Genomic DNA, 56,383 nt, shown 5'->3' on the forward strand with positions numbered 1-56,383 from the left:
CCGTTGCCGTTGTTCACCGACACCCACACCCCCGCGTTGCCGAACCCGACGATATCCGCCCGGCCATCCCCGGTCAGATCCGCCAGGAACCGCGGATGCCGCTCCACCCGCCAGCCCCCGGCGTCGTAGGCGAAGTTGTCGACGACTTTCACCGGTCTCTGGAAGGTGCCGTTGCGGTTGCTGCGGGAGGCCCACACGCCGGCCGTGCCGAAGCCCACGATGTCGGCGGCACCGTCGCCGGTCACGTCGGCCAGCACCCGTGGATGCTTCTCCACCCGCCACCCCCCGGCGTCATAACCGAAGTTGGCCACGGCGAAGATGGGGTGGCTGACCGCGCGGAACGCATTGATGCGACCACGGCCCAGCATGCCGACGAAGCCGGGGTTGCTGGAATCGATGTTGTCACAGGTGGCCTGCAGCACGTCACGCACCTGGGCATTGGTGAGAAAGCGGTGCCTCGACCAGATCAGGGCGGCGACCCCGGCCACGTGCGGGGAGGCCATCGACGTTCCGTCCAGGAACCCGAAGGTGTCATTCGGCATGGTGGACCAGATGTTCACCCCGGGGGCCGACACGTCGACGTTGCCGCCGAAGTTGGAGAATGAGGCCCGCCGGTCACTCTGGTCCAGGGCAGCGACCGCGATGACCTCGGGGTAGACACCCGGGAACTGCGGCGTGATGTCGGTGTTGGTGTTCGCATTGCCCGCGGCGAAGACCACGACGACGTTCTGCGCAACGGCGTTCTGGATGGCGGTGCGCACGCCGGCGTGGTCACCGTTCATGCGCCAGCTGCAGTTGATGACGTAGCTCCGGGCCGGGTTCGCCACCGCGTGTGCAGCGACGAAGTTGATCGCATCGGCGCGGTTTTGGTTCATGCCCGTTTGCAGGTCGATCCGCAGCGGCATCAGCCGGCACCCGGGAGCCACGCCCAGCACACCGACGGTGTTGTCGGCCGCCGCGATGGTGCCGCAGACGTGGGTGCCGTGGCCGTCGACGTCGTCCGGAACGGGGTCGCCCGCATCGGCGAAGTCCCAGTCTTCGGCGCCGCGGGGCAGGAAGTTCGCGGCCAGGTCGGGGTGATCCAGATCTGCGCCGGTGTCGATCACGGCGATGATCACGTTGGGGTCGCCGCGGGTGATCTCCCAGGCCTCGGTGGCATCGATATCGGCGTCGGCCCGGCCGGCGACACCGTTGACGACCTGGGCTGTGTTGTGCAGCCCCCACAGTCGAGGAAAATCGGTGTCGTTGGGGATGTAGGCGAGGGCGCTGTTGAAACTCACCTCGCTCGGTTCGGCAAACACGACGTCGGCCCGCTCCGCAAACGCCCGCACGCTTTCGAAGAGTGCCCCTCCCCGGGGGACCGCGACCGTGTAGTAGCCCGGAGTGCGCTGCACGATCACGATCTCACTGCCCAGGTGACGGATGGCGGCCTCGGCCTGTTCCGGCGTGACACCGGCCGCAAACTGCACGGTGAGTTCGTCCGGCAGGAAGTAGCGTGAGGCGCCGTGCTCATCGATCAGCACGGGCATGGCGTTCGCGATCTCGGGTCTCTCCGCGAGGGAACGCTCGGCGGCGGCGCGATCCTGTCCCGGCCGAACGTAGACCGCGGCGAATCCGCGGTTGAGGTTGACGCCCTGGCTGACGGAGAGCACGGGGCCCGCGCGCACGATGTCCCGCACGGTGTCCTCGTTCGCGCTGCCCTCGAAGGTGACCATTTCCTCATCGGTCTTCGGAGTGAACGCGAGCTGTCTGCCGCTCGTCTTGTCGACGTAGCTGAAGTTGCTGTCCCCGCGCACCGCGGGACGTACGATGTCCATTCTCGTCTCCAGTCTCTACTGGTGGAGCAAGAGACGACTGCGTGTGCGCTCCACCGACGACCCGCAGCGGTTCGACGGCGGCACCGGGCGGCACTACCCACGAACCCTGCCAGCCTGCTCCGGAGACCGTTACGGGCGTGTTACCCGAGTCAGCGCTGCCAACGTCAGCCGAGGGCGAGGAAGCCGTCGAAGACGAGCTCGGCGGGCCCGGAGAGGCTCACGTGTTCGCCGTCTTCGGTGGCGAACATGCGCACGCCGAGCACACCGCCGGGAACCTCGATGCGCCATTGGTTCGGGGCGCCGGGGCCGGCCCAGTGCCGCGTCGCGAGGGCTGCCGCCGCAGCGCCCGTTCCGCAGGAGAGGGTCTCGCCGCTGCCACGTTCGTGCACGCGCATTCGGAACCGGCCGACCCCGTTGACCACGAGCGGGTCGTGCGGCACGACAAATTCGACGTTGGTGCCGCCGACCGGTTCCGGGTCGAGTTGCGGGATGTAGGTGAGGTCGGCGTCATCGAGTTCGCTGTCGTCGGCGAGGGCGACGACAACGTGCGGGTTACCCACATTAATGCCGACACTCGGCCGTGACACGGCCAGGTTCTTGGTGCGCACCAGTGGGCCGGTCGCGTCGAGCTTCCAGCGGCCGAGGTCGACCTGGAACCCGCTCGCGTTGCGCTGCACGTCGCGCACGCCGCCACGGGTACCGATGACGAGGGTGTCTCCCGGGTCGAGCGTCGCGAGCTTGTTCTCGATCAGGAACCGGGCATACACACGGATGCCGTTGCCGCACATCTCCGACACGGTTCCGTCAGCGTTCCAGTAGTCCATGAACCACTCGGCCTGCTCGTCTTCGGCGAGGGCTGCGGCGCCGGCGTCGAGCTTGGTGGACCGCACCGCGCGGATGATGCCGTCACCGCCCACCCCGAACTTGCGGTCGCACACCAGCCGAATCTGCTCGGGGGTGAGGTTCACGAGTCCGTCGGGGTCGGCGAACAGCACAAAATCGTTGCCGGTGCCGTGCCCCTTGGTGAAGTTCAGATCAATGCCCATAGGCCCAGTTTAGGCGGCGCCCCTGACGCCCTGTCAGCCGCCGCCTCAGCGAACGTGCAGCGCCTTCGGGGTCAGTACGGCCGCGTCGACCAGGTGCACGGCCTGGGCAAGACGATCGGGGGCCAGGGCGTCGATCCAGCGGGTGTCGACCGCGCGTTTGAACCAGCTCACCTGGCGGCGCGCGTAGCGGCGGGTCAGCTGCTGGGTCGCCTCGATCGCCTCGGCGCGGCTCAGGGTGCCGGTGACCTCGCCGAGGGCCTGCGCGTAGCCGATGGCCCGGCTGGCCGTGACGCCGTCTTCGAGTCCGAGGTGCCGCAAGGCGTCGACTTCGTCGACGAGCCCGGCAGCCCACATCCGATCGACTCGGGCGTCGAGCCGCGGGGTGAGCTGCTCGCGCGGCATCCGCAGCCCGAGGGTGAGTGCGGGCATCCAATACACCGGTTCGTCGGGCAGGGCGGCGAGATGCGGCCCGCCGGTGAGCTGCACGATCTCGAGGGCGCGCACGAGCCGGCGTCCGTTACTGGCACCGATGCGGGTGGCCGCGCCGGGGTCGACGACCTTGAGCCGGGCATACATGACGCCGGGGCCGTGAGCGGTGAGGTCCGCCTCGAGCTCGGCGCGCAGCTCCGGATCGGTTCCGGGAAACTGAAAGTCGAAGACGACCGACGAGATGTAGAGTCCCGATCCGCCGACCAGGATCGGTACCGCGCCGCGGTCGACGATGTCGCTGATCGCGGCGCGCGCGTCGCGCTGGTAATTCGCGACGGTCGCCTCGTCGGTCACGTCGAGCACGTCGAGCAGGTGATGACGGATGCCCCGCCGCTCCCCGGTCGCCAGTTTGGCCGTTCCGATGTCCATGCCCCGATAGAGCTGCATCGCGTCGGCGTTGACGATCTCGACCTCACGGCCGGTTGCCCGGAGGTGCTCGGCGACGTCGAGCGAGAGCTCGGACTTGCCGGTGCCGGTCGGCCCGACGATCACGATCAGCTGCGCCGCGGCCGGTTCGTGCGCCCGTTCGTTCGCCGGTTCGTTCGCTGATTCGCTCGCTGGTTCGCTCACCCGTGTGCTCCCGTCGGGCACGCGGTCAACGTTCTCCATCGGTCACGTCGTAGATCGGGATGGTGGCGCCCTGCGGCGGTCCCACCCGCAGCGAGGGCAGGCCGAGGTTCACCGGGCCCGATGCGGCGGCGCTGCCGCCGTGGCTGTGACCTGACGGCACGCCGCAGGATTCGGCCTCGGCGCGGTCCCAGGCATCGCCGGCCCGGGTTGCCCGGATGGCGAGCGGCGCCTGATCCGCGGAGTCCGCGATCAGGTGGTACGGGTGCGCTTCGGTGATCGTGACGGTCACCATGTCACCCGGCCGGGGCCGTGCCGAGCCGACCGGCACGTCGAAGTGCACGAGACGACTGTCGGGTGCGCGGCCGCTCATGCGCTGGGTGTCGGCGTCTTTACGGCCTTCACCGTTCGCGACGAGCAGTTCGACGGAGCGACCGATCAGGGCCTGGTTCTCTTCGAAGGAGATGCGGTCCTGCAGGGCGGCGAGACGCTCGTAACGCTCCTGCACGACGGCCTTGGGTACTTGGTCGGGCATCGTCGCGGCGGGCGTGCCCGGGCGGATCGAGTACTGGAAGGTGTACGCGGTGGCGAAGCGGGCGGCCTCAACAACGCGCAGGGTCTCCTGAAAGTCTTCCTCGGTCTCGCCGGGGAAACCCACGATGATGTCCGTACTGATCGCCGCGTCGGGCATCTGCGCGCGCACCCGCTCGAGGATTCCGAGGAACTTGGTCGACCGGTAGGAGCGGCGCATGGCCTTCAGCACCCGGTCGGAGCCGGACTGCAGCGGCATGTGCAGCTGCGGCATCACGGCCGGGGTCTCGGCCATGGCGTCGATCACGTCGTCGGTGAAGGCAGCGGGGTGCGGGCTGGTGAAACGGATGCGCTCCAGGCCCGGAATCTGTCCGGCCGCGCGCAGCAGCTTGCCGAAGGCGAGCCGGTCACCGAACTCGACACCGTAGGAGTTGACGTTCTGGCCGAGCAGGGTGACCTCGATGGCGCCGTCGTCGACGAGCGCCTGGATTTCGGCGAGGATTTCGCCCGGCCGGCGGTCTTTCTCCTTGCCGCGCAGGGCGGGCACGATGCAGAAGGTGCAGGTGTTGTTGCAGCCGACCGAGATGGAGACCCAGCCGCTGTAGCTGGAGTCCCGTTTGGTCGGCAGAGTCGAGGGGAACGTCTCGAGGGATTCGAGGATCTCGAGCTGGGCCTCACCGTTGTGGCGGGCGCGTTCCAGCAAGCTCGGCAACGACCCCATGTTGTGGGTGCCGAAGACGACATCGACCCAGGGCGCCTTCTCCAGGATCGTGTTTTTGTCTTTCTGGGCGAGGCACCCGCCGACGGCGATCTGCATGCCCTCGTGCTTGCGCTTCACCGAGGCGAGGTAACCTAGGTTGCCGTAGAGCTTGTTGTCGGCGTTTTCGCGCACCGCACAGGTGTTGATCACCACGATGTCGGCTTCGCCGCCGTTCGCCGAGACGTAGCCGGCCGCTTCGAGCGACCCGCTCAGGCGTTCGGAGTCGTGCACGTTCATCTGGCAGCCGAAGGTGCGCACCTCATAGGTGCGGGCCTGACCCGCCGCATCAACGGATGCGGCGGATCGGGTGATCACGGTCGGTGCCTCGGCCGAAACCAACGATGTGTGCGTGGGGGAAAAGGTAGTGCTGCTCATAGTGACTCGAGCTTACGCGAGCAAGGTGGGAGTCCGGCCGTTACTGAAAGCGCACCGGTGACCGTGAGGACGATGTCGACCCTCCTCCGCGCGATTCCAGGGCCGCCGCGATGGCGGTCCGGCAGATGTCGGAGCTGTAGCCCTTGCGCTGCAGGAATGCCGACAGCCGCCGCTTGATGGTGGTCTCGTCGAAGCGTTCCAGCTGGCCGATGCGTTTGGTGGCGATGTCGATGGCGCGTTCGGTTTCATCGTCGGGAAGTTCTTCGAGGGCCGCGGCGATCACGTCGGGGTCGACCCCCCGTCGGCGCAATTCTGCTCCGACGCCGGTGCGGCCGAGGCCCTTACGTTCACCGTGGCTGTGCAGCACCTGTTCGGCGAGCTTCTGCTCATCGATGTAGTGCAGGTCGGTGAACCGGGCGATGATCTCTTCGATGTCGTCGCGGCCGAGTTCGGTGCCGCGCAGCACCTCGAGCGCCTCTTTCGTCGACAGGGAACGGCCGTGCAGCCGGTGCATGAGCACCTTCTCGGCGCGGTCTTTCTCCCCCGATGACTCGTTCTCATCAGTCTCATCGTCGTCGCGCTCAACCCGGTCGGTGCTGGTCGGACCACTCGGCCCCGCGGCCGCTCCGACGTCGACAACCTCATCGCCCTCGGCGTCTTCGGCGTCTTCGACCGCACGCAGCTTTCTCGTAAACGGGGTGGCCTCCGTGGAGCGTTCCGCGATCGGGGAACGACGCTTCATTCCCGGCGTCGCGCCGGGCAGGTAGGCGACCGGCGCGACCGGCGCCGCGTCACCGTTGGCGCCCTGCTCGTCGGACTCGACGAAGTGCACCATTAGGCGCTCTTGCGGGCGGTCGCCTTGACCGGCACCGCGTCGCCGTCGACGGCAGCGGATGCCGCCGCAACGGCGGCCGCTTCTTCGGCGGCTTTCGCCGCTGCCTCGGCCGCAGCCTTCTCGGCGGCCTTGGCGGCGATGCCCTCCGGTCCGACGCCGAGCTTGATGAGGATCTTGCGCTCGATCTCGTTGGCCATGTCGGGGTTGCGCAGCAGGAAGTTGCGCGAGTTCTCCTTGCCCTGGCCCAGCTGGTCGCCGTCGTAGGTGTACCAGGCTCCGGATTTCTTCACGATGCCCTGGTCGACTCCGAAGTCGATCAGGCTGCCCTCGCGGGAGATACCGATGCCGTACATGATGTCGAACTCGGCCTGCTTGAAAGGCGGCGCCATCTTGTTCTTGACGACCTTGACCCGGGTGCGGTTTCCGATCGCCTCGGTGCCGTCTTTCAGGGTCTCAATGCGACGGATGTCCAGGCGCACCGACGCGTAGAACTTGAGGGCTTTACCACCGGAGGTGGTCTCGGGGCTTCCGAAGAAGACACCGATCTTTTCGCGCAGCTGGTTGATGAAGATCATGGTGGTATTGGTCTGGCTGAGGCCACCGGTGAGCTTGCGGAGGGCTTGGGACATGAGGCGGGCCTGGAGGCCGACGTGGGAGTCACCCATCTCGCCTTCGATCTCGGCGCGCGGCACGAGAGCGGCGACCGAGTCGACGACGATGAGGTCGATGGAACCGCTTCGCACGAGCATGTCGGCGATTTCGAGGGCCTGCTCACCGGTGTCGGGCTGGGAGACCAGCAGCGCGTCAATGTCAACGCCGAGCTTCTTGGCGTATTCGGGATCGAGGGCGTGCTCCGCGTCGATAAAGGCGGCGATTCCACCGTTCTTCTGCGCGTTGGCGATCGCGTGCAGGGTGAGCGTGGTCTTACCGGAGGATTCCGGTCCGTAGATCTCCACAATGCGACCACGGGGCAGCCCGCCTATGCCCAGGGCGACGTCCAGGGCGACCGAACCGGTCGAAATCGTTTCGACGGGGGCGCGTTCGTCGCTGCCGAGTCGCATGACGGACCCCTTGCCAAACTGGCGGTCGATCTGGGCGAGTGCGGTTTCGAGTGCTTTTTCGCGGTTGGCGTTCGATGCCATGGTTTTCTCCTCTGGTCGTGCGTCGTAACGCACGTCTGGGTGGTGCATTGTGTCGCCTATAGGCTGTCGTCGCGCCCGTCGGGAAGACCCCGGGGTGCGCTTTCGACAAGGCAGTTATGCGCTCTGTGCTGACGAAACCGACTGTACGCCGAGCCTCCGACACTGGCCGGAAGCACGGCGAAAAGTGGAAACTCCGCCCGAAAAGAGTGCTGTGGAGGAGCCTAGCAAGAACCGAACAGATTTTCGAGCAAGACACCGCGCTCAGAGACGGCGTGTCGAAAGCTTTAAGGCGACTGAATGGGTCGCGCTGCGCGGGTCGCGCTGCAAGAGTCGCGCTGCAAGGGTCGCGCGGCGGGAGCCTACTGGGGGGCGGGAAGTCCGGCGCCGTACCAGCGGTGGGGCGGGACGTCCGTCTCGGCGCACAGCGCCAGCCAGACATCGCGCGCCGGAACCCCGCCGGCGAGGGCCTCATCGGCCGTGCGCCCGCCGAGCGGGGTCAATACCAGGTCACGCGTGAGCACACGGCCGTATGAGTCGCCGAATTCGTGCGCAAGAGCACGACGGAATTCACTCAGTCTCATGGTTGAAAATGGGCCGAATCGTTGGTGCGGAGTAATGGATGGTTAGCGGACCATGAGGTCGGCATCGAAGTTCGCGACGAATTCGTCGGGAACCGTGTCGGGGAACGGATCGATCCCCTCGATGACGGCCAGTCTGTCGCCAACCTCGCGCATGATCACCGAGATGGGAGTCTCGAGTGCTTCTGCCACGGAGGCCAGAATCTCTGACGAGGCTTCTTTCTGGCCCCGTTCAACCTCACTCAAATAGCCAAGGGCCACGCTCGCTTTACTCGCGACCTGACGAAGGGTTCGGCCCTTTTGCAGGCGGAAGTCCCTCAGCACATCGCCGATTTCCTGACGAACAAGAATCATCGGAACCTCCTTCATTTGCCTGTCATCTACCGGATACTGCTGTGCGGATGCTTGATGCTACAGCATCCGTCTCACACTAGGACACTACCGATTTCGACTGGGCTTTGCTTGTGAATACGCACGATGTAACCCGACCGTAACGGGATCTATTCCGGGTCGTCACGGGCTATCAGGTCACGCACAGCCTCGACCGCGCGGCGCACGGTCTCGGCGCGGACGGCGTCCCGGTCACCCGTGAGGTGCAGCGGAATGGCCCAGGAGCCCGTGCCCTTGGCCAGCCCGATGAACACCGTGCCGGGTTCGAGGCCGTCCTGCGCGAACGGTCCCGCGACTCCGGTGGTGGACACGCCGACTTCGGCGCGACGTCCGCCAACGGCGAGATGGGTGCGCACGCCGATTGCCATCTGCTTGGCGACATCGGGGTGAACCGGGCCGTGCACGTTGAGAATGCTGCTGTCGACCCCCAGCAGGGTGCGCTTCAGCTCGGTGTTGTAGGACACCAGGGCGCCATTGACGACCTTCGACGCTCCGGGGATGCGAATCAGTTCGGCTGCGAGCAGGCCGCCAGTGAGGGACTCAGCTACGGCAATGGTGAGATTGCGCGCGGTGAGTTCGTGGACGAGGGCCTCGGTGGCGTCATCACGTATGTCATCAACGGGAGCGAGAACCGCGGGAACAGCAGGAACGGTGGGATCAAGCACGGCGGAATCAGGCACTGCGTCGTCTCTGACGGGCTTCACGCGCGGCGGCGGCGAGGTAGTCCAGGCCGCTGAGCACGGTCAGTACCAGGGCGACGGCCATCGTGATCGTGTTGATGATGTTGATGGCGCCGGCGGCGGATTCGAAGACCTGGTTGAAGGGCAGCAGGGCGAGCGAGATCGACACGGACTGTGCGATGGTCTTGAGCTTGCCGCCGCGGGAGGCCGGGATAACCCGGTCACGCAGCATCACGAAGCGGAAGACGGTGATACCGATCTCGCGCACGAGGATGACGATGGTCACCCACCAGGGCAGCTCCAACAGGATCGACAGGCAGACGAGCGCTCCGCCGGTGAGCACCTTGTCGGCGATCGGATCGAGGATCTTGCCGAGGTCGGTCACGAGGTTGTGCTTGCGCGCGATGGCACCGTCGATGCCGTCCGTTGCGATGGCGATGATGAAGACGATCGCGGCCGCCCAGCGCAGGCCGCTGTCGGGGTCGGCGGCCAGCAGCATCCAGATGAAAATCGGAGCGAGCAGGATACGTACCACGGTGATCAGGTTGGGCAGGTTCCAGTTGCTCGGTCGAACGACCGGAATGGAGGGTGTAGCCATGAAAGTTAGTCCCTGTCGGTCAGTTGCCAGGCGTCCTCATCGGCGGGGCCGTCCTCTTCAGGATACCCCTCCGACATTTTCTGCACCGGATCGTCGGCGTAGCGGGCGTCGGGTGCATCGTATGGGACGTCGGGTGCGGGAGTGGCCGCCGTCTTGGCGTGCTGTTCCTCGTCGGAGCCGCGCAGGCGTGCCAGGACGGCCGGCAGCTGTTCGGCCGAGACGAGCACGTCGCGGGCCTTCGAACCCTCGGACGGGCCGACGATCTCCCGGGATTCGAGCAGGTCCATGAGCCGTCCGGCCTTGGCGAAGCCGACCCGAAGCTTGCGCTGCAGCATCGAGGTTGACCCGAACTGGGTCGACACGACGAGTTCCGCGGCGGCGAGCAGCACTTCGAGGTCGTCGCCGATGTCGGAGTCGATCTCCTTGCGGGGGGCGACCATCGCGACATCCGGTCGGTAATCGGGCCGTGCCTGCTGCGTGACGTGCTTGACGACACGTTCGATCTCAGCCTCGGTCACCCAGGCGCCCTGCACGCGAATGGCCTTGGAGGCCCCCATCGGCAGGAACAGGGCGTCGCCCTGGCCGATGAGCTTGTCGGCGCCGGGCTGGTCGAGGATGACCCGGGAGTCCGTGACGCTCGTCACGGCGAAGGCCAGGCGTGAGGGCACGTTGGCCTTGATCAGGCCGGTGACGACGTCGACGCTGGGGCGCTGGGTGGCCAGCACGAGGTGGATTCCCGAGGCGCGGGCGAGCTGGGTGATGCGCACGATGGAATCTTCGACGTCGCGCGGGGCGACCATCATGAGGTCGGCGAGCTCGTCGACGACCACGAGGAGGTAGGGGTACGGCTTGAGCTTGCGGGCGCTGCCCGGCGGCAGGATGATCTCATTTCCGACGACGGCCTTGTTGAAGTCGTCGATGTGGCGGAAGCCGAAGCTGGCCAGGTCGTCGTAGCGCATGTCCATCTCCTTCACGACCCACTGCAGCGCTTCGGCTGCTTTCTTGGCGTTCGTGATGATGGGGGTGATCAGGTGCGGCACTCCGGCGTAGGCGGCGAGCTCGACCCGCTTCGGGTCGATGAGCACCATGCGCACGTCGCTCGGCTTGGAGCGCATGAGCAGGCTCGTGATCATGGAGTTCACAAAGCTCGACTTGCCCGAGCCGGTCGACCCGGCCACGAGCAGGTGGGGCATCTTGGCCAGGTTCGCGATGACGAACCCGCCGCCCACGTCTTTGCCGACGCCGATGGTCATCGGGTGCGTGCTGTTGGTCGCGGTGCTGGAGCGCAGGACGTCACCGAGGGTGACGATCTCGCGGTCGGTGTTGGGGATTTCGATGCCAATGGCGCTCTTGCCGGGGATCGGCGAGAGGATGCGCACCTCGTTCGACGCGACGGCGTAGGAGAGGTTGCGGCTGAGGGCCGTGACCCGCTCGACCTTGACGCCCGGGCCGAGTTCGATTTCGTATTGGGTGACCGTGGGGCCGCGGGAGAATCCGGTGACCTTCGCGTCGACAGAGAACTGGGTCAACACCTCGGTGATCGATTTGACGACCTCGTCGTTGGCCGCCGAGCGGGCCTTTGCGGGCGGGCCGGCGGTGAGGGTATTGGCGGCCGGCACGACGTAGGGCACGTTGGGTTCGACGAGGGGCGGCAGCCCGGTCCCCCCGGAACCGGTTGCTGGGTCGTCGTCGATCGGGAGCTCGTCGCTCGGCGGGTGGAAGCCCGGCAGCACCTCGGTGAGGCCGGCGGGGTCGTCGGAGTGCAGCCCGGTGCTTGAGCCACGAGACAGGTCCAGGTCGCCGGTGAACCGCTTCACGGCTTCTTCGGCGCGGTGCAGGTCTTCGAGCACCTCGGTGCCGTCGTGGTCCTGGGAGGCGGGCGCGATCGCGATCGCGATCGGGCCTACCGGCGCCGGAACCGGGGCATCCGCTGCCGCAGTCGACTCGATTGCGGAGGCGAAGCTGCCCTCTTTGTCGCCGTGCAGCAACGTGCTGAGCGGATCGGGGCCGTCACCGTCGGCGCCGCGCGCGTCGGGGTCTTCTTCGCGGTTGCTCGCGTTGCGGCGCCACCAGGGCAGCAGGCTCGGATCACCATCGCCTTCGCCGTCGACTCCGTCGAGTTCGACCTGCACGGACTTCTCGTGGGCGCGTTCGAGCTGTGCCTCTTTCTTGGCGGCGCGTTCCTCGTCGTCGAGCAGTGGAGCGCCGAACAGCCAGGCGTAGAGTTCGCGCAGGCGTCGGCCGATGCGGTTCGGCGGGGTCTTCGTGATGATGAACAGGCTCAGCGTCAGCAGCAGGATGACCACGATGGATGCCCCCACCGGCGTGATCAGGGCGATCAGCGGCGCCGCGATCATCCAGCCGAGAACACCGCCGGACAGGGCGAGTACGTCGATGCCCTCGCTGGGTTCGGGGCGCACGCCGAAGATGTGGCAGAGCCCGGAGATGGTCACGAGCAGCACCGAGAGGCCGATGCCGACGCGGCCGTTGTCGTGCACGGAGCTGGGCTTGCGGAACAGCCAGATCGCGAAGAGCAGCAGCACGACGGGCAGCACGAAGGCGACGCGGCCGAAAAGCCCACCGAAGGTGTAGGCGTCGAGGTTGGCTGCGACCGGGTTGTCGATGAGGAACCACTCGACGATGGCGCCGGTGATCGCCAGCAAGACGAGGAAGAACGGGAGACCGTCGCGGCGGTCGTCTTTGGCGAGGGTCTCGGGGCTGAGCGCGCGGGCTGCGCCCCCGGCTACGTGGGCCAGCGACATCCAGACGCGCACTCCGAGGTTCGGTTTCACCTCGGTCGCACTGAACTTGACGGTTTTCTGCGCGTCCGTGCGACTGGCGGACGTGCGGTTCGCGGCCGCTCGGGCGGCCGCAGCCTGCTGGCGTGCCGTCTTCTGCGCGTCGGTGCGGGGCGCAGACTTGCGCGCCGCAGCGCCACCCTCGGGTGTTCCGCGGCCACGACCGTTGGATTTTGTGCTCGTAGCCATGCGGTAACGCTACCAATCAGCACCGACATTGGTCGGCATCCCACGCCAGCGGCCCGAGACCGACGATTCGGGGCTCTAGTAGCGGATGGCGTCGATCACCTTGACGCGCACGGCCACGAGGGCGGGCACGAGCCCGGCCAAAGCCCCGACGACCGTGGCCGAGACCAGGCCGATGATGGCGGCCTCCACGGGAAACGCGGGAAAGTCAGTGACCTGGCCTTGGCTGATGAAATCCTCCACGAATGGATTCTTCACGATCAGCACCGCGGCGATGACCCCGACGATGCCGGCGACCACGGTCGCCACGACACTCTCCATCATCACCGCGAAGAATACTCGCCCCGCCGTGGCGCCGAAGCTGCGACGGATGCCGATCTCCCGTATCCGCTGCTTCAGGGTGACGAGGGCGATGTTCACGAGGCCCAGCGCGCCGAGCAGCAGCACCAGGCCGGCCACCCCTCCGACCAGGAGTTTCAGGGACAGGTAGGGGTCTTCCCCGCCCGTCCAGGAGGCATAGTCGGTGCGGTACACGTCGGCGGTGGCTCCGTCGCCGAGCGCCGCGGACACGTCGCGCTGCAGGGCGGCGATGATCGGGTCGGCCAGTTCCGGCGGCACCCAGAGCTCGTAGGTCGGCGGGCCGAAGTAGTTCGCGCCCCCGTCCAGGCCCGTCGGGGCCGCGTTGACCGGTGCGGCGAGCGCCGCGAGGGAATCGGCGAGCAGGTACATGGCCGGCTCCTGTTCCCAGCCCTGCGCGGGAAACACCCCCGTGATCACGGCGGTCGTATCCTGGTCGCCGAGCAGGGTGGTGGTGGGATGGGTGGCCAGGTCGGGCCGCCCCAGCCGGTCGTAGAAGATCGAGTTGACGAGAACCGCGGGAGCGAGTCGCTCGGCATCGGCCGCGGTGAACCATTCCCCCTCGCTCATCGTGACCCGGTGCATGGTGCCGTAGGGCACGTCGACGCCGGTGGTCGCGACGGATGCCGCGCCGTCGGCGAACTGCACCCGCTGGCTGGTCGTGGTGACCCGGCTGGCATAGGTGATGTCGTACCGCTCGAGGGCGGTCTGCCAGACGTCCGCCATGATCTCCGGCGCCGGTGCGGAGCCGTCGAACTTGCTCGCATAGACCTGGAGGCTCGCCGGTCGGCCACTCTGACGTTCGCTCTGTTCGATGGTGGCCTGCTGGGCGACCGCGCCGAGGCCGACGACGGTCGTGATGGCGCAGACGGCGACGGCAACGCCGATCAGGCTGAGCATGACGCGCGTCTTGTGGATGCGCACCTCCTGCCAGGCTTCGACGCAGGCGCCAACGATGTTGCTGAGCACGCGGTTCACGGGGTGCGTCCCGGTGTCAGCGCGAGGGCTGTCCTGGCGGGATCGGCTGAGAAATGGTCGGCCTGCAGCGCGCCGTGGTCGAGGCGCAGATGCCGCGTGGCGCGTGCGGCGATGGCGGGGTCGTGGGTGATCGTGACGAGAGCCGCACCCGAGGCGCGGGCGACGTCGTCGATCAGGTCCATCACCGCTTCCCCGGTTTCCAGGTCGAGGGCGCCGGTGGGTTCGTCAGCGAGGATCAGCCGCGGCCCGCGCACGAGGGAACGGGCGATCGCGACGCGCTGCTGCTCGCCGCCGGAGAGCCGGTCGGGCAGGGCCTGCAGGCGATGGCCGAGGCCGACTCGGTCGAGCATTTCACTCGCGATGCGGCTGCGCTGCCAGAATTGGCGTCCCTCGGCGTAGAGCAGCGGCGTCATCACGTTTTCGAGGGCGGTGCGGCCCTGCAGCAGGTTGAACTGCTGAAAGATGAAGCCCACGTCCCGCCCGCGCACACGATCACGTTCGGCGCCTGAGAACGACCGCACCGGCCGCCCGTCGAAGAGCAGCTCCCCGGTGGTCGGATTGTCGAGCAGGCCGAGCAGGTTCAACAGGGTGGTCTTGCCCGAACCCGACCGGCCGACGATCGAGACTCGGTCGCCGATGGCGACACGCAGGTTCACGCCGCTCAGAATGGTCAGCGGCGGCGCGTCAATGAGCTGCACGGTGCGGGTCACCGCGGTCAGCTCGAGCAGGGCTCGCTCCGGCGGAGGCTGATCGATCAGGCGTCGAGGTTCCGGGACGCCGTCAGCCGTCAGGTCACGCGTCAATGGAGCGACCCCATCACCATGCTGCAGTCCTCGCTGCCGTCGGGCAGGATTTCGCAGCCGTTGCTCGACTCGGCGCCGGGCACGAACTCGTTGATCACGTCGCCCTCGACCAGGCCCTCGAGTACCTGCACGCTCACGCCGTCGGTCATGCCGAGGGTGACGGTGCGTTCCTCGGCGAGCGCCTCGGTCCCGTCACCGGTTGAGCCGCCATCAGCGGTTTCCGTTTTGGTGCCGGTCGTATCGCTGCCGGTCGCGCCGTCCGTCGGGGCTCCCCCGGTGCTGACCCAGACGATGCCGCTGCCGGCGGTGCCCTGCACGGCCGTCGTCGGGATCACGAGCACGTTCTCGGCGAGGCCAGCCGCGATGGTGATCTCTGCGGCGAGGCCGGAGAACACCGTGACGCCGGCCGGAACGGCGCAGCTGACGGTCGTGGCGCTCGTCCCCGACGTGGTCGCGCCACTGTCGACGGTGTCGCCGCCGGCGGCGCCGGCCAGCGGGGTCGTGATCGACAGGCCCGTGCAGGTGAAGGGTGCCGGGCCGCCATCAATGGCCACGCTCGCCTCTGTCGGCCGGGACAGCAACCGGTATTGCTGTTCGGGGCTGAGCGATCCGCTCACCGAAAAGGTCGGCGGGGCGACCTGGCCGGTCGCGTCACCGATCGCGACGCTCTGGCCGTGGATCACGCTCAGCGCGCTGAGGGTTCCGGACGCGGGGGCGAGCACCTTCACGAACGTGACGACCGTCTTGGGCTGGGTGACGGTCACGAGACCCTCGGCATCCGTCTTTTCGACGGGGTCGGGGATTTTTTCGACGCGAATGTCGTAGAGCGGCGCGCCGGTGGCGACGGATGCACCGGCCGCCACGAACAGGTCGTCGACCGTGCCGACGACGGTCGCCTTGACGGTCACGGCCGGGTCGGCGTTGACCGTGGCGGGCAGCGTCACGTCGTTCGTGATGGTGCCGAGGCCGACCGTGATGGTCGGTTCGATGATGGCACCGGTCGGCTGGGCGGCATCCGTCGTCTCGGCGTTGTCAGGGAAGAAGGCGAGTTTGACCAGGCCGACCGCGATGACCGCGACGAGAACCAGCCGGAGAATCGGGAAAATCCATTTGCGTGCCACGTTCATCGACGCCCCCCACCGGCCGATCACCCGCTGATCAGCACATCACCCGACCCTAGCGGTCGGGGTGACTCGGCGTCTGACCCCTGTTCAGGGGCAGGATCAGCGCGTGGTGCCGGCGACCTTCGGCAGGGATCCGCCGGCGGCGGCGTTGCGGTCGGGACGGAAGTTGGTGAAGTCGGCACCGGGGATGTTGAGCACGCGGTCGATCTCCGCTTCGATCTGCGCAGCCTCGGACTCTTCGGGCCCGACGAGCGGCAGGCGAACCCGCGGGCTGCCGATGCGGCGCAGGCCGTGCAGGATGTACTTCACGGCGACAGTGCCGGGCACGTGGGTCATCACCGCGCGCACCAGGGGTTCGAGCTGCATGTGGGCGGCGGTGGCCGTCGTGAGGTCGCCACGGTTGACCGCGTCGACCATGTGGCGGTACGGCGTGGCCGTGATGTTGCCGGTGACGCCGATCAGGCCGGTGGCTCCGATGGACAGGGCGGGGAGGACGTTCGAGTCATCGCCGCAGAAGTACATCAGGTCGGTCTCGTTGAGCACGCGGCTGACCTGCGCGAAGTCACCCTTGGCGTCTTTCACGGCGAGGATGTTCGGGTGCTTGGCGGCGCGCAGGATCGTCTCGTAGGCGATCGCGACACCGGTGCGGCCCGGAATGTCATAGAGGATCACCGGAAGGTCGGTCGCGTCGGCGATCATGCGGAAGTGGGTGAGAATTCCGGCCTGGGTGGGCTTGTTGTAGTACGGGGTGACGATCATGTTGCCGTCGGCGCCGGCCTTCTCGCTCTGGCGGGCCAGCTGCATGGCGTGGGCGGTCTCGTTGGAGCCACCGCCGGTGATGATCTTGGCTCGACCGGCCGACACGCTCTTGCCGACCTCGACGAGGCGAATCTTCTCCGGGTCGGTCAGGGTCGAGGTCTCACCGGTCGTACCGGTGACCACGATGCCGTCGGCGCCGGCGTTGATGACGTCGTCAATGTGCTTTTCTACTCCGGGCCAGTCCACTTCGCCGTCGAAGGTGAAGGGCGTGACCAGTGCGACCAGCACCTGGCCAAAGGGATTCGTAGGAGTAGACACGTTTTCTAGGCTAGCGGTTCCCGTCCCCTGACAGGTTACGGGTGCCCGTTCGCGGCGCCAGGTTACGGACGACGCCTCACGGGGCGACGCGGCCGTTCGCGTTGAACGATTCGTAGGTCAGCGGCATCAGCGTGCGAAAGTGCTCTTCCATCTGTTCGGCACACATTTCGATCTCGCGCTGCGGGAACGACGGAAACTGGGTGCCCGCACGTTTGGTGCGCAGGCTCAGGAAATTCATCAGGGCGCGGGCGTTCAGGGTCACGTACATCGACGAGTAGATATTGAGCGGCAGCACGATGCGTGCGACCTCGCGGGCGACGCCGGCCTCGAGCATCCGCTGGTACGCCTCGTAGGAGTGGATCGCCGCGGCCCGGGTCTGCTGCTGCACGAGGGCGGTCTGGTCGGCGGAGCCGGGCAGAAAGTCGTAGGCGCCCGGTTTGCCCACCTGCAGCAGGTTGCGGTCGTTCGCGGGAACGTAGAACACCGGGTTCAACTCCCGGTACCGGCCCGATTCCTCGTTGTAGGACGCGATGCGGTGCCGCATGAACTCCCGGAACACGAAGATCGGTGCGCGCACGTAGAACGTCATCGAGTTGTGCTCGAAGGGCGAGCCGTGGCGGTCGCGCATGAGGTAGTTGATCAGGCCGCGGTCGCGTTTCAGGTCGGACTCGGTCGCGGCGCCGTCGAGCTGGTTCGCCTCGAGGGTCTGCTCCCCGAGCGTCGACACCCGGGCGGCGAAGAGCACGTCGGCGTCGTGGGCGCTCGAGCGCACTAATTCCACGGTCATGGTCGATCGAAACTCGATTTCAGGCACGCCCTACACTAACTGCTGGCCGTCGTCATCAGGGGTCATACACCGCTCATGAGGAAATGTCGGGGTAGCGTCGTCGTATGGAAACCCTCCCGGCCGCGGCCCTCGTACTGGCCCTGATCGGCGCGAGCACCGCACTCGGCCTCGTCTGGCGTGCCCGGCAGGGCCGGGTGCGTGCCGCCGGTGGCAGTGAGGTCATCCGCCCAGCGGATGTGGACGCATCCGTCGCCTTCGGCGACCGGGCCACGCTGCTGCAGTTCTCCACCGAGTTCTGCGCTCGCTGCCCGGGCACCCGTCGCCTGCTTGGTGAGGCAGCGGATGCCCGCCCCGGCGTCACGCACGTCGACGTCGACCTCACCCACCGCGCCGACCTGGCGACGCGCTTCAACATCCTGCAGACGCCGACCACGCTGATTCTCGACGGGACCGGGCGCGTGCGCGCCCGCGTCGGCGGCGCTCCGCACCGGTCAGAGATCGCCCGGCAGCTCGACGAGCTGACGGTGGATGCCCGTCCGCCCGCTCCCCTCTCACCCCTTCGGAGTCGCAATGTCCCTTCCCGGTAGCCCGGCCACGGCACGCCCCCCGCGCGGAGCGATCGACCCGCGCGGCCCACGTTTCGGGGCCGCCCTGACCGCGACCCTGCTGCTGGCCGTGCTGTTCTTGTCGCTGGTCGGGGCATCCGTCGCCGCCCTCGTGCTGCTCGGCGGCCTCGTGGGGCTCTTCGCGTGGGGCGCCTTCGCGGGCATCGGCCGACACCCCTTCGGGTTGCTGTTCAAGCGTGTGGTGCGGCCGCGGCTCGCCCCGCCCGCGCATCTTGAAGACCCCGCCGCGCCCACGTTCGCCCAGAGCGTGGGCCTCGCCGTGACCCTGGCCGGCGTCATTCTGGGCCTCGCCGGGGTGCCATACGCGGTCGGCATCGCGGCCGCACTGGCCTTCGTCGCCGCGTTCCTCAACGCGGCGTTCGACTACTGCCTGGGGTGCCAGATCTACCTGCTGCTCGTGCGCGCCGGCGTTCTCGGCCGCGGCAAGCGAGGCCTGGCAGCCTGAGGCGTGGAGCGGTCATTCAGGCCATTCCCAGACAACAGTCCTCGCCGAGTCAGACCCGACGGATAGGGTGGAACTCCACAACAGGAGGTAACACCATGGCACTCACCAGCGAAGCCACCACCGTATGGTCCGGCGATCTCCCCACCGGCAGCGGCACCGTCAGCCTCGATTCCTCACACGCCGCTGAACTCCCCGTGAACTGGAAGGCCCGCGCCGAAGGCGTCGCGAACACCTCCAACCCCGAAGAACTGCTCGGCGCCGCGCACTCCGCCTGCTTCTCCATGGCCCTCGCCAACGCCCTCGGCGCCGCGGGCCACACCCCCGAGAACATCCAGACCACCGCTGCCGTCACCTTTTCGGCCGGCACCGGCGTCATCGGCAGCCACCTGCTCGTCAGCGCTCGTGTTCCCGGCATCACCGAGGCCGAGTTCGAGGCGTTCGCCGAAGACGCCAAGGCCAACTGCCCGATCTCGAAGGCCCTCGCCGGCATCCCCATCACCATTGAGGCCGAACTCGCCTAGGCGAGTATTTTTATGCGCGTTCTGATTGCCGGAGCCTCCGGCCTGATCGGCACCGAACTGTCCCGCCAGCTCGGAGCGGCCGGCCACACGGCCGTGCGCCTCGTGAGGCGCGAACCTCTCGGCCGCAACGAGTTTCGCTGGGACCCCGCGGCCCTCGTGCTCGACCCCGCGGTACTCGATGACATCGACGCCATCGTCAACCTCTCGGGCGCCTCGCTCGCCCGGCTGCCCTGGACCCTCTCCTACCGCAAAGAGATCCTGCGCTCGCGGGTGCAGGCCACGCGCACACTGACGGATGCCCTCCGCCACTCGGCCGAACGACCCGGAGTCACCCCGCCCGGGATTCTGCTGAACGGGTCCGCCGTGGGAATCTACGGCGACCGTCCCGGTGAAGAGCTCACCGAAGGCTCCGCCCCCGCCCACGATTTTCTGGCCGAGGTCGTCACGGCCTGGGAACGCGAGGCGGCACTCGCCCCCGACGGTACCCGGGTCGTGAACCTGCGCACCGGACTGGTGATCGCTGCCAGCGGGGCGCTGAAGCCCGTGCTGCCGCTGACGAAGCTCGGCCTCGCCGGGCCGCTCGGCGCCGGCACCCAGCACTGGCCGTGGATCAGCCTGCACGATGAGGCCGCCGCAATCGTGCACCTGCTGGGGTCGACCCTGACCGGACCGGTCAACCTGGTCGGGCCCACCCCGGCAACGGCGAACGACGTGATGGGAGCGCTCGCGACCGCTCTCAACCGGCCGTTCCGGCTCGCGGTACCCGAGCGTGTCCTGACACTGCTGCTGCAGGATGCCGCCCGGGAGCTGCTGCTGGCCGACCAGCGGGTCAGTTCGGCGCGGCTCGTCGCCGACGGCTTCACGTTCACCCATCGGACGTCCACCGAGGCCGTCGGCTGGATGCTCGCCCAGCGCTGACTCCGCCCTCGAAGCGCCGATGAGAGACCTCTGCGCCCGAAAACTGCTCGTGCGCGTGGCCTGCCAAGCGCACGAGCAGTTTTGCGGCGCACCACCCAAGGACGACGTGTTTTCAGACGCAGGTGCCGGTTCGGGCGCACGTGTTTGCGGAGGCTGGATGTCCCTGTCGTTTCCGGGGCGCTGGTGCGGGTGGGGCGCAAACCGGCGAACGCGTCAGAGCCAGTCGCGACGGATGACGCGGGTCGTCCTCACGGGCACAAGCCCGGCATCCGTCAGCAGGCGCAGCAGTCGCGCCGGGTCGACGAGGTCCTTCCACACGGCACGCACCACACGGTATCCCAGCGCCCGCAGCCGATCTTCCCGCAGCTTTTCGAGCACCACAATCTGGTCGGCGGAAAGCCCGTGCCGGTACCGCGCGTCCAGGTACTTGGTCTGACCGTCGAACTCCAGGATCACCCTGTCGAGCCGCCAGGTGAAATCGGCGAACCCGATCAGGCCGTCCGCATCGCGGAATTCCACCTGCAACTCCGGGTCGCCCAAGCCCAACTCGGAAAGGATGATGCGGCACAGGGATTCCCCCACGGATTCGGACAACGGCGTGCTCGCGTCCAGAACCGCGAGAACTCGCCGAAGCCCGCGGAACGGGGACATGAGCTCGATCAACGCGCTCACGTCGGCGCGGGTGGTGAGCGGCCGCCGGGTGCGGCGGTCTCTGTGCAGGGCTGCATCCATCACGACGACGGCGACTTCGAAATCCGCATGCGCGGCGATATCGACGACCGTGCGCGCCGGAGTCGTCATGGTCAACGCACCCATCATGGTGACGGGCACGTCTCTGAGCCCGACGGTGTGGGCGAGGACGACGGTAGTCGACCGGCCACCGTCGGCGCATTCCTTCAGCACGTGGGCCCGGTCGGGCCAGCGCCCGAGCACGGGGAGCCCGAGCAGGGCTGCGGCGGTTTGGTGGGAAAAGACCAGACCGGGCCCGGCCAGCCTCTCGGCGACGGTGGCGAGCAGCCGGTGTCGATCGGCGTTGACGAGCGGATCCCACAGCACCCGGTCGAGATAGACCCCGTGTTTGACCCGCACGAGCATGCCGCGTTGGGCGGCACGGCTGAGGCGGGTGTCATCCTGCCCGAGCGCCCCCAGGTCGCAGGCGAATATCAGGGATTGGCGGGCGAGGTCAAGAGGGTCCATGCCGGCAACAGTGGCAGTGGACAGCCATCTCTGGGGAGGATTTGGCGTATCTGTGGACAGCTTTCTGCATGGTGAGGCTCGTAGGGGATGTCTCGGCACCGGTGGATGCAGGGCAGGCGGGGCTCTGCGCCGGTTGTGCGCCGGCCAATTGCTCGTGCGTGCGAAACCCGCACCGGGTGGCGCGCCGGAAACCTGCTGGTGCGATCGATACCTGCACCTCGTGAGGCTCCTGCGCCTGAAAGCTGCTCGTGCGCGTGGCCTGCCACTAGCACGTGCAGCTTTCAGGCGCAGGGCCGCGGGGCGGAGCCGGGTTCAGGCTCACGGCAGAACCGGCCCCACGCGGCTTCGGGCTGCGGTGCCGTCAGGAGGGCGGCGGGCTACTTCGCGGGGCGCTCGAGCGTGATGGCGGTGCGGATCGCGCCGCGGGCCCGCTTGCGGTCGCCGGCAGCGTCGTAGGCGAGGCCGAGGCGCGCCCAGGCCTGCCAGCGCTCAGGGGTCGCCTCTGCGGCGTCGCGAAATTCCGGGAATGCGGCATCCGCGTCCGCGCGGATCACCCGGCCGCTCGGCCGACGGGGCAGGTCGAGCAGGGGCAGCTCGTTCTGCTCCTCGAGAAGTTTCATCAGGCGCTCAGACCGAAACCCGAACATGACCTCGCGGGACAGCGCCCAGACGCCGATGATCGGCAGCACGATGAGGGCGATGCCGATCACGACGCCGATCGCTTCGCCGCTCGTGACGAACAGCACCGCGCGCGACGCCATCACGACGAGATAGAACAGCAGCAGGGCAGCCATCACGATGACGGCGATGCGTGCCTTCATACGGATGCCCCCGCGCCCGTCACGGAAGCCCCCACCGGCGTCGGGGTGGTGCCGAAGCCGAGATCGACGATCTGGTCGAGGCCGACCGTCACGCCGCGGGCCTCGCGGGTCGCGTCGAGGGCCAGCATGATGCCGCGCTCGTAGGCCTGGGCCGAGAGCGTGTTGTGGCTGATCGTCACCGTCTCCCCCGGGCCGCCGAGAAAGACGTCTTGCCGGGCGAGCAGGCCGGCGAGGCGAAGACTGTGCACCGGCACGCTCGACACCTGCTGGCCGCGGGCGCGCTGGTCGGTATGCGGTGCCGAAACGGGGCCGAGTTCAGCGCGCGCACGGCCGATGAGTTCGGCGGTGCGCACCGCGGTTCCCGACGGCGAGTCGACCTTCGCGGCCTGGTGCGCCTCGACGATTTCGATGGAGTCATAGAAGCGCGCGGCGGCGGTTGCGAACGCGGTCGCGAGCACAGAGCCGATCGAAAAGTTCGGAATGATGACCACGCCGGTGTCGTCGCGCCCGGCGAGGCGGTGGCTGAGGCTGCCGATGCGGTCTTCCGACCAGCCAGAGGTGCCCACGAGCACCCGCAGGCCGTTCGCGCAGGCGAAGTCGACGACGCCCTGGCTGACGCCGGGCCGGGTGACGTCGATCGCGATCTCGGCGCCGAGCATCTCGGAGAGTTCGCTCTGCGACCCCAGCCGGGCGACGAGTTCGTAGTGGTCAGCCTGTTCCACCAGCCCGCAGATGAGGCGGCCCATCGTGCCCGTTGCGCCGATAACGGCCACGCGTGTTGTCATAGACCCAATCTACCAAGCCCCACCGCCAGCGGGAGTCCGTACCGGCGCCCACGGCCAGCCCGTAGCCTAGGCGCATGCCCGATTCCCGCGCCCAGCACCCTCACCCGACCCCACCGGTATTCACCGAAACGCCCGTGACGGATGCCGCAGCCCATTCCCTGCTCGCCGCCTACTTCGCCGAGCGGGCGCTGACGTTCCCCGCCCAGCAGGGGCGCTACAGCCCCACGTTCCCCGCGCTCGAACAGTTCGTGCCGCCCGCGGGCGTCTTTCTGTTGCTGGGCGACCCGGCGGCCGGAGGCTTCGTGGGGTGCGGGGGCATCCGTCGCCTCGACGACACCCCGGCCGGAGCCGTACGCTTCGAGATCAAGCACCTGTGGCTGCACCCGAGCACCCGGGGTCGGGGCTGGGGCCGCGCCCTGCTGGCCGAGCTCGAACGGCGGGCGCACGGTTTCGGGGCGACCGAAGTCGTGCTCGACACGAACGCGAGCCTCACGGCCGCCGGCGCCCTCTATGCGAGCGCCGGATACGCCCAGATCCAGCCGTATAACAACAATCCCAACGCGACCACCTGGTATTCCAAGCAACTGGCCTAGTCGGGCCGGCGGGTTCAGAACATCAGGGGTTCGGGCAGCCCGGTGCGCAGCTCGACAGGCAGGTGACCGAGGTCGTTGTGGGTCACCAGGGTCCACGGGCGACCCGGCTTCTGCTGCAGCACGGTGAGCCCGCAGTGCGCCTGGTTGATGCCGACCCAGCGCCAGTCGGGGGCACCGAGCACCTCGCGCACGAACCAGGCGATCACGAAGTTGTGGGTGATCAGCAGGTCATGCCGCTGGCTGCGCCGCGGCTGGAGAAATTCGGCGACGGCATCCTCCATCTGGGCGCGACCGGCGTCGATCTCCGCTTCGGTGACCGAGCCGAAAAACGGGTCGTAGGCGGACGGTGTCTCCGGCGCCCGGCCCGAGGGAATGCAGTCAAAGAGCAGCGGCGACGCCTCCCAGACCAGTGACGGCAGGCGTTTCGACATGATCGACGCGGTCTCGGCGGCGCGCTGCAGGGGCGAGTGCCAGGCCCCCGTGAACGGGACGCCGCTCAGACGCTCGGCGATGTACCCGGCTTGGCGGATGCCGCGGGGCGACAGCGGGCCGTCTTCCAGTCCGTGCTCGGCATCCTGCTGTTCGCCGTGCCGGACCAGATAGATGTACTGGGGCACACTGTCCCTTTCGCTGGGGAGGGTCTCGCCGGTGGGGCGGGGTGGGGTCGCGCGGGGTCGGGCGGGGTCGACGCCGGGCTGCTACGGTCGGGCGCTGCGCGAGAACACGGTGTCGAACGCTTGCTCGTCGACCGCCCCGACCGCGACCACGGAGATCGGCCCGGAGGCCATGTCCGCGGCGAGCTGCTGCACATCGGCCGCGGTGACCAGGGCCAGACGCCGCAAGGCTTCGTCGAGGTCGGAGAACTCTCCGAGGGTGATTTCCGACCGGCCGAGCCGGGACATCCGAGTGTCGGAATCTTCCAGCGCGAGGGCCGAGGCACCCGACAACTGACCGGCCGCGCGGGTCATCTCGTCGGCGGTCACGCCGTGTTCGGCGAGGCGGTGCAGCTCGCTGAGCATCAGCTCCGCCACCTGGCCGGCCTTGGCCGGAGTGCACCCGGCATACATGCCGAACAGTCCCGCATCGGAGTACCCGGGGGCGAAGGAATAGACCGAATAGGCCAGTCCGCGCTTCTCCCGAACCTCCTGGAACAGTCGGGACGACATGCCCCCGCCGAAGATCGAGTTGAGCACGCTCATCGTGACACGGCGGTCGTCAGAGGCGACAATGCCCGGCACCCCGATGAGCAGGTTGGCCTGCTCGAGCGGTCGGCGCACGATCGTGAGTGCCTCGCCCTGGGTGATCAGCGCGGGGTGATCGGTGCGGCGACCGACCGGCATCGCCGGAACCGACAGGTCCCAACCGGCGCGTTCCAGCGCGCGGATGACGTCGGCGACGAGGGTGTCGTGGTCCACGGCTCCGGCGACGGTGACCACCAGGTCCTGCGGACGGTAATTGTCGCGGTAGTGCTCCAGTACGGCGTCACGGCTGGCGGCCGCGATCATCGCGGGGCTGCCGCCGATCGGTCGGCCCAGCGGATGCTTGCCCAGCACCGCCTCGAAGAATCGTTCGTTCGCGACATCGGCCGGGTCGTCGTCGGCCATCGCGAGTTCCTCGAGGATCACCCCGCGTTCGGTTTCGAATTCAGCGGCGTCGAGCAGGGAGGAGGTCAGCATGTCGGTCAGCACCTCGACGGCCATCGGCAGGTCGCGGTCCTGCACCTTGGCGTAATAACAGGTGTATTCCTTGCCCGTCATGGCGTTGTGCTCGCCACCGACCGCATCGAAGGCGATCGCGATGTCGAGCGCGCTGCGGCTCGGGGTGCCCTTGAACAGCAGGTGTTCGAGAAAGTGTGTGGAACCGTAATGGCCCGGCTGTTCGTCGCGGGAACCGACCGCGACCCAGTAGCCAATGGTCAGGCTGCGGCTGCCGGGCACCTGTTCGCTGAGGATGCGCACCCCGCTCGGAAGCACACTGCGACGCACCCGCGCATCACCGGCCGCCCGAAACGAGAGTTCGGCCAGATCCAGGGGGAACTCCACTGCTTCGCTCATGTCATCACCCACCTTACGTCACCGGATGAACCCGGATTCGAGCGGATTCCCGAACGGGGTGGACGCTGACAGACGAGTCTGTCTAGGTCTGTGCTACAGTCTGGCTGTCGAACTCGGTTGCCCATCGAATCAGCGAGATCGACCTCACCGACAGACACACGCACCATTCGAGCCCGAAGAGGAGTTGACCGGATGTCCGAGTTGACAGAAACGGCCATCCGGCCCACGTCGTATGTCCCCGGCGCCCAGCCGGTCCGACAGCAGGTCGGCGCTGCCGCGACGGCCGCCAGCGGAGCCCCCGCCGGAACCGCGACCCCGGCGACCCACGCCCGCGTGCGGATCCTCGCCACCGCCGACGAACTCTTCTATCGCGAAGGTGTGCACACGGTCGGTGTTGACCGCATCATCCGCGAGGCGAAGGTCACCAAAGCCACGTTCTACAAGTACTACCGGTCAAAAGATGCCCTCATCGTGGTCTACGTGCAGGCCCGCGACAAGGCCGCCCGTGACTTCGTGACCGGTCTTGACGCCCGCTACGACACTCCCGAGAAGCGCCTGCGGGCGATCGTCACGGAGATCTCCAACCAGGTCGTGCGCGCCGGCTTCCACGGCTGCCCGTTCATCAACGCGGCGGCGCAGTTCACCGACCCGATGCATCCGGTGCGCGTCGCCGTGACCGCCCATCGTGACTGGTACGGCGGAGCCGTCGAGGACCTCTTTCGCGGCATGGGCCATGCTCGCCCCGGCGACGCCGCCGACGATTTCTTCCTCGCCCGCGACGGAGCCTTTGCTGGCGCCAACCTGGGTGACCCCATCGCCGCACACACCGCGTTGCTGCGGGCGATCCAGCGCGTGCTCGACGAGACGACCGACTGAACCCCGGCCCGGGCTCCCGGTGTGCCCCCTGCCACACCGGGCCCGGGTTTCAGGCTGAGATATGATCCAGTTCACGCAGCTCACCGGGGCTGAGCGTGACCGTCGCGGCCGACATGAGGTCCTTCACGTGCTCGGCATGCGTCACTCCGACCGTCGGGGCGACGACTCCCGGCCGGCTCAACAGCCAGGCCAGGGAAATCGTTGCCGGCGGCACCCCGTGGGTCGCCGCGATGCGGTCGACCGTCGCGAGCACCCGCAGTTCCCGGCGACGCAGGTACGGAGCCACGAGGGCACCCCGTGAGTCCTGCGGCAGGTCGCTGCGTGAGCGAAAGCCGCCCGCCAGAAATCCGTGAGCCAAGGCGAAGCGCGGCAAAACCGACAGCTGCAGGGCCGCCGCCGCCACGGCGTCGGAGGACTCGAACGTTGAGCGTGCGACGAGGTTGTATTCCGCCCCGATCGCGACGATCAGCGGCAGGCCGGCGTCGGAGAGTCGTCGCGCCTGGCCCAGCCGACTCGGCGAGAATCCGGAGACGGCCAGGTAACGAACCTGCCCGGCACGCACGAGGGCGTCGACGGCGCCGAGGCTTTCCGCGAGCTCCACCGTGGGGTCGTCGAGGTGAAAGTACAGCAGGTCGATGTAGTCGACGCCGAGCCGGGCGAGGGATGCCTCGACGGCACCAATGATGCTCGTCGCGGAGAGTCCCGGATAATCGCGTCCCCGCCCGATTTTCGTCGCGATCACCGTGTCGGCGCGATCGCCTCGGCTGCGCAGCCACCGGCCGATCAGCAGTTCGCTGCGCCCGGAGGAATAGTTGTCGGCCGTGTCGAGAAAGTTTCCACCGCGCGCCCGATAGCGGTCGAGGATGGTCGCGCTCGTCGTTTCACTCGTGGTCCAGCCGAACGCGCTGGTGCCCAGCGCGAGGGGATACACCGACAAATCCGTGCCGGCGATCGCCCGCCGCAGGCGCGAGCCGGCCACCCGCAGAGCAGAATGGCCGTGGCCTGCTGCGCTGCTGTGGAGGGCGGTCAATCGGGGCATCCGTTCTCATGGTCCGACTTTGAGACTAGCCGCATTCAGGTGCCCCCCTAAAAAGCCCCGCTCCCGAGCAGCCCTGACCGCGATGGGTCAGCGGTCGGTTAGACTGGAGGACGCGCGAACGTGAGCGACCTGGTCGCTGCGGCCGATGGAACGCCCTTCCTGCCCACACCTCGCAGGAAACGGACCCATGACCCTTCTCGGAGATGCCTCAGACAAGAACGTGCCCCTGGAGGCTCGCCGGCGGCGCACCTTCGCCGTGATTTCCCATCCCGACGCCGGAAAGTCAACCCTGACCGAGGCCTTGCTGCTGCACGCCCGGGCGATCACCACTGCCGGCGCGACCCATGGCAAAGCCGGGCGCCGCGGCACCGTGTCGGACTGGATGGCGATGGAGCAGGCCCGCGGAATCTCGGTGACGAGCGCCGCAATCCAGTTCGAGTACCACGACGCCGTCATCAACCTCGTGGACACTCCCGGCCACGCCGACTTCTCCGAGGACACCTTTCGGGTGCTGTCGGCGGTCGACGCGGCCGTGATGCTCGTCGACGCCAGCAAGGGCCTCGAACCCCAAACCATGAAGCTGTTCGAGGTCTGCAAACAGCGGGGACTGCCGGTCATCACGGTGATCAACAAGTGGGACCGGCCCGGCGCCACCGCTCTCGACCTGATGGACGAGATCAAGGACCGCACCGGACTGCTGCCCACTCCCCTGACGTGGCCGGTGGGTATCGCCGGCGACCTGCGCGGCGTGCTCGACCGCCGCGAAGAGGACTTCGTGCGTTTTGTGCGCACCTCGAACACGACCGCGGCACCCGAGGAACGCGTGACGGCCGCGGAAGCCGCCGTCGAGCAGGGCGACGCATGGAGTGTGGCCGCCGAAGAATCCGATCTGCTGCACGCCGAACACCAGGACCATGATGAGGCCCTGTTCCTCGACGGCCAGACGACACCGGTGTTGTTCTGCGCCGCCGTGCTGAACTTCGGTGTGCAGCAGCTTCTTGACACCCTCGTCGAATTCGCGCCCTCCGCCGAGGCCCGCCTCGATGTCGTCGGCGCCCCCCGCCCGGTGACCTCGTCGTTCTCGGGTTTTGTCTTCAAGGTGCAGTCCGGTATGAACGCCAACCACCGCGACCATGTCGCTTTCGTGCGAGTGTGCTCCGGTGTCTTCCATCGCGGCATGGTCGTCACCCACTCGACCACAGGCCGCCCGTTCGCCACGAAGTACGCCCAGCAGCTCTTCGGCCGCGAACGCACCGTCGTCGACCAAGCCTGGCCCGGAGACATCGTGGGCCTCGTCAACGCAGCAGCGCTGCGCGTGGGCGACTCGCTGTACGACGAGGACCCGGTGGAATTCCCGCCGATGCCGCTGTTCTCCCCCGAGCACTTTCGGGTGGTTCGCCCCAAAGACACCAGCAAGCACAAGCAGTTTCGGCGCGGCATCGACCAGCTCGACCATGAGGGTGTCATCCAGGTGATGCGCTCCGAGCTGCGCGGAGACCAGGCCCCTGTGCTCGGCGCGGTCGGCCCGATGCAGTTCGAGGTCGTCGAAGAGCGCATGACCCACGACTTCAATGCCGCGATCCGCTTCGAGGAGCTGCCGTATCAGGTGGCCCGTCGCACCGACCGGGACAGCGCGGAGCTGCTCAATCGGGCGCGCCAGGTCGAGGTGCTGACCCGCACCGATGGCACCCTGCTGGCCCTGTTCAGCACGCCGTGGCGCCTGGCCGCGCTCGTACGCGAGAACCCGGACCTGGTGCTGCTCGATCTGGCGACATCCGTCGACCCCGCCTATACCTAAGGCCAGGGCACAGGCTGGCCGGCCCCGATTGGGCGCACTGGCTTCCTCGACATAGGGTTGACCCCCACACGCGTGTCCCGGGCAACCGGCCACACAAACGAGGAGCAACAACAGTGTCGTCATTGCTAGTGGGAATTGACCGAAGTGCGTCCAGTCGCCGAGCGGTGGCCTTCGCAGCCCAGCTCGCGAGCGAATCCGGCGCCACGCTGCACATCGTTCACGTGATCCCCTGGTCGCCCTATTCGTTCACCTCCCCGGCCGAAAACGATCAGCGCGGCGTGAGCAAACACCAGGAGATCGCGACCGCCGAGGAACAGATCATTCTTCCGGCCGTCGCCGTCACGGCCGAATTCTCGGTCACGCCCACCACGAGCGTCGTGCACGGGAGCCCGGCCGAGCTGCTCGTCTCGATCGCAGCGCACCTGGGCGGCGCCCATATCGTGGTGGGTCGCACCGGTGATTCCCGCCTCAAGCAGGCCCTCTTCGGCAGTACCCCGGTCAGGCTCATCCAGATCGCCAAGACCCCCGTGACGGTGGTCCCGTGAGCGCGCCGAGCCTGACCCGGCTGCCGGCCGTGTCCGTCGACGAGGCCATCAGCAACGCCATGACGCCGGTCGCCGACTTCATCAGCGGCATCATTTTCTACTCCGTGAAGATCGGTAATCCCGAGTCCATCAGTTACATCGAGTTTCCGGTCATCGTCGTCTGGCTGGTCGCGGCGGCGCTGTTCTTCACTGTCTACCTGAAGTTCCAGAACGTGACCGGCGTCAAACACGCGGTCGACCTCGTGCGCGGCAAGTACTCCCAGCCCAGCGACGCTGGCGAAGTCTCGCACTTCCAGGCCCTGGCCACCGCCATCTCGGGCACGGTCGGGCTCGGCAACATCGCCGGTGTCGCCGTCGCCGTCTCGATCGGCGGTCCCGGCGCCACGTTCTGGATGATCATGGTCGGCTTCCTCAGCATGAGCACCAAAATGGCCGAGTGCACCCTGGGCGTGAAGTACCGGGTGGAACGGCCCGACGGATCGGTGTCGGGCGGTCCGATGTACTACCTGCGCGACGGCCTCGCATCCATTGGCAAACGCCGCCTCGGGCGGGTGCTGGCCGTGATGTTCGCGCTGTTCTGCATCGGCGGCGCCCTCGGTGGCGGCAATATGTTCCAAGCCAACCAGGCCACCAGCCAGATCATCAACGTGACGGGCGGCGAAGACGGTCCCCTCGGCCAGTGGCGCTTCGTGATCGGCCTCGTCTTCGCCCTCGGCGTGGCAGTGGTGATCATCGGCGGCATCAAGTCGATCGCCAAGGTCACCGAGAAGGTCGTGCCCTTCATGGCCGTGCTCTACGTCCTCGGCTGCCTCGCCGTGATCTTCACCAACTTCACGGCGATTCCGGATGCGATCGGCCAGATTTTCACCGGAGCGTTCAACCCCGAGGGCATCGCCGGCGGTGTCATCGGCGTGCTCATCCAGGGGTTCCAGCGCGCCGCCTTCTCAAATGAGGCCGGCGTCGGCAGCGCATCGATCGCCCACTCGGCCGTCAAGACCAACGAACCGGCAACCGAGGGCTTTGTGTCCCTGCTCGAGCCCTTCATCGATACCGTCGTGATCTGCACGATGACAGCCCTCGCGATCGTCATCACGGGCACCTGGCGCGACACGTCGAGCGCGGCGGGCGTCGAGACCACGTCGGCCGCCTTCGCCACCGTCGCGCCGTGGTTCCCCATATTGCTCGCCGTCGCGGTGATCCTCTTCGCCTTCTCGACCATGATCTCGTGGTCGTACTACGGCATGAAAGCCACCGGCTACCTGTTCAAGGACAGCCCGCGCGCCGAGCTCGGCTTCAAGATCGTGTTCTGCTTCTTCACGGTGATCGGAGCCTCCCTCTCGCTCGGCCCCGTCATCGCGTTCTCAGACGCCATGATCTTCGCCATGGCCATCCCCAACGTGATCGGCCTCTACCTCATGGCCCGCATCATCAAGAAGGAGATCTTCGGGTACCGCGCAAAGGTGCGCTCCGGCGAGCACGCCATGGTCGACCAGTAATCGCACTGACGACAGGCCCGAACGCGTCAGCGTCCGGGCCTGTCGTCGCGGTCAGTGGTGATCAGCGAACGGATGCACCGCCGTCGAGCATCCGCTTGCGCGCCACGCCGCTGAGGCGCTCGGCGAGGAGCACCACGACGAGGATCATGATGATGATCGTCATAGCCGTGTCGAACTGGCGCAGTTGGAAGGCCACGTTCAGCTCCACCCCGATACCGCCGGCCCCGACCAGGCCGAGTACGGCGGCCCCGCGCACCGATTTCTCCAGGCAGTAGAGGCTGGTGCCGGTGAAGGACGGGAACGCCGTCGGGATCACCGCGCACGCCATCACCGAGAGCCGGGTTGCCCCGGTGGACCGCAGCGCGTCGATGGGACCCCGGTCGAGTTCTTCGATGCGTTCGGCGAAGAACCGCCCCGCGAACCCGATCGTGTCGACCATGATCGTCAGGATTCCCGCGATCGGACCGAGCCCGACCGAGACGACGAAAACCATCGCCCAGACCAGGTCGGGCACCGACCGCATGACCGTGAGCAACGACTTCGCCGCCACATGCACCCAGCTGTGCGGCGTGGTGTTGCGTGCCGCGAGCAGGGCGATCGGCAGGCTGAAGAGCACGCCGAGCGCCGTGCCGATGATGGCCATCTCGATGGTTTCGAGCATGGCTTCGGCAAGGTTGGGGATGCGGTCGGTCGCCGGCGGAAAACCGCGCGACAGAAAGTCCCAGGTGCGCGCCGGCGCGTTCAGCAGCCGCTCCGGACTCAGGTCGAGCCGGGAGACGCCGTGCACGGCCATGCCGCCGAGCACCAGAACCGTGATGAGGGCGCCCCAGCCGGGCCTGGTGAACCGGCTCGGGCTGCGCGGGCCGCCCGCGGACGGGGCCGGCATGGGCCGGGTGTCGAGGCGACTCATCGGGTGTCCCCGGCCGGGGCGACATCCACTGTATAGAGCGCCGCCAGGTCGTCGCGGGACAGGTCCCCGATGCGGCCGTCGAGCAGCAGCCGACCATTTTTCAGCGCGACGACCCGGTCGCCGTAGCTTTCGGCCAGCTCAAGCTGGTGCAGCGAGCAGACCAGGGTGAGCTTTTCTTCGGTGACGATCCGCCAGAGCAGGTCCATGACTTCTCGGCCCGCGCGCGGGTCAAGGGCAGCGACCGGTTCGTCGGCGAGCACGATGCGGGAGCGCTGCATGAGCACCCGGGCGATCGCCACCCGCTGGCGCTGTCCGCCGGAGAGCTGGTCTGCACGCCGCGCGGCGAAGGGAGCCAATCCCACGCGCTCCAGGCATTCCATCGCCTCGTCCCGAGTGTCGGTGGCGGCCATCCAGGCGAACCAGTTGCGCGGGCTCGACTGGCGTCCGAGCGAGCCGTGAATCACGTTGGACAGCACGCTGACCTGGTCGACGAGGTTGATGGATTGGAACACGGTGCCCACGCGGCGGCGTACGTCGCGCAGCTCCCGGGGGCCCGCCGCGATCACATCCGTGCCGTCCAGGGTGATCGCGCCCGCGGTCGGTTCGATCAGTCGGGTGAGTGCCTTGAGCAGGGTGGACTTTCCGGAGGCGTTGTGGCCGAGAAGCACCACGGCTTCGCCGGTGGCCACGGCAAGGTCGATGCCGTCGAGCGCCTGGGTGCCGTCCGGATACCGGTGGGCGAGCCCACGCACGCCGATCATGCCGCCGGCGGCGGTGTCGAGGGCGCGGGTCGAGTGGGTCGCGCTGGTGACCCGGTTCACTCGGGAAGCTGCGCGAAGTCCTCGAAGCCGGCGGCGACGAAGGCGGATCTGGTCGGGTCGTAGTCCGCGTCTTCGGCCACCAGGAACTCGGATTCAAGGTACTTGTCGCTTTCGCCGGTCGAGGTGATCGCGTCGAGCAGTACCTGCTGGTTCTCGGTCAGGGTCTGCTGGAGCCAGGTGGCGCAGTTCTCACCGAGGGCGCTGCGCGCCACGAACAGGTCGTTGGGCAGGTCGGGGCCTTCGGCCACCATCTTGATCGAGCCCTTGCCGAGTTCGGCCTCGATTTCCTCGAAGTCGCTCAGGCCGGTTCCAAGGGCATCACCCTCGCCGGCGCCGAAGGCCTCGATGCGGGTCGCGCCGAGGGGCACGACGTCGACGGTTTCCCCGGCGACGAGGCCGGCGTCGGCGAGCATCTCGAGCGGGCCGAGGTGGCCGGAAGTCGACCCGACCTCTTTGGTGATGACGGTCTTGTTTTCGAGGTCGGACAGCTCATCGACGTCGGAGTCGGCGCGCGCGACGATGATCGACCGGTAGCCGGGACGGGTGATTCCCACGACCGGGAGGGCATCCGCTTCCTGTTTGAGGACGACATATTCTGCCGGTCCCGTCAACAGCAGGTCGATCTCGTCGAATTCGAGGGCAGTGGATGCCGCGGTGCGGCTGGAAATCGGATAGAACTCGATGTCCTTGCCGGTGGCTTCTTCGAAGGCGAGTCGGAAGTTCTCGAACTCGACCACGAGCGTTTCGAGCCCTTCGACGCCCGTGTCGCTGAAACGGAGGGTGTCGGGGCAGGCTTCGGAGCCGGTGGCCGTCGGGTTGGTGTCTGATGCACCCGTGGCCGTGGACGCGCACCCGGTCAGCGCGAGGGCACCGACGACGAAGAGGGCGGGCAGGGTTCTGGTCTTGCTGACACGCATGTGATGGGGCCTCACTCTGTGAACGCAACTTACGTGAAGCTGCACATATGGAAAGGCCCGGGCGGCTTTCGGCGTCCGGGCAGATATTCCAACGTTCACAGGGCGAGATGAGCAGCTATCCCCCAGAAGGTGGACAGCACCTAAATAGCGTGTAAATCCCTAGTGTGTTAAACAGTAACAATGCTGGCGGTGAGCCAGCTGCTGACGGTGAGTTAGTCGTGCGTGAAGTCGGGACGCACCGAGGTGTGGTCACACCCGGTGCACTTGAGAACATAAACAGGCTGCGAGCTCCGCTCGGCATGCGCCGGGTTCGGGCTCAGTCGGGCCTGCGACCGGCAATACGGACACGTGAACGTCAAAACAACCACCCCAATTTGATAGAACGACCTCGTCTACTCCTCAGGATGGCCTACCCGCCCTGGCGCCTAACAGGGCCAAAGGTCACGTGTGAGGCCGCGGAGAACGACGCCGAATGCAAAAATACCCGAACCGTGTGAACGGTTCGGGTATTTCCGGTGAGCGAGCGGCGCTCGGCGACGACTGTTACGCGTCGACGACCACGGAGGTGATCAGCGGGCTGCGGCGGTACTTGCGCTGCATCCAACGGCTGACCGACTGGGTGAAGAGCTCTTCGAGTTCTTCACCGTCGACGATCTTGACCTTGTTGGCGGCGCGCATGGCGTCGTCGATGACCTTGGCGGCTCCGCGGATCCACTCGTCGTCGTGCACGAAGCCACGGGCGAGGAATTCGACGGGTTCGGTGAGGGCGCCGGTCTTGGCGTTCAGGATTCCGAGGATCGTGATGGTGCCGTCTTCGGCGAGCTTGCGACGATCTTCCATTGCTTCACCCGAGGCCCCACCGACGGTCATGCCGTCGACGAACACGTAGTCCGCCACGACGCGGCCGGTGATCTTGGCGACACCGTCGACGAGGTCGACGACGACGCCGTCTTCGACGACGAGCACCTGCTTCTCCTCGACGCCGGTCTGCACGGCGAGTTCCGCGTTGGCCTTGAGGTGGCGCCATTCACCGTGGATCGGCATGACGTTATTGGGCTTGACGATGTTGTAGCAGTAGACGAGCTCGCCGGCGCTGGCGTGGCCGGAGACGTGCACCTTGGCGTTGCCCTTGTGCACGACGTTGGCGCCCCAGCGGGTGAGGCCGTTGATGACCCGGTAGATCGAGTTCTCATTGCCGGGGATCAGCGAGCTCGCGAGCAGCACGGTGTCGCCCTCGCCGATCTTGATGATGTGCTCACGGTTGGCCATGCGCGAGAGGGCCGCCATCGGCTCGCCCTGCGAACCGGTGCAGATGAGAACGACCTTGTCGTCCTTCATGCGCTCGAGCGCCTTCATGTCCACGATCAGGCCCTTGGGCACGTTCAGGTAGCCGAGTTCGGTGGCGATGCCCATGTTGCGCACCATGGAGCGGCCGACGAAGGCCACCTTGCGGTTGTGCTTGACAGCGGCGTCGATGACCTGCTGGATGCGGTGCACGTGGCTGGCGAAGCTCGACACGATGATGCGACGCGGGGAGGTGCGGAACACGGTGTCGATGGCCGGCCCGATGTCCTTCTCGGCGGTGGTGAAGCCGGGAACCTCGGCGTTGGTCGAGTCCGTCATGAACAGGTCGACGCCCTCTTCGGCCAGGCGGGCGAAGGCCCCCAGGTCGGTGAGGCGCTTGTCGAGGGGAAACTGGTCCATCTTGAAGTCACCGGTCGCGAGCACGAGGCCCGCTTCGGTGCGGATGCCGATGGCCAGCCCGTCGGGGATCGAGTGGTTCACGGCGATGAATTCCAGGTCGAACACGCCGACGGTGCGACGCTCGCCCTCTTTCACCTCGATGAAGTTCTGGCTGAGGCGGTGCTCCTGCAGCTTTGCAGCGAGGAACGCGAGGGTCAGCTTGGCGCCGATGACGGGGATGTCGCCGCGTTCCTTGAGCAGGTACGGGACGGCGCCGATGTGGTCTTCGTGGCCGTGGGTCAGCACGATCGCTTCAATGTCCTGCAGGCGGTCGCGCAGAATCGTGAAGTCGGGCAGGATCACGTTGATGCCGGGCTGGTTGTCCTCCGGGAAGAGCACGCCACAGTCGACGATGAGCAGCTTGCCCTTGTGCTCGAAGACGGTCATGTTGCGACCGATGTCGCCCAGTCCGCCGAGCGGGATGATGCGCAGGCCCCGCTTGGGCAGTGCGGGAGGCGTGGAAATATCCAACTGGTGGAGGTTGCTCATGAAGCTCATTTCGTTGTGTGGCGTATCTGTCTGCGGTAATGCAGGTCCGGGGTAATGAAGGGTCCGGGGTGATGCAAATTTGTGGAGGAGCTGAACGGGTGGCGCTGCGGGGGGTGGCGTGGAAGAGCGCGTGAAAACGCCTGCGCTTCGACGCGGATGCCCGCTTCAGACTCGGGGGTGGCCTGCCGCACGTGTCAAGTGGGGCGTGCCGGTGCTGCTTGCAGCCCAGTCTAACGGGTGGATGTCACACCTGAATAATGAACAAAAGAGGGAGGGCACCTCACTGAGGTGCCCTCCCGGGTCGTGCGACGCCCGATCGGGGCGCGATTGTACTGGCGGATCGGTGCTTAGGCGCGGTGCGCGGACTGCGTCCGGTCACTCACGGCGTAGCCGCGGGCTGCCCGGTCGCGCTTCACGTGGCTGACGTAGCCGGTCGGAGCGACCGAACGACGGCGGGCGACGGTAACGTAGCCGACGGCCGGGTCGTCGTGGTGGGCGGGGGCGGTGACGTATGAACTCATGATGCTCCTTGCATGTTGCGATTTGGTACGCAACGCTGCGCAGGTTGTCTTTAACAATACAAGACAACTTCGTGCCGCGCCAGCCACGGGCACGGTTCGGAGGCGGTACCCAGCCAGCGCGCAGCATCCGTTCTGATCACGGGCATACCATCGCGTTATGGACGCTTCCTCTCTCTACGAGATTCCCCTGACCCTCATCGACGGCACCGAGACGACATTCGGCGCATACCGCGGCAAGACCGTATTGGTGGTGAACACCGCCTCGAAGTGCGGCTTCACCCCGCAGTACGCGGGCCTCGAGGCGCTGTATAAGAAGTACGCGACCGACGGCCTCGTCATTCTGGGCATGCCGAGCAACCAGTTCATGGGCCAGGAGCCCGGCACCGAGACGGACATCGCGGAGTTCTGCCAGATGAACTACGGCGTGAGCTTTCCGATGACCGAGAAGATCGACGTGCGCGGCAAGGACCAGCACCCGCTCTTCGCGCAGCTCACCAAGTTCAAGACCGGCATTCTGCCCGGACTCGTCAAGTGGAATTTTGAGAAGTTCCTCGTGACGCCCTCCGGCGAAATCGTCGATCGGTTCGCCAGCAACGTCGAGCCGGAGTCACCGACGATCGTCGCCGCGATCGAAAAGGTGCTCGCCGCGGATCAGGCCGCCTAAGCTCTCGGCGGGGTTGCGGAACGCGGTCAGGCGCGGCGCAGCACCGCCTCGGCGTGGCGCAGCAGCGGGTCGTCGATCATGCGGCCCTGGTACTGGAACACGCCGTGTTCGCCGGTCGCGGCTTCGAGGATGGCCCAGGCGTAGGCGATCTCGGCCGCGGTCGGCCGGTACGCCTCCCGAATGACGGCGACCTGGCTCGGGTGAATGCACGCGGTGGCCCGGAACCCGCTCGCCACGGCGTCTTCAGCTTCGAGGCTCAGCCCCGACAGGTCGGGCAGGGCGAGGAAGACGCTGTCGATCGCCGCCTTGCCGTATGCCCCGGCGGCGAGGAGTACCTGGGAGCGGGCGTGGCGGGCCACGGCCCGGTAGCTGCCGTCGGGAAACCGGCTGGAGCTGCCGCCCAGTGAGGCGATGAGGTCTTCGGCGCCCCACATCAGAGCCACGACATGCGGCACCGCCGCGAGCTGCGGTGCCGCGAGGATGCCGGTGGCCGTTTCACAGAGGGCAATCACGTCGTAGCCGGCGAGGGCGTGCAGCTGCGTGGGGCTTTCGGCCTTCGCCATCATCACCTGCCGGTAGCCGGTCTGCTTGATCGCCGCGAGGTCGAGGGCGAAGTCCGGTGTGCCGACCGGGTTCACGCGCACGATGGTCGTTTCCGGGTCGAGCGGATGCGCCACCAGGGCCGCTCGCGCCGCCGGCCGCTGGAGTGGGGCGACGGCGTCCTCGAGGTCGATGATCACGGCATCCGCTCGCTCAGAAGCCTTGGCGTAGCGCTCGGGCCGGTCGGCCGGGCAGAACAGCAGGGCGGGGCCCAGGTCAAAGCTCATGCGGGTGTCCTCTCGTCGGGGAAGTCGCGTCGTGGGAGTCTCGGCACCAGACCAGCGCCGTGCGCGTGGCGGTCGCGACGACGTCTCCGTTCTGGTTGCGGCCGGTGTGGGTGAGGTCGACGATGCCCTGCCCCGGTCGACTGTTCGAGAGCCGTTTACCGGTCACGATCGTCTCGGAGTAGAGCGTGTCCCCGTGAAAGAGTGGATGCGGGAAGCCGACGCTGCCGAAACCGAGGTTTGCCACGAGCGTGCCCTGCGTCAGTTGCGCGACCGAGCTGCCGACCAGGGTGGACAGCGTGAACATCGAGTTGACCAGGCGCTGCCCGAACGGCTGCGTCGCCGACCAGGCCGCGTCGAGGTGCAGGCCCTGGGTGTTCATGGTCAGCGTCGTGAAGAGCACGTTGTCGGCCTCGGTCACCGTGCGCCCCGGCCGGTGCTGGTAGAGCACCTCGAGGTCGAACTCCTCGTAGAAGAGCCCGCGCTGCACCACGGTGCGGCGAGCCGGGACCGAGTCCGTCATGACCCGGTCGTTTCGACCAGGTCCACGATGAGCGCGGCCGCTGTCGCCGCGACCACCTCGTCGAGCGACACGCCCGGAGCCAGCTCCCGCAGCACGAGGCCGTCGGGGGTCACGTCGATCACGGCGAGGTCGGTGATGATGCGGTTCACGCAAGCCCGGCCGGTGAGCGGCAGGCTACACCGCTGCACGATCTTCGGATTTCCGGCCCGATCCGTGTGTTCCATCATCACGATCAGCTTTTTCGCACCGAAGACGAGGTCCATGGCCCCGCCCATGCCCTTGACCATCTTGCCGGGCACCATCCAGTTGGCGAGGTCGCCGGTCGCGGACACCTCCATGGCGCCGAGCACGGCGACGTCGACGTGGCCGCCGCGCACCATGCCGAAGGAGGCGGCGGAGTCGAAGAAGGACGCCCCGAGGTTGACGGTGACGGTCTCCTTGCCGGCATTGATCAGGTCCGGGTCGACGTTCGCGTCGCTCGGATACGGCCCCACCCCGAGGATGCCGTTCTCGGAGTGCAACACCACCTCGATGTCGTCGGCGATGTAATTGGGAATCAGCGTCGGCATGCCGATGCCGAGGTTGACGTACTGGCCGTTTTCGAGCTCGCGGGCGACACGGGCGGCGAGTTCGGTGCGCGAGAGGCTCATCGCTTGCCTCCCGTACCGGACTCGGTGACCGTGCGCTTCTCGATGCGTTTTTCGATCGCGCCGACCACCACGACCCGCTGCACGAAGATGCCGGGGGTGTGGATGCGTTCGGGGTCGAGTTCGCCCGGCTCGACGAGTTCCTCCACCTGGGCGATGGTCACCCGGCCGGCCATCGCGGCGAGCGCGTTGAAGTTGCCGGCGGCGGCGTGGAAGACGAGGTTGCCGTAGCGGTCTCCCCTGGCGGCGTGCACGAGGGCGAAATCGGGGGCGAGGGAACGTTCCATCACGTAGTCGGCGCCGTCGAAGCGGCGCACCTCCTTCGGCTGGCTCGCCACGGCGACGGTACCGTCGGGGTGGTAGCGCTGCGGCAGGCCGCCCTCGCTGACCCAGGTGCCGACCCCGGCCGGGGTGAAGAACGCGGGAATGCCGGCGCCGCCGGCCCGCAGTTTCTCGGCGAGGGTGCCCTGCGGCGTCAGTTCGACTTCGAGCTCACCGGCGAGGTACTGGCGGGCGAACTCCTTGTTTTCCCCGACGTACGAGCTGATCGTGCGCCGGATGCGGTGGTCGGCGAGCAGCCGCCCGAGTCCCCAGCCGTCGACCCCGCAATTGTTGCTGATGGTCTCGATGTTCGAGGTGCCCTGCGCGTAGACGGCCTCGATCAGCGCCTCGGGAATGCCGCACAGCCCGAAACCGCCGACGGCGACGGATGCCCCATCCGGGATGTCCCTGACCGCCTCCGCGGCGCTGTGGACGACCTTGTCAATCATGAAAACTCCTGATCTACGCTGAAGCAGGTGGTGCGGTGCAGGTGCGGCCTAGGCGGCGAAGCCGAGCGCCCGGGAAATGACCATGAGCTGCACCTCGGTGGTGCCCTCACCCAGTTCCAACACCTTGGAATCACGATAGTGCCGGGCGACGGGGTTTTCGTTCATGAAACCGTAGCCGCCGAAGATCTGGGTCGCGTCGCGGGCGTTGTCCATCGCCGCTTCACTGCTGACCATTTTGGCGATCGACGCCTCCATTTTGAAGGGGTGTCCGTTGATCATTTTCAGGGCCGCGTCGTAGTAGGCGAGGCGTGCGGTGTGCACGCGCGCCTGCATCCGTGCGATCTTGAAGGCGATGTGCTGGTTCGAACCGATGGACCGGCCGAACACGTTGCGGCTCTTCGCGTAGCGGATCGATTCCTCGAGGCAGCCCTGCGCGGCCCCGGTGCAGAGGGCGGCGAAGGCGATCCGGCCCTCGTCGAGGGTCTGCACGAAGTTGGCGAAGCCCCGGCCGCGCTCGCCGAGCAGGTTCGCCTCCGGCACGCGCACGTTCGTCAAGCGCAGCGGATGCGTGTCGGAAGTGTGCCAGCCGACCTTGTCGTAGGCGGGCAGTACCGTGAACCCGGGCGCCGGGGTCGGCACCAGGATCGCGGAGAGTTCTTTCTTGATGCTGCCGTCGGCGCGGGTGGATTCCCCCGTGACCGCGGTGACGGTGATGAGGCGGGTGATGTCGGTGCCGGAGTTGGTGATGAACTGCTTGGTGCCGTTGATGACCCACTCACTCCCCGCGCTACCGCCCTGCTCGAGCACCGCGGTGGTCTTGGTGCCGGCGGCGTCGGAGCCGGCATCCGCTTCGGTGAGTCCGAACGCCGAGAGGGCCTGGCCGCTCGCGAGCCTCGGCACCCACTCCTGTTTCTGGGCCTCGGTGCCGCTGCGGAACACGGGCATGATACCGAGCCCGACGCCGGCCTCGAGGGTGACGGCGATGCTCTGGTCGGCGCGGGCGAGCTGCTCCACGGCGAGGCACAGCGAGAAGTAGTCGCTGCCCTGGCCGCCGTAGTCCACCGGGAACGGCAGCCCGAACAGGCCCAGCTCGCCCATCTGCGCGATGATTCCGTAGGGCAGGCTGCGCTTGGTGTCGTATTCGTAGGCGGCCGGCGCGACGACGGTGTCGGCGAAGTCGCCGACGGTGGCGACGATGTTCTTCTGGAATGCGGTGAGCTCGTAGCTCATTCGGGGTCTCCTTTGACGGTGCGGGCGGGGTCAGGTTCTGGTTCTGGTTCTGGTTCGATGCTCGCGACGACTTGGTCGAGGGTGACCAGACCCCCGGCCTGCAGGGTGATGCGCACGATGCCGGCGGTGGTCGCGGTCAGTTTGTGCTCCATTTTCATGGCCTCGACGGTCAGCAGCAGCTGCCCGGCCTCGACCCGATCGCCGGTCGCGACGTGCACGGCGACGACCGTGCCCGGCATCGGCGAGCGTACGTCGGGGCTCACCTGCCCCGCCGGGCGGGTGCGCCGGTCGAGCTCGTCGGCGAGCTGCCGGGCGCGGGAACGCTGCACGAGGGTGATCGTGACGCCCGCCTCCCCCAGGTGCAGAATCACGTCGCCGCCTGGCTGGGGCACAACGACGACGTCGACGACCCGGGTGATGCCGCGATACTCGACGCTGACGGCGTTTGGGCACCCGGCGACGGGCGTGAGGCTCGCCTCGACGGCGGGTCCGTCACCGATGCGAACGACGCACGCGCCGACGGATGCCCCTCCCGGCTCCCCCAGAATGCTCACCAGGGTCGTGTCGGTCGCGCTCGTGGCGAGCGAGTATTGCGTGGGCCGGTCTGGGCCGAGCCGCCAGCCGTTGGCTGCCGCCCACGGACCCGCGCCCCTTGCCGGTGCTTCAGCCCGGGCGCGGGCATGCAGAACGAGGGCGGCCGCCGCGAGCAGCGGTTCATCGACGGTGCGAAACCGCATGCCCGGAAGCGAGCGTTCGATCAGTCCGGTGTCGAGCCGGCCGGCCTGGACCTCGGGCTCGGCGAGCAACAGCCGCAGGTACTCGACGTTGGTCTGCACCCCGAGCACGACGGTGTCGGCGAGTGCCCGGTCGAGGCGGGCGAGGGCTTCGGCCCGGTCGGCGCCCCACGCCACGACCTTGGCGAGCATTGGGTCGTAGTGGGAACCGATCACGAGGCCCGGCGCGAGGCTGCTGTCGACCCGGATGCCGGGCCCGGCGGGTTCGATCAGGGCCCGCACGGTGCCTTCGCTCGGCAGAAACCCTCGGCCGGGGTTCTCGGCGTAGACCCGAGCCTCGATCGCGTGCCCGGTGAGGGTCACGTCGGCCTGGGCCAGGGTGAGGTGCTCTCCCGCGGCGACGCGCAGCTGCCAGTCGACGAGGTCCACGCCGGTGACGAGTTCGGTGACGGGGTGTTCGACCTGCAGCCGGGTGTTCATCTCCATGAAGAAGAACTGATCGGGCGCCGCGTTCGAGACCAGGAATTCGACGGTTCCGGCGCCGCTGTAGTCCACGCTGCGAGCGGCGGCGCAGGCCGCCTCGCCGATGCGCGCGCGCACCTCGGCGGTCAGCAGCGGGGAGGGAGCCTCCTCGATGACCTTCTGGTGGCGGCGCTGCAGGGAGCACTCGCGCTCGCCGAGGTGGATGACGTGGCCGTGGCTGTCGGCGAGGATCTGCACCTCGATGTGCCGCGGAGTGGGTACCAAACGTTCAAGCAGCAGAGTGTCGTCGCCGAATGCGGCGAGCGCCACCCGCCGGGCGGTCGCCAGCGCGTCGGCCAGCTCGGCGGGCTCGTCGACAACCTGCATGCCCTTGCCGCCGCCGCCGGCCGAGGGTTTGATCAGCAGCGGGTAGCCGACATCCGTCGCCGCGGTGATCAGCTCGTCGTCGCTGAGGCCGGGCTCGGAGACCCCGGGAATGACCGGCACCCCGAACGTGGCGACGTGGTTCTTGGAGCGGATCTTGTCGCCCATCACGGTGAGCGCGTGCACGCTCGGGCCGATGAAGACGACACCGGCGTCGGCACAGGCCTCGGCGAAGCCGCGGTTTTCGCTGAGAAAGCCGTAGCCGGGGTGGATTGCCTCGGCGCCGGTCTGGGCCGCGGCGGCGAGGATCGCCGCCATGCTGAGGTAGCCTCCGGCATCGGTCGCCGCACCGGTCGCGGCGCCGGCGGCCCGCGGGGCGAGGCGCACCGCGACATCCGCCAGCTGCACGTGCCGGGCACCACGATCGGCGTCGCTGTACACCGCGACCGAGCGGATGCCGCTCGCACGCAGCGTGCGCAGGATGCGGCAGGCGATCTCGCCGCGGTTGGCGACGAGCACGGTGCGGAACGGGCGCGGCTGGGGTGACGTGTCGGTCATGCTGTCACATCCGGAAGAGACCGAAGGCGGTCTCGGGTAGCGGGGCGGCGGCGACCACGGCGAGCGCGAGGCCGAGTACGGTGCGGGTGTCGGCCGGGTCGATGACCCCGTCGTCCCAGAGCCGGGCGGTGGAATAGTAGGGGCTGCCCTGTTCCTCGTATTTCTCGACGATCGGCGCACGAAAGGCCGCCTCGTCGGCGGCCGGCCAGGCTTCGCCGCGAGCCTCTATCTGCTCCCGCTTCACAGTGGCAAGAACGGATGCTGCCTGCGGCCCGCCCATCACGGAGACCCGGCTTCCGGGCCACATCCAGAGGAACCGTGGCGAGTAGGCGCGGCCACACATGGAGTAGTTGCCGGCGCCGAACGAGCCGCCGATCACGACCGTGAGTTTGGGCACCCGGGCGGTCGCGACGGCGGTGACCATCTTGGCGCCGTGCTTGGCGATGCCGCCGGCCTCGGCGTCCCGGCCGACCATGAAACCGGAGATGTTCTGCAGGAAAAGAAGTGGGATACCGCGCTGGTCGCAGAGTTCGATGAAGTGGGCGCCCTTCTGCGCGGATTCGCTGAACAGGATGCCGTTGTTGGCGACGATGCCGACCGGGTGACCATGGATGTGGGCGAAGCCGGTGACGAGCGTCACTCCGTAGTCCCGCTTGAATTCGTGGAATTCGCTGCCGTCGACGAGGCGGGCGATGATCTCGCGCACGTCATAGGGGGCCTGCACATCGACCGGAACGACCCCGTAGAGCTCGGATTCGTCGACCGCAGGGGGTGTGCTCGCGCGCACGGTCCAGGCCGGGCCAGTCGGCTCCGGCAGGGTGGAGACGATGTCGCGCACGATCTGCAGGGCGTGCCGGTCGTTTTCGGCGAGGTGGTCGGTGACGCCCGACACGGTCGAGTGCAGTTCGCCGCCGCCGAGCTCTTCGGCGGTCACGATCTCGCCGATCGCGGCCTTCACGAGCGGCGGGCCGCCGAGGAAGATGGTGCCCTGGCCGCGCACGATGACGGTCTCGTCGCTCATGGCCGGCACGTAGGCGCCGCCGGCCGTGCAGGAGCCGAGCACGGCGGCGATCTGCGGGATCTTGGCCGCCGACATCCGTGCCTGGTTGTAGAAGATGCGTCCGAAGTGGTCCCGGTCGGGAAAGACCTCGTCCTGCATGGGCAGGAAGGCCCCGCCGGAGTCGACGAGGTAGATGCAGGGCAGGTGGTTGTCGCGGGCGATCTCCTGCGCGCGCAAGTGCTTCTTGACGGTCATCGGGTAGTAGGTGCCGCCCTTGACGGTGGCGTCGTTGCAGATCACGAGCACGAAGCGGCCGTGCACGAGGCCGATGCCGGCGATGACGCCGGCGCCGGGGCATCCGTCATCGTAGAGGCCGGTCGCGGCGAGCGGCGCGATCTCGAGAAAGGGGCTGCCGGTATCGAGCAGGGCGTCGATGCGGTCGCGGGGCAACAGCTTGCCGCGGGCGAGGTGGCGCTGCCGGGAGGCTTCCGGACCGCCGTGGGCGGCGACGGCGAGACGAGCGGCAAGGTCGGCGGCGAGCTGGCGCTGGTCGGCGGCGTTGGCGGCGAAGTCCGAATCGTGCGAGTCGATACGGCTCACGAGTGTCTCCAAGACAGCTCTCCATTGAACGTGTCATGCACCGGTACAGTTAGTGATTACTAACTCAGAATTAGGTTAGTCAGCACTAACTGAAATGTCCAGTCGAGAGGACCTCATGCCTACCCTGCGCAGCCGCGCCAAGGCCAGCCGACGCGACGCCCTGCTCGCCGCCGCCGCGGAACTGTTCGCCCGCTCCGGATTCAACGGCGTCTCGATCGAAGACCTCGGCGCCGCCGTGGGCGTGAGCGGCCCCGCCGTCTACCGGCACTTCACCGGCAAGCAGGCGGTGCTCACGGCGTTGCTGGTCGGCGCGAGCGATGACCTGATGACGGGCGGCCAGGCCGTCGTCGACGCGGCAGCGGATGCCCCGGGCGCGCTCGCCGCGCTGGTGCGCTTCCACGTGCGCTTCGCCCTCGACAACCCCGACGTGATCCGGGTACAGGACCGCGACCTCGGCAGCCTGCCCGACACCGACCGGCACCGCGTGCGGGCACTGCAACGCGCCTACGTCGAACTGTGGGTGAGCGTGCTCGGCCAGGTGCATCCGTCGACCCCGGTGACCCTGCTGCGCATGCGCGCGCACGCCACCTTCGGCCTGATTAACTCCACACCGCACAGCGCCGCCGCCGCCAGCGCCCCGGCCGAGACGGTGCGGGCCCTGCTCGAAGAGATGGCGCTCGCCGCCCTAACCCCACGCTGACCGGCGCTGACCCCGCTGCCCCCGCTGACCCCGGCACCCGGGGGCTAATTCAGGAAACCTGCCAACCACCACACTGGTTCGGCGGCCCGGAGCCGCGCGACGACCGGATCTCCTGAATTCGCCGCCACCTCGCGCGCGAGCGGATGCCGCCCCCGTCGCCAACACGATGCGCGGGGCTAGTTGGGGGCCGTGCAGATGCAGATTTCGTTTCCCTCGACGTCGGCGAGTACCCACCAATCGGGCGCGTGCTCGTCGGTGAGCAGTGTGCCGCCGGCCAGCACGACCGCCTCGACCCGGGCCTCGGCGTCGTCGGTGGGCACGTAGACGTCGAGGTGGATGCGGTTGCGGTCGGTGCGGGCGATCTCCATGTGCTGAAACCAGACCCGGGGCGCGAGGCCGCGCGGGTCGACGAGTTCGATGCCGTCGCTGCCAATGGCCTCCTCGTAGCCGAGGCTGGCCCGCCAGAAGGGACGGATCGCATCCGCATCGCTGCAGTCGATGGCTATATCGTACCGGCTCGGGGGCACGCGCACCGGTCCGGCTCCGATGCCGTCCGCCAGGTCCTGGATGCGCTCGGCGAGCAGCAGGTCCTTCTTCGTCACGCCGTTCACGTCGTGGGAGCTCAATTTGAAGGAGATGCGCCCGTAGCCGAGGCGTACCTCGGGATGGTGATCGAGGGATTCGGCGACGACGGTGACAGCGGTCAGAAGCTGCACCGCCGAGGCGAAATCCGCCGTGGTGTACGAGGCGAACAGGGCCCCGTCGAGGTGGATGAACGCGCTGCCCGCGATCTGGCCGGCGGTGTCATGGGGAGCCAGGAGTACTGCGCTTCGGGTCATGCCGCCACTCTGCTCCCGGAACGCCGCCCGGTCAAGCGGCGCCCGGCGTCGCTCCCAACATCGTCAGCGCCAGGCCCGGATTCGCCAGGATCCGGCCCACGTCGGCGAGAAACCGGGAGCCCTGCTCGCCGTCGACGAGGCGATGGTCGAACGACAGGCTCAGCGTCATCACCTGGCGAAGCGCGATGTCGCCCCGGAATTCCCAGGGCGTGCGACGGATGGCGCCCATGGCCAGGATCGCCGCTTCCCCCGGGTTCAGAATGGGCGTTCCGGCATCAATGCCGAACACGCCGATGTTGGTGATCGTGATGGTGCCCCCGGCGAGCGCGGCGGGCGTCGTCGTTCCCGAGCGCGCGGCCGCGGTGAGGCGGGCGAGGGAGTCGGCCAGACCGGCGAGGCCGAGCCGGTCGGCATCCGCTATCACCGGCACCATCAGGCCGCGCGGGGTGGCGGCCGCGATGCCGAGGTTGACGTAATGGAACTGGACGATTTCACCGGCCGCCTCGTCCCATCGGGTGTTCACGCTGGGGGTGCGTGCCACGGCCAGGCACAGCGCCTGCGCCACGACGGCGAGGAGACCGACCCGCCCGGCGCCTTCCCGCGCGCCGGCCGTATTGATGGTCTCGAGCAGGTCGATCGTCGGGGTCACGTCGATCGTCAGGAACTCGGTCACGTGCGGTGCCGTGAACGCGCTCTGGACCATGGCCGCCGCGGTCAGTTTGCGCAGGCTTTTGATCGGCGTGCGGCTCTCTCTCGTGCCGCTCGGCGCGCCGAAGACCGACGGCGCATCGGCGACCGGGACAGTTTCGGGCGTCACCCCGACTGCTCGCACGTCGTCGCGGGTGATGACGCCGTGCGCACCGGTGCCGGTGATCCGCGTGAGGTCGACGCCGAGGTCGCGGGCGAGCATCCGCACCGGAGGGGTGGACCGCGGGCGTTCCATGGTCGTTGCCCCCGGCGCTGCGGCCACCGGGTTCGCCACCGAGCTCGTCACGGCGACGGGCAGCCCCGGGCTGGTCACGGTGGCGAGCGGCACCGGCGTCGCGCACGCCGCACTGCCGGGCCGGGCCCGCCGTTTCGGCCGCCCCTCGCGTTCGGCGTCGGGTCCGTAGCCCACGAGGTTCGCTTCGCGTTTGGTCGGCACCGGCGCGGCGGGGGCTCCGGAATCACTGGAGTCACCCGAGTCGTCGACAGCGTCCGCCCCGACGACCTCGAACGAGACGATGGGGTCGCCCACGTGCACGAGCACCCCCTCGGGCCGGTGCAGCTCGCTGACGACGCCGCTGAACGGGCTCGGTAGTTCGACGACTGCTTTCGCCGTCTCGACGTCGGCGATGTGCTGGTTGAGGGTCACGGTGTCCCCCGGTGCGACGTGCCAGGCGACGATCTCCGATTCGGTGAGGCCCTCACCGAGGTCGGGCAGGCTGAAGACGCGGATCATCTCTCAGCGCCCCAACACCCGGTCAACGCCCGCGAGGATGCGGTCGAGGTCGGGCAGGTGGTGCCGTTCGAGCTTCGCCGGCGGGTAGGGGATGTCGAATCCGGTCACCCGCACCGGCGCCGCCTCGAGGTAGTCGAAGCAGCGCTCGGTGATGCTGGCCACGATTTCGCCGCCCACGCCGCCGGACTGGGCGGCCTCGTGGGTCACGACGAGCCGCCCGGTCTTGCGAACGGATGCCTCCACGGTCGCGTAATCGACCGGTGACAGCGAACGGAGGTCGATGACCTCGATGGAGACGCCCTCGTCGGCCGCGGCGAGGGCCGCGTCGCGTGCGGTCGACACCAGGGCGCCGTAGGTGATGAGGGTGACCTGGCTGCCGGGGCTCACGATGACGGCACGCTCCATCGGGGAACCGAGCGTCGGCTCGACCTCGCCCTTGACGTGGTAGCGACGCTTGGGTTCGAAGTAGAGCACCGGGTCGTCGCTGGCGATGGCCTGGCGCAGCAGGCTGTAAGCGTTTTGCGGGTCGGAGACGGCAATCACGCGCAGGCCGGAGGTGTGGGTGAAGTACGCCTCGGGCGATTCGGAGTGGTGCTCGGCGGCGCCGATGCCCCCGCCGAAGGGCACCCGAATCGTGATCGGCATGCGCACCGCGCCCTGGGTGCGATAGTGCAGCTTGGCGACCTGGCTCACGATCTGGTCGAAACCGGGAAAGATGAAGCCGTCGAATTGGATCTCGCAGACCGGGCGGTAGCCGCGGTAGGCGAGCCCGACGGCGGTGCCGATGATGGCCGATTCGGCCAGCGGCGTGTCGATGACCCGGTGCGGGCCGAATTCGCGCAGCAGGTCGCTCGTCACCCGAAAAACCCCGCCGAGCGCGCCGATGTCCTCACCGAGCAGCACGACCTTGGGATCGTCGAGCATGGCCTGCCGAAGTCCGGCGTTGATGGCCTTGGCGAGCGTGAGGGTCGTGGTGTCGGTCAGGCCGACGGGCCCGGCAGCATTGGGGTGACGCAGCGGCGTTGGACTCATCGGCGTTGGACTCATCGGGGACCGATCGAGAATAGTCATCAGACGGATGCTCCTTCATTGCTCGAGCGGGTGTCGCTGCTCTCAAAGCTGGCGAGATAGGCGGCATAGCCGGCTCGCTGCCGGTCGAGGGTTGCCTGCGGGGTCGTATAGACGTTGTCGAACACGCTCAGCGGCTCCGGATCGGCCAGGCCGATGCAGCCCGCCCGCAGTTCGGCTGCCGCGGCATCGGCGTGGGCCGCCGTGGCCGCCTCGAACTCCGGCGTGAACAGCCCTTCCGCGTCGAGCAATCGTCGCAGCCGCAGAATGGGATCGCGTTCGGCCCACCTGGCGAGGTCGGCCGGATCCCGGTACCGGGTGGGGTCATCCGCTGTCGTGTGCGGTCCCATCCGGTAGGTGACGGCCTCGATGAACGTTGGGCCGCCGCCGGAGCGCGCCCGGTCGAGGGCGACCCGGGTCGCGGCCATCACGGCGAGCACGTCGTTGCCGTCGACGCGCAGGCTCGGGATGCCGAATCCCGGCGCTCGCTCGGCGATATGCACGCGGGCCTGCAGGCCGACCGGCTCGCTGATGGCCCACTGGTTGTTCTGGCAGAAGAACACCACGGGCACCTGGAAGCTCGCGGCGAAGACCATGGCCTCGTTCACGTCGCCCTCGCTCGTGGCGCCGTCGCCGAAGTACGTCACGGCTACGGAGTCGGCGCCGTCGAACTGCGCGCCGAGCGCCCAGCCGGTGGCATGCAGGGTCTGGGCGCCGATGATGATGGCCGGAACGGCCATGCCGACGGATGCGGGATCCCAGCCGGATTGCGCGTTGCCCCGCCAGACCTTCACGAGGTCGGTCAGGCCGACCCCGCGGCAATAGGCGACCGCGTTCTCGCGGTAGCTCGTGAAGACGAAATCGTCGGGGTGCAGCGCACGGGCGGAGCCGATCTGGGCTGCCTCCTGGCCGAGCATTGGCGGCCACAGTCCGAGCTCACCCTGGCGTTGCAGGGCGGTGGCCTCGGTGTCGAGCCGGCGAACCACGACGAGGTCGTCATAGAGAGCCGCCAGGCCGGCCGCCCCGATATCCCGCACCCAGGGATCGAACTCGGCGTTGGGCATCCGTTCGCCGGATTCCGAGAGAAGCTGGATGAAATCGTCATCGAGGGGGGAGCCGTTGTCGGCCGCGCCGTGGGGTGGTAAATCGTGCATGAGCCGCTCCTAGCGTCATTGCTAATGTCGAGCTGAAGTTGGGACGAACCGAAGTGGGGTCGAACTTAAGTTGGTGTGAGCGTAGTTCGCAGGTGACAGAGGGCACAACCGCCCTGACTTTCATTGAGCAATGTGCCCTATCCGGGTGGGGTTGGGCGTGTTAGCGTGTGGCACTATGCACAGCTTCGACCGCACCGATATCCAGCTGCTCCGGGCGCTCTGCGCCGACCCGCGCAGCACCGTCGTCGCCCTTGCCCAACGCCTCGGGCTCTCCCGCAACACCGTGCAGGCCCGCCTGGGCCGCCTCGACGCGACGGGCACCTTTCTGGCCTTCGACCGGCGCATCAACCCGGTCGCGCTCGGCTACCCGCTGACGGCGTTCATCGAGGTGCACGTGCAGCAGAAACGCCTGGCCCAGATCGTCGTCGAGCTGGCCCGCATTCCCGAAATCGTGCAGGCCCACGGCATGAGCGGCCCCGCCGACCTGCTCGTGCGGGTCGTCTGCCGGGATGCCGATGACCTGTTTCGCATCGACGGAACTATCCTTGCCTGCGAGGGTGTCGACCGCACCGAAACCTCCTTGGCCATGGGCGAGGTCATCCCCTTCCGCCTCACCCCCCTGCTCGATCGGGCCTCCCGCCAGGCGTAGCACACCGCGCGGTTCCGTCCTCGGAGCGCAGAAATCTATTTGCTAAATTCATCATATAGAGATATAAAGAAGTAATGGGAAGTTTGAAGTGAGCGTTCTGAGGCTGGCCACCCTCATCGGTCGAGGTCACCACATCGCGGAACCGGCTCCCGAGAGGCCGCCCCTGTTTCCAGGGGCCGAGGTTCTCGGCGGCAGCGTGCAGGTGCGGTACATCAATGCCGGGGGCTGCAATGACTGCCCCCTCGAGGTATCCGCGGCTTTCGGCCCGGTCTACGACGTCGAACGCTACGGCGCCCGCCTCGTCCCGTCCCCCCGTCACGCCGACGTGCTGCTCATCACGGGATCGGTGACCCGCAACATGGCCGAACCCCTGCGCCGCACGATCGAAGCGACCCCCACCCCCCGGTTCGTCATCGCGGTCGGCGACTGCGCCCTCACCGGCGGCGTCGCCGGCGACGGCTACGGTATCGCCGGTCCCCTGCGCGACTTCGTGCACATCGACATCGAAGTGCCCGGCAGCCCGCCGGAACCCGCCGCCATCGTGCGTGCCCTGCGTCAGCTGACCGGCCGATGAGCGCCGTCACCGCCGGGCTGCTGCTGCAGCTCACGCTCGCCGCGGTCGCCGTGACCATCGCCCTGCTCGTTGCTCCGGCCTGGCGTTCCCGCGCGACCGGCCTGGCCAGCGCCGCGCTGGCCGCGGTCGGGCTGGCAACCGGCCTCGCCGCCATGACCGGCGCGAGCGGCACCCTGACCATCCCGGTCGTGCTGCCGATGGATGCCCTCACTCTCTCCCCCGACCGGCTCGGCGGCCTCTTCATGGCCGTCGTCAGCGCCGTCGGCCTGATCGTGTCCCTCTTCGGTATGAGCTCGGCCCGCCGGGGCCCGGAAGGCAGCCGCACCGCCTGGGCCGCGATGCCGGTGTTCCTCGTCGGCATGCAGCTCGTGCCGGCCGCCGCCGACTCTGTTTCCTTCCTCCTCGCCTGGGAGATCATGACGCTCGGCTCCACGGTGCTGCTGCTCGCCGACCACGCCGCGCGGGCATCCGTCTCCTCCGCCGGTATCTGGTATTCGGCCATGAGCCAGCTCAGCTTCTTCTTCATCCTCGCCGGCTTCGCCGTGCTCGCCGGGGCGACCGGCGGCACGAGCTTCACCGCGATGGCGACCGTCGAGCCAGGAAGCTTCGCCGCCAACCTCGCTTTCGTGCTCTTCGTGCTCGGCTTCGGCGGCAAGGCCGAACTGGTACCCCTGCACGTCTGGGTGCCGCGGGTACTGCCCGAGGCCCCGAGCCACGTCTCGGCCGCGATGAGCGGGGCGATGGTGAAGATCGGCGTCTACGGCGCCCTCGTCGTCTGCGTGCGGCTGCTCCCCGAAGCCCCGGCCTGGTGGGGCATCATGATCATGGTGCTCGGCGGGGCATCCGCTCTGTACGGCATCCTGCAAGCCTCGGTCTCGAGCGACCTCAAGGTGCTGCTGGCCTATTCCACGACCGAGAACATGGGCCTGGTCTTCCTCGGCCTCGGCGCCTCGATGCTGCTGCGCAGCTACGACGCCACCGCGGCAGCGGATACCGCCCTCGTCGCGGCCCTGCTGCTCGCCGTGAGCCACGCCGCCTTCAAGGCGACCCTGTTCCTCGGCGCCGGCGCGGTCATCCACGCCACCGGCGAACGCAACCTCGACCGGCTCGGCGGCCTCGGCCGCCGCATGCCGTGGACCGCCGCCGCCTTCGGCATTGGCGCCATGGGCGCCGCCGCGCTGCCGATCACCTCGGGCTTCGTCGCCGAATGGATGCTGCTGCAGTCGCTCATTCACGGCGGCCGGTTGAACGGAGAGGTCGTCTCGGTGGCCGCATCCGTCGCCATGCCCCTCGCCGTTGCCGTGATCGCCCTCACCGCGGGCCTCGCCCTGTTGACCTTCGTCAAGGCGTACGGCATCGCGTTCCTCGCCCGGCCCCGGTCGCCCGAGGCAGCGGATGCCCGCGAAGTCCCGGTGATGATGCGCCTCGCCCTCGCGCTCGGGGCCCTCATGGTGCTCGCCCTGGGCCTGCTGCCCGGTCCGATCTCGGAGGCCGTACTGGCCACGGTAGCCTCCAGCGGGGCCGGGGCGGCGTCTTCTTCGGCCGATACCGCGGTCGCCGCGATCGGAATCTCCGGCGTCGCCCTGCCCGGCATCGGCGCCGTGCTCGACCCGCTGCTGCTGACCATCCTCGCCGCCCTCGTCGGCATCCCGGTGCTCATCGCCATCGTGCTCTCCGCCGCCAAGCACCCCGCCCGCGCCAACGACCTGCCCTGGGGCGGCGGCGGTTCACGCGCCCGGCCGCGCATGCAGTACACGGCCACGTCTTACGCCGAACCGCTCGTGCGGGTCTTCGACGACGTGCTCAAACCGACCCGCGACGTGCAGGTCACCCACGTGGGTGAATCCCGCTACCTCGTCGAACGGGTGCAGGTCGAGCAGAAGGTCACCGACGTCTTCGAGACCCGGTTCTACCGCCCCATGCTCAACTTCCTGCAGCGCTTCGGCATCGTCGTGCGGCATGTCGCCAACGGCAGCATCCATCGCTACCTCACCTATTCCTTTACCGCCCTGTTGATCGTGCTGATTGTGGTGTCGCTGTGACTGTTCTGGCCGTCAATACCCAGGACCTGGCCGGCCTGAACTGGCCCGCCGTGGTCATCGCCCTCGTGCAGGTCGTGCTGTTCATCGTGATCTCGCCGCTGCTCGTCGGCCTGATCCGCCAGGTGCGTGCCCGGATCGAAGGGCGCCGTGGCGCCGGAATCCTGCAACCCTGGCGCGACCTGCGCAAGCTCCTCGGCAAGGATCCCGTACGGGCCGCCGACAGCAGCTGGATGCTCAGGGTCGGTCCGGTCGCCCTCGTCGTGTCGAGCCTGCTGCTGTGCGTGCTGCTGCCGCTGGTCGGCACCCTGTCGCTCGACTTCCTCCCGAGCGACCTGTTCGTGATCGTCTCGGTGATGCTCATCGGGGTCGTCGCCCTCGCGCTCGTCGGCCTCGACGGCGGCACCGCATTCGGCGGTATGGGCTCGAGCCGTCATATGACCGTCGCCGCGCTTGTCGAACCGACCCTGCTGCTCTCGGTCTACGCCCTCTCGATTCCGGCCGGCACCTCGACGTTGTCGCTCATCGTCGGTGCCCGCCTGGACACCCCCGGCGTCATCATCTCCCCCGTCAGCGTGCTCGCCCTCGTCGCCCTGTCCATCGCGATCATGGCCGAGACCGGACGCCTGCCGATCGACAACCCGGGCACCCACCTCGAAGTCACGATGCTGCACGAGGCCATGACGCTCGAGGCCTCCGGTCGCGACCTGGCTTGGCTCGAACTCGGCTCCTGGCTGAAGCTCGCCGCGCTGCTCGGCCTCGTCGGCAACCTCGCGTTCCCTTGGGGCGTCGTCACCGAGTTCAGCGTGCTCGGGGTGCTGATCGGCGCCGTCGCCATCACCGTGAAGGTGCTGCTGCTCGGCGTGCTGCTGAGCGTGGGTGAGGTCTTCCTCGCCAAGGTGCGCCTGTTCCAGGTGCCCGAACTGCTCGCGGGGTCCTTTGCCCTCGCGTTCCTCGCCGTAACCGCTTCCTACCTGGTCGCTTAGGAGCATCCGTGTTTGACAGTGTGTATGCCCAACTGGTCGGTCTCTGCACCGGCGCCCTGCTCCTGACGAGCGCCCTGATGGTGTGGCGACACACCCTGCTCGCCTCGATCCGTCTCCTCTCGGCGCAGGGCCTGTCCCTCGCTGCCCTGGTCGCCGTCATCGGCGTACAGGAAAACGAGGTCGAACTGCTCTTCGTGGCCCTGCTCATCATCGCGACCAAGGGCGTCGGCCTGCCGTGGGTGCTCGCCCACGAGACCGAAGCCGGCGCCCGAGCCATCAAAGAGGCACCGCGGCTGAACCCGACCGCATCGCTGCTGATCGTGACGATCCTCACGATTCTCAGCTACATCGTGATGAGCCAGCTCATCGGCCTCGGCACGAGCGTCACCTCCCATGCCGCGCCGATCGGCCTCGCCATGGTGCTCATCGGTTTCCTGTTGCTGATCTCCCGTCGCCGCGCCCGGTCGCAGCTGATCGGCTTCCTGCTGCTCGACAACGGCATTGCCACGGTCGCGTTCCTGACCAGCGGCGGCGTCCCCATCCTTCTTGAATTCGCGGTGTCGCTCGACGTTCTGCTCGTCGTCGTCATCCTCTACGTCTTCGCCGGCCGCATGCGCAACAAGTTCGGCGGAACCGACGTCGATCAACTCAGAGAGCTGCACGACTAATGGAATTCGCCCTTTGGACCCCCCTGGTCGGCCCGCTCGTGCTGGCCGTGCTGAGCCTCGCCCTCGGGTCGAGTCCCGCCCGCCGTTTTCTCGGCCTCGCTTCGAGCGTCGTTGTGCTCGCCTCCGGCGTTCTCCTCGTCACCGCCGTCATGAACGACCAGGTCCCGACGGCGGGCGGCGGCATGCTGCGCGCCGACGCGCTCTCCGCCTACATGCTCACCGTGGTCGGCGCCGTCGGCCTGATCTCCACCTGGGGCGGCCTCAAGACCGCCGCCGACAGTCGCGGCCAGAGCGCCGGCATCTTCGAAGCCCTGATCTCCCTGTTCCTCGCCGCGATGAGCCTCGCGGTGCTCGCCGACAGCATCGGCCTGATGTGGGCCGCCATCGAGGCGACGACCATCACCACGGCTTTCCTCGTCGGGCACCACCGCACCCGCAGCTCGCTCGAAGCCGCCTGGAAATACGTCATCCTCGGCAGTGTCGGTGTCGCCATCGCCCTGCTCGGCATCGTGCTGATCTACGCGGCAAGCCGCGAGACCGAAACTCCCACGCTGTCCTGGCTGCTGCTCAGCCAGGCCGATCTCCCCCTCGACCCGGCCCTGATCACCGCCGGCGGCGCGCTCGCCGTGCTGGGATTCGCGACCAAGTCCGGCCTCGCCCCGATGCACAGCTGGCTGCCCGACGCCCACAGCCAGGCCCCGGCCCCGGTGTCCGGCCTGATGTCGGGTGTGCTGCTCGCCGTCGCGCTCTACGCGATCCTGCGCATCCAAACCATCACCAACCTCGTCATCGGCCCCGATTTTCTGCGCACCATGCTCAGCATCGGCGGCCTGCTC

55 protein-coding genes (1 of these 55 cut by a window edge) are annotated in these 56,383 nt (G+C 67.9%); 17 read left to right on the forward strand and 38 right to left on the reverse strand.

All coding sequences use genetic code 11. From position 1 onward, the window contains the following. From D6T64_RS14700 to thyX, 16 genes are all read right to left on the reverse strand, one after another. Positions 1–1,817, reverse strand: a 1,817-nt coding sequence (locus tag D6T64_RS14700) for a S8 family serine peptidase (RefSeq protein WP_147364580.1), incomplete at its 3' end; no start/stop codon positions are given. A gap of 164 nt (positions 1,818–1,981) precedes the next feature. Continuing rightward, the gene (gene dapF, locus D6T64_RS14705) at positions 1,982–2,863 is read right to left on the reverse strand and encodes a diaminopimelate epimerase (RefSeq protein WP_119975438.1); all 882 of its coding nucleotides are present in this window, start codon (positions 2,861–2,863) and stop codon (positions 1,982–1,984) included. A gap of 45 nt (positions 2,864–2,908) precedes the next feature. Then, complete coding sequence (gene miaA, locus D6T64_RS14710) at positions 2,909–3,922, reverse strand: tRNA (adenosine(37)-N6)-dimethylallyltransferase MiaA (protein WP_377010547.1); 1,014 nt, start codon at positions 3,920–3,922, stop codon at positions 2,909–2,911. A gap of 25 nt (positions 3,923–3,947) precedes the next feature. Continuing rightward, positions 3,948–5,585, reverse strand: coding sequence for a tRNA (N6-isopentenyl adenosine(37)-C2)-methylthiotransferase MiaB (gene miaB / locus D6T64_RS14715; RefSeq protein ID WP_119975440.1), 1,638 nt, complete (start codon positions 5,583–5,585; stop codon positions 3,948–3,950). A 40-nt stretch (positions 5,586–5,625) separates the two neighbouring features. Further along, positions 5,626–6,420, reverse strand: coding sequence for a regulatory protein RecX (locus D6T64_RS14720; protein ID WP_119975441.1), 795 nt, complete (start codon positions 6,418–6,420; stop codon positions 5,626–5,628). Then, positions 6,420–7,562 (reverse strand): recombinase RecA, encoded by a 1,143-nt coding sequence (gene recA / locus D6T64_RS14725; protein ID WP_119975442.1) that lies wholly within the window; start codon positions 7,560–7,562, stop codon positions 6,420–6,422. Before recA ends, D6T64_RS14720 begins: the two co-directional genes overlap by 1 nt. A 359-nt stretch (positions 7,563–7,921) precedes the next feature. Then, entirely contained in the window at positions 7,922–8,143 is a 222-nt protein-coding gene (locus tag D6T64_RS14730) for a DUF3046 domain-containing protein (RefSeq protein WP_119975443.1), read from the reverse strand. A 42-nt stretch (positions 8,144–8,185) separates the two neighbouring features. Beyond that, complete coding sequence (locus tag D6T64_RS14735) at positions 8,186–8,494, reverse strand: helix-turn-helix domain-containing protein (RefSeq protein WP_119975548.1); 309 nt, start codon at positions 8,492–8,494, stop codon at positions 8,186–8,188. A gap of 146 nt (positions 8,495–8,640) precedes the next feature. After that, entirely contained in the window at positions 8,641–9,210 is a 570-nt protein-coding gene (locus tag D6T64_RS14740; RefSeq protein WP_325049803.1) for a CinA family protein, read from the reverse strand. Next, complete coding sequence (gene pgsA, locus D6T64_RS14745) at positions 9,203–9,808, reverse strand: CDP-diacylglycerol--glycerol-3-phosphate 3-phosphatidyltransferase (RefSeq protein ID WP_119975444.1); 606 nt, start codon at positions 9,806–9,808, stop codon at positions 9,203–9,205. The genes D6T64_RS14740 and pgsA overlap by 8 nt, the downstream gene beginning before the upstream one ends. 5 nt (positions 9,809–9,813) lie before the next feature. Further along, complete coding sequence (locus D6T64_RS14750) at positions 9,814–12,795, reverse strand: FtsK/SpoIIIE family DNA translocase (RefSeq protein ID WP_119975445.1); 2,982 nt, start codon at positions 12,793–12,795, stop codon at positions 9,814–9,816. Between the two features lie 75 nt (positions 12,796–12,870). Beyond that, positions 12,871–14,127, reverse strand: coding sequence for an ABC transporter permease (locus D6T64_RS14755; protein ID WP_233551206.1), 1,257 nt, complete (start codon positions 14,125–14,127; stop codon positions 12,871–12,873). After that, the gene (locus tag D6T64_RS14760; protein WP_119975551.1) at positions 14,124–14,855 is read right to left on the reverse strand and encodes an ABC transporter ATP-binding protein; all 732 of its coding nucleotides are present in this window, start codon (positions 14,853–14,855) and stop codon (positions 14,124–14,126) included. The genes D6T64_RS14755 and D6T64_RS14760 overlap by 4 nt, the downstream gene beginning before the upstream one ends. A gap of 71 nt (positions 14,856–14,926) precedes the next feature. Continuing rightward, complete coding sequence (locus D6T64_RS14765) at positions 14,927–16,057, reverse strand: efflux RND transporter periplasmic adaptor subunit (RefSeq protein ID WP_147364581.1); 1,131 nt, start codon at positions 16,055–16,057, stop codon at positions 14,927–14,929. Between the two features lie 96 nt (positions 16,058–16,153). After that, the gene (dapA, locus tag D6T64_RS14770) at positions 16,154–17,131 is read right to left on the reverse strand and encodes a 4-hydroxy-tetrahydrodipicolinate synthase (RefSeq protein WP_119975447.1); all 978 of its coding nucleotides are present in this window, start codon (positions 17,129–17,131) and stop codon (positions 16,154–16,156) included. Positions 17,132–17,207: 76 nt separating this feature from the next. Next, on the reverse strand, positions 17,208–17,918 hold the full coding sequence (gene thyX, locus D6T64_RS14775; protein ID WP_233551208.1) for an FAD-dependent thymidylate synthase: 711 nt from the start codon (positions 17,916–17,918) through the stop codon (positions 17,208–17,210). Between the two features lie 104 nt (positions 17,919–18,022). Here thyX and D6T64_RS14780 point away from each other — a divergent pair, with 104 nt between their 5' ends. The 4 genes from D6T64_RS14780 (at position 18,023) to D6T64_RS14795 (ending at position 20,428) form a co-directional block, all read left to right on the forward strand. Next, positions 18,023–18,505, forward strand: coding sequence for a TlpA family protein disulfide reductase (locus D6T64_RS14780; protein ID WP_119975449.1), 483 nt, complete (start codon positions 18,023–18,025; stop codon positions 18,503–18,505). Further along, complete coding sequence (locus tag D6T64_RS14785) at positions 18,489–18,989, forward strand: DUF4395 domain-containing protein (protein WP_119975450.1); 501 nt, start codon at positions 18,489–18,491, stop codon at positions 18,987–18,989. Before D6T64_RS14780 ends, D6T64_RS14785 begins: the two co-directional genes overlap by 17 nt. 95 nt (positions 18,990–19,084) lie before the next feature. Beyond that, positions 19,085–19,510: an OsmC family peroxiredoxin gene (locus D6T64_RS14790; protein ID WP_119975451.1), complete on the forward strand. Its 426-nt coding sequence runs from the start codon at positions 19,085–19,087 to the stop codon at positions 19,508–19,510. A gap of 12 nt (positions 19,511–19,522) precedes the next feature. Then, complete coding sequence (locus D6T64_RS14795) at positions 19,523–20,428, forward strand: TIGR01777 family oxidoreductase (protein ID WP_119975452.1); 906 nt, start codon at positions 19,523–19,525, stop codon at positions 20,426–20,428. Positions 20,429–20,641: 213 nt separating this feature from the next. Here D6T64_RS14795 and D6T64_RS14800 read toward each other — a convergent pair whose 3' ends face one another. The 3 genes from D6T64_RS14800 to dapB all read right to left on the reverse strand — a co-directional run bounded on the left by D6T64_RS14800 (position 20,642) and on the right by dapB (position 23,231). Beyond that, on the reverse strand, positions 20,642–21,625 hold the full coding sequence (locus D6T64_RS14800; protein WP_119975453.1) for a type IV toxin-antitoxin system AbiEi family antitoxin domain-containing protein: 984 nt from the start codon (positions 21,623–21,625) through the stop codon (positions 20,642–20,644). A gap of 377 nt (positions 21,626–22,002) precedes the next feature. Further along, positions 22,003–22,446 (reverse strand): hypothetical protein, encoded by a 444-nt coding sequence (locus D6T64_RS14805; RefSeq protein WP_119975454.1) that lies wholly within the window; start codon positions 22,444–22,446, stop codon positions 22,003–22,005. Beyond that, positions 22,443–23,231, reverse strand: a complete 789-nt coding sequence (gene dapB / locus D6T64_RS14810) for a 4-hydroxy-tetrahydrodipicolinate reductase (protein ID WP_119975455.1) — start codon at positions 23,229–23,231, stop codon at positions 22,443–22,445. Before dapB ends, D6T64_RS14805 begins: the two co-directional genes overlap by 4 nt. 74 nt (positions 23,232–23,305) lie before the next feature. On the opposite strand from dapB, the gene D6T64_RS14815 reads away from it, so the two are divergent. Further along, complete coding sequence (locus D6T64_RS14815; protein WP_119975456.1) at positions 23,306–23,824, forward strand: GNAT family N-acetyltransferase; 519 nt, start codon at positions 23,306–23,308, stop codon at positions 23,822–23,824. A 14-nt stretch (positions 23,825–23,838) separates the two neighbouring features. Here the strand turns inward: D6T64_RS14815 and D6T64_RS14820 are convergent, their stop codons facing one another. Then, entirely contained in the window at positions 23,839–24,441 is a 603-nt protein-coding gene (locus tag D6T64_RS14820) for a histidine phosphatase family protein (protein WP_119975457.1), read from the reverse strand. A gap of 81 nt (positions 24,442–24,522) precedes the next feature. After that, positions 24,523–25,878 carry a M16 family metallopeptidase gene (locus tag D6T64_RS14825; RefSeq protein WP_119975552.1) on the reverse strand — a complete coding sequence of 452 codons (1,356 nt, stop codon included), beginning with the start codon at positions 25,876–25,878 and terminating at the stop codon, positions 24,523–24,525. 192 nt (positions 25,879–26,070) lie between these two features. Here D6T64_RS14825 and D6T64_RS14830 point away from each other — a divergent pair, with 192 nt between their 5' ends. Next, positions 26,071–26,754, forward strand: a complete 684-nt coding sequence (locus tag D6T64_RS14830; RefSeq protein WP_119975458.1) for a TetR/AcrR family transcriptional regulator — start codon at positions 26,071–26,073, stop codon at positions 26,752–26,754. 49 nt (positions 26,755–26,803) lie between these two features. Here D6T64_RS14830 and D6T64_RS14835 read toward each other — a convergent pair whose 3' ends face one another. Further along, entirely contained in the window at positions 26,804–27,793 is a 990-nt protein-coding gene (locus D6T64_RS14835) for an aldo/keto reductase (protein WP_119975459.1), read from the reverse strand. 187 nt (positions 27,794–27,980) lie between these two features. Here D6T64_RS14835 and D6T64_RS14840 point away from each other — a divergent pair, with 187 nt between their 5' ends. From D6T64_RS14840 to D6T64_RS14850, 3 genes are all read left to right on the forward strand, one after another. Continuing rightward, positions 27,981–29,591, forward strand: a complete 1,611-nt coding sequence (locus D6T64_RS14840) for a peptide chain release factor 3 (RefSeq protein ID WP_119975460.1) — start codon at positions 27,981–27,983, stop codon at positions 29,589–29,591. A gap of 164 nt (positions 29,592–29,755) precedes the next feature. Then, positions 29,756–30,136 carry a universal stress protein gene (locus D6T64_RS14845; RefSeq protein ID WP_233551210.1) on the forward strand — a complete coding sequence of 127 codons (381 nt, stop codon included), beginning with the start codon at positions 29,756–29,758 and terminating at the stop codon, positions 30,134–30,136. Next, on the forward strand, positions 30,133–31,632 hold the full coding sequence (locus D6T64_RS14850) for an alanine/glycine:cation symporter family protein (RefSeq protein WP_233551212.1): 1,500 nt from the start codon (positions 30,133–30,135) through the stop codon (positions 31,630–31,632). Before D6T64_RS14845 ends, D6T64_RS14850 begins: the two co-directional genes overlap by 4 nt. 61 nt (positions 31,633–31,693) lie before the next feature. Here D6T64_RS14850 and phnE read toward each other — a convergent pair whose 3' ends face one another. From phnE to D6T64_RS22690, 5 genes are all read right to left on the reverse strand, one after another. Continuing rightward, positions 31,694–32,542 carry a phosphonate ABC transporter, permease protein PhnE gene (gene phnE, locus D6T64_RS14855; RefSeq protein ID WP_119975462.1) on the reverse strand — a complete coding sequence of 283 codons (849 nt, stop codon included), beginning with the start codon at positions 32,540–32,542 and terminating at the stop codon, positions 31,694–31,696. Beyond that, the gene (phnC, locus tag D6T64_RS14860; RefSeq protein WP_199719177.1) at positions 32,539–33,363 is read right to left on the reverse strand and encodes a phosphonate ABC transporter ATP-binding protein; all 825 of its coding nucleotides are present in this window, start codon (positions 33,361–33,363) and stop codon (positions 32,539–32,541) included. The genes phnE and phnC overlap by 4 nt, the downstream gene beginning before the upstream one ends. After that, entirely contained in the window at positions 33,360–34,280 is a 921-nt protein-coding gene (locus D6T64_RS14865; RefSeq protein WP_119975463.1) for a PhnD/SsuA/transferrin family substrate-binding protein, read from the reverse strand. Before D6T64_RS14865 ends, phnC begins: the two co-directional genes overlap by 4 nt. 543 nt (positions 34,281–34,823) lie before the next feature. Continuing rightward, the gene (locus D6T64_RS14870) at positions 34,824–36,512 is read right to left on the reverse strand and encodes a ribonuclease J (RefSeq protein ID WP_119975464.1); all 1,689 of its coding nucleotides are present in this window, start codon (positions 36,510–36,512) and stop codon (positions 34,824–34,826) included. A gap of 347 nt (positions 36,513–36,859) precedes the next feature. Then, positions 36,860–37,033, reverse strand: a complete 174-nt coding sequence (locus D6T64_RS22690) for a hypothetical protein (RefSeq protein WP_158594897.1) — start codon at positions 37,031–37,033, stop codon at positions 36,860–36,862. 157 nt (positions 37,034–37,190) lie between these two features. Here D6T64_RS22690 and D6T64_RS14875 point away from each other — a divergent pair, with 157 nt between their 5' ends. Then, positions 37,191–37,697: a glutathione peroxidase gene (locus D6T64_RS14875; RefSeq protein WP_119975465.1), complete on the forward strand. Its 507-nt coding sequence runs from the start codon at positions 37,191–37,193 to the stop codon at positions 37,695–37,697. Between the two features lie 26 nt (positions 37,698–37,723). On the opposite strand, the gene D6T64_RS14880 is transcribed toward D6T64_RS14875, so the two are convergent. The 7 genes from D6T64_RS14880 to D6T64_RS14910 are packed head-to-tail and all read right to left on the reverse strand — an operon-like array spanning position 37,724 to position 45,441. Further along, a complete protein-coding gene (locus D6T64_RS14880; RefSeq protein ID WP_119975466.1) occupies positions 37,724–38,524 on the reverse strand; it encodes an HpcH/HpaI aldolase/citrate lyase family protein in 801 nt (266 codons plus the stop codon). Then, entirely contained in the window at positions 38,514–39,044 is a 531-nt protein-coding gene (locus tag D6T64_RS14885; protein WP_119975467.1) for a MaoC family dehydratase, read from the reverse strand. The genes D6T64_RS14880 and D6T64_RS14885 overlap by 11 nt, the downstream gene beginning before the upstream one ends. After that, positions 39,041–39,694 carry a CoA transferase subunit B gene (locus tag D6T64_RS14890; RefSeq protein WP_119975468.1) on the reverse strand — a complete coding sequence of 218 codons (654 nt, stop codon included), beginning with the start codon at positions 39,692–39,694 and terminating at the stop codon, positions 39,041–39,043. Before D6T64_RS14890 ends, D6T64_RS14885 begins: the two co-directional genes overlap by 4 nt. Continuing rightward, entirely contained in the window at positions 39,691–40,461 is a 771-nt protein-coding gene (locus D6T64_RS14895; RefSeq protein WP_119975469.1) for a CoA transferase subunit A, read from the reverse strand. Before D6T64_RS14895 ends, D6T64_RS14890 begins: the two co-directional genes overlap by 4 nt. Positions 40,462–40,509: 48 nt before the next feature. Then, a complete protein-coding gene (locus tag D6T64_RS14900; RefSeq protein WP_119975470.1) occupies positions 40,510–41,691 on the reverse strand; it encodes an acyl-CoA dehydrogenase family protein in 1,182 nt (393 codons plus the stop codon). Then, positions 41,688–43,829, reverse strand: coding sequence for an acetyl/propionyl/methylcrotonyl-CoA carboxylase subunit alpha (locus tag D6T64_RS14905; RefSeq protein ID WP_119975471.1), 2,142 nt, complete (start codon positions 43,827–43,829; stop codon positions 41,688–41,690). The genes D6T64_RS14900 and D6T64_RS14905 overlap by 4 nt, the downstream gene beginning before the upstream one ends. Before the next feature lie 4 nt (positions 43,830–43,833). After that, positions 43,834–45,441 (reverse strand): carboxyl transferase domain-containing protein, encoded by a 1,608-nt coding sequence (locus D6T64_RS14910; protein WP_119975472.1) that lies wholly within the window; start codon positions 45,439–45,441, stop codon positions 43,834–43,836. An 82-nt stretch (positions 45,442–45,523) separates the two neighbouring features. Between D6T64_RS14910 and D6T64_RS14915 the strand changes: the two genes are divergently transcribed. Continuing rightward, positions 45,524–46,129, forward strand: a complete 606-nt coding sequence (locus D6T64_RS14915; RefSeq protein WP_199719179.1) for an SACE_7040 family transcriptional regulator — start codon at positions 45,524–45,526, stop codon at positions 46,127–46,129. Between the two features lie 176 nt (positions 46,130–46,305). Here the strand turns inward: D6T64_RS14915 and D6T64_RS14920 are convergent, their stop codons facing one another. From D6T64_RS14920 to pdhA, 4 genes are all read right to left on the reverse strand, one after another. Further along, positions 46,306–46,968 carry a VOC family protein gene (locus D6T64_RS14920; RefSeq protein ID WP_119975474.1) on the reverse strand — a complete coding sequence of 221 codons (663 nt, stop codon included), beginning with the start codon at positions 46,966–46,968 and terminating at the stop codon, positions 46,306–46,308. A 31-nt stretch (positions 46,969–46,999) separates the two neighbouring features. Further along, entirely contained in the window at positions 47,000–48,409 is a 1,410-nt protein-coding gene (locus D6T64_RS14925) for a dihydrolipoamide acetyltransferase family protein (RefSeq protein ID WP_119975475.1), read from the reverse strand. 3 nt (positions 48,410–48,412) lie between these two features. Further along, positions 48,413–49,333: an alpha-ketoacid dehydrogenase subunit beta gene (locus tag D6T64_RS14930; protein WP_377010734.1), complete on the reverse strand. Its 921-nt coding sequence runs from the start codon at positions 49,331–49,333 to the stop codon at positions 48,413–48,415. 146 nt (positions 49,334–49,479) lie between these two features. Continuing rightward, positions 49,480–50,631, reverse strand: a complete 1,152-nt coding sequence (gene pdhA, locus D6T64_RS14935; protein ID WP_119975476.1) for a pyruvate dehydrogenase (acetyl-transferring) E1 component subunit alpha — start codon at positions 50,629–50,631, stop codon at positions 49,480–49,482. A 175-nt stretch (positions 50,632–50,806) separates the two neighbouring features. On the opposite strand from pdhA, the gene D6T64_RS14940 reads away from it, so the two are divergent. The 6 genes from D6T64_RS14940 to D6T64_RS14965 form a co-directional block, all read left to right on the forward strand. After that, positions 50,807–51,280, forward strand: a complete 474-nt coding sequence (locus tag D6T64_RS14940; RefSeq protein ID WP_119975477.1) for an Lrp/AsnC family transcriptional regulator — start codon at positions 50,807–50,809, stop codon at positions 51,278–51,280. An 88-nt stretch (positions 51,281–51,368) separates the two neighbouring features. Then, positions 51,369–51,854, forward strand: coding sequence for an NADH-quinone oxidoreductase subunit B family protein (locus tag D6T64_RS14945; protein WP_119975478.1), 486 nt, complete (start codon positions 51,369–51,371; stop codon positions 51,852–51,854). Beyond that, positions 51,851–53,896, forward strand: a complete 2,046-nt coding sequence (locus D6T64_RS14950) for a proton-conducting transporter transmembrane domain-containing protein (protein ID WP_119975479.1) — start codon at positions 51,851–51,853, stop codon at positions 53,894–53,896. Before D6T64_RS14945 ends, D6T64_RS14950 begins: the two co-directional genes overlap by 4 nt. Next, the gene (locus D6T64_RS14955; RefSeq protein WP_233551214.1) at positions 53,893–54,879 is read left to right on the forward strand and encodes a respiratory chain complex I subunit 1 family protein; all 987 of its coding nucleotides are present in this window, start codon (positions 53,893–53,895) and stop codon (positions 54,877–54,879) included. Before D6T64_RS14950 ends, D6T64_RS14955 begins: the two co-directional genes overlap by 4 nt. Positions 54,880–54,887: 8 nt before the next feature. Then, complete coding sequence (locus D6T64_RS14960; protein ID WP_119975480.1) at positions 54,888–55,547, forward strand: hypothetical protein; 660 nt, start codon at positions 54,888–54,890, stop codon at positions 55,545–55,547. Next, positions 55,547–56,383, forward strand: partial view of a proton-conducting transporter transmembrane domain-containing protein gene (locus D6T64_RS14965; RefSeq protein ID WP_119975481.1) — the 5' portion only. Its footprint extends 696 nt past the window's final position; the window shows 837 of its 1,533 coding nt (coding positions 1–837); it begins with the start codon at positions 55,547–55,549; the stop codon falls past the right edge of the window. Before D6T64_RS14960 ends, D6T64_RS14965 begins: the two co-directional genes overlap by 1 nt.

It is taken from the genome of Cryobacterium melibiosiphilum (genome assembly GCF_003602235.1).
Classification (GTDB): domain Bacteria; phylum Actinomycetota; class Actinomycetes; order Actinomycetales; family Microbacteriaceae; genus Cryobacterium; species Cryobacterium melibiosiphilum.

Coding starts and splice junctions, on each gene's coding strand:
- D6T64_RS14930 (WP_377010734.1), bottom strand. CDS start 49,333: ATGCTCGACGATCCCAAGGTCGTGCTGCTCGGTGAGGACATCGGCGCG.
- D6T64_RS14920 (WP_119975474.1), bottom strand. CDS start 46,968: ATGACCCGAAGCGCAGTACTCCTGGCTCCCCATGACACCGCCGGCCAG.
- D6T64_RS14795 (WP_119975452.1), top strand. CDS start 19,523: ATGCGCGTTCTGATTGCCGGAGCCTCCGGCCTGATCGGCACCGAACTG.
- D6T64_RS14865 (WP_119975463.1), bottom strand. CDS start 34,280: ATGCGTGTCAGCAAGACCAGAACCCTGCCCGCCCTCTTCGTCGTCGGT.
- D6T64_RS14940 (WP_119975477.1), top strand. CDS start 50,807: ATGCACAGCTTCGACCGCACCGATATCCAGCTGCTCCGGGCGCTCTGC.
- D6T64_RS22690 (WP_158594897.1), bottom strand. CDS start 37,033: ATGAGTTCATACGTCACCGCCCCCGCCCACCACGACGACCCGGCCGTC.
- D6T64_RS14800 (WP_119975453.1), bottom strand. CDS start 21,625: ATGGACCCTCTTGACCTCGCCCGCCAATCCCTGATATTCGCCTGCGAC.
- D6T64_RS14885 (WP_119975467.1), bottom strand. CDS start 39,044: ATGACGGACTCGGTCCCGGCTCGCCGCACCGTGGTGCAGCGCGGGCTC.
- D6T64_RS14915 (WP_199719179.1), top strand. CDS start 45,524: ATGTCCAGTCGAGAGGACCTCATGCCTACCCTGCGCAGCCGCGCCAAG.
- D6T64_RS14750 (WP_119975445.1), bottom strand. CDS start 12,795: ATGGCTACGAGCACAAAATCCAACGGTCGTGGCCGCGGAACACCCGAG.
- D6T64_RS14840 (WP_119975460.1), top strand. CDS start 27,981: ATGACCCTTCTCGGAGATGCCTCAGACAAGAACGTGCCCCTGGAGGCT.
- pgsA (WP_119975444.1), bottom strand. CDS start 9,808: ATGGCTACACCCTCCATTCCGGTCGTTCGACCGAGCAACTGGAACCTG.
- D6T64_RS14805 (WP_119975454.1), bottom strand. CDS start 22,446: ATGAAGGCACGCATCGCCGTCATCGTGATGGCTGCCCTGCTGCTGTTC.
- miaB (WP_119975440.1), bottom strand. CDS start 5,585: ATGAGCAGCACTACCTTTTCCCCCACGCACACATCGTTGGTTTCGGCC.
- D6T64_RS14735 (WP_119975548.1), bottom strand. CDS start 8,494: ATGATTCTTGTTCGTCAGGAAATCGGCGATGTGCTGAGGGACTTCCGC.
- D6T64_RS14765 (WP_147364581.1), bottom strand. CDS start 16,057: ATGAACGTGGCACGCAAATGGATTTTCCCGATTCTCCGGCTGGTTCTC.
- D6T64_RS14830 (WP_119975458.1), top strand. CDS start 26,071: ATGTCCGAGTTGACAGAAACGGCCATCCGGCCCACGTCGTATGTCCCC.
- pdhA (WP_119975476.1), bottom strand. CDS start 50,631: ATGCACGATTTACCACCCCACGGCGCGGCCGACAACGGCTCCCCCCTC.
- D6T64_RS14730 (WP_119975443.1), bottom strand. CDS start 8,143: ATGAGACTGAGTGAATTCCGTCGTGCTCTTGCGCACGAATTCGGCGAC.
- D6T64_RS14905 (WP_119975471.1), bottom strand. CDS start 43,829: ATGACCGACACGTCACCCCAGCCGCGCCCGTTCCGCACCGTGCTCGTC.
- dapB (WP_119975455.1), bottom strand. CDS start 23,231: ATGACAACACGCGTGGCCGTTATCGGCGCAACGGGCACGATGGGCCGC.
- D6T64_RS14870 (WP_119975464.1), bottom strand. CDS start 36,512: ATGAGCAACCTCCACCAGTTGGATATTTCCACGCCTCCCGCACTGCCC.
- D6T64_RS14880 (WP_119975466.1), bottom strand. CDS start 38,524: ATGAGCTTTGACCTGGGCCCCGCCCTGCTGTTCTGCCCGGCCGACCGG.
- phnE (WP_119975462.1), bottom strand. CDS start 32,542: ATGAGTCGCCTCGACACCCGGCCCATGCCGGCCCCGTCCGCGGGCGGC.
- D6T64_RS14925 (WP_119975475.1), bottom strand. CDS start 48,409: ATGATCCGCGTCTTCAGCCTGCCCGACCTCGGTGAGGGCCTCACCGAA.
- D6T64_RS14785 (WP_119975450.1), top strand. CDS start 18,489: ATGTCCCTTCCCGGTAGCCCGGCCACGGCACGCCCCCCGCGCGGAGCG.
- D6T64_RS14950 (WP_119975479.1), top strand. CDS start 51,851: ATGAGCGCCGTCACCGCCGGGCTGCTGCTGCAGCTCACGCTCGCCGCG.
- D6T64_RS14790 (WP_119975451.1), top strand. CDS start 19,085: ATGGCACTCACCAGCGAAGCCACCACCGTATGGTCCGGCGATCTCCCC.
- D6T64_RS14720 (WP_119975441.1), bottom strand. CDS start 6,420: ATGGTGCACTTCGTCGAGTCCGACGAGCAGGGCGCCAACGGTGACGCG.
- D6T64_RS14825 (WP_119975552.1), bottom strand. CDS start 25,878: ATGAGCGAAGCAGTGGAGTTCCCCCTGGATCTGGCCGAACTCTCGTTT.
- recA (WP_119975442.1), bottom strand. CDS start 7,562: ATGGCATCGAACGCCAACCGCGAAAAAGCACTCGAAACCGCACTCGCC.
- D6T64_RS14895 (WP_119975469.1), bottom strand. CDS start 40,461: ATGATTGACAAGGTCGTCCACAGCGCCGCGGAGGCGGTCAGGGACATC.
- dapF (WP_119975438.1), bottom strand. CDS start 2,863: ATGGGCATTGATCTGAACTTCACCAAGGGGCACGGCACCGGCAACGAT.
- D6T64_RS14835 (WP_119975459.1), bottom strand. CDS start 27,793: ATGCCCCGATTGACCGCCCTCCACAGCAGCGCAGCAGGCCACGGCCAT.
- D6T64_RS14815 (WP_119975456.1), top strand. CDS start 23,306: ATGCCCGATTCCCGCGCCCAGCACCCTCACCCGACCCCACCGGTATTC.
- thyX (WP_233551208.1), bottom strand. CDS start 17,918: ATGACCGTGGAATTAGTGCGCTCGAGCGCCCACGACGCCGACGTGCTC.
- D6T64_RS14900 (WP_119975470.1), bottom strand. CDS start 41,691: ATGAGCTACGAGCTCACCGCATTCCAGAAGAACATCGTCGCCACCGTC.
- D6T64_RS14890 (WP_119975468.1), bottom strand. CDS start 39,694: ATGAGCCTCTCGCGCACCGAACTCGCCGCCCGTGTCGCCCGCGAGCTC.
- D6T64_RS14780 (WP_119975449.1), top strand. CDS start 18,023: ATGGAAACCCTCCCGGCCGCGGCCCTCGTACTGGCCCTGATCGGCGCG.
- D6T64_RS14875 (WP_119975465.1), top strand. CDS start 37,191: ATGGACGCTTCCTCTCTCTACGAGATTCCCCTGACCCTCATCGACGGC.